This window comes from Actinokineospora guangxiensis, from assembly GCF_042657845.1.
GTDB classification, from domain to species: Bacteria; Actinomycetota; Actinomycetes; order Mycobacteriales; family Pseudonocardiaceae; genus Actinokineospora; species Actinokineospora guangxiensis.
In genome coordinates this window covers 112418-166493 of sequence record NZ_JBHSKF010000010.1, presented here as the reverse complement: position 1 = coordinate 166493, position 54076 = coordinate 112418, and the positions used below count along the sequence as shown (strand labels likewise).

Sequence of the window (54076 nt, the reverse complement as noted above, 5' to 3'; positions counted from 1 at the left end):
GGTGGCGGCCGGCACGATGCGCGAAACGAGTGAGGTGCGATGACCGAGTCCATGACCCAGGCGGCCGCCCGCCGCACCGCCCTGGCCGCCCAGGGCTTCGCCGAGTCCCGCCCGTCGGGCCCCCCGACGCGCAGGCACCTGGCCAAAGTGCTCGACCGGGTGCGCCTGCTGCAACTGGACTCGGTCAACGTCGCGGTGCGCGCGCACTACATGCCGGTCTTCTCCCGCCTCGGCTCCTACGACATGTCCCTGGTGGACGACGCCGCCTGGAACCCGACAGCGCGCAAGCCCCGCCTGCTGGTGGAGTACTGGGCGCACGTGGCGAGCCTGATCCCGGTCGACGACTGGCCGCTGCTGCGCTGGCGGATGCGCGCGCACGAGGTCTCCTGGGGCGAGTACCTGCGCAAGAACGACATCGACCCGGCCCTGCAGGACGAGGTCCTGCGCGTGGTCAAGGACAGCGGCCCGATCGGGGCGGGCGCCATCGAGACGGCCCTGGGCGGCGGCGCAGACCGCCCCAAGGGCGGCTGGTGGAACCTCTCTGCCGTCAAGCACACCTGCGAGTACCTCTTCGCCGCGGGCGCGCTCACCACCGGCACCCGCCGCGGCTTCCAGCGCCTCTACGACCTGCCAGAGCGCGTCCTGCCGCCGGAGCTGCTCTCCCGCGAGGTCCCCGACGACGAAGCCGCCCGCGAGCTGATGCGCTCCGCGGCGATCGCCCACGGCATCGGCACCGAGTTCGACCTGCGCGACTACTACCGCCTGCCGCCGGCCATGGCCCGCCAGGCCCTGCTGGAGCTGGTCGAATCCGGCGAGCTGACCCCGGTCACCATCCCCGGCTGGCGCCACCCCGCCTACCTGCACGCGGGCGCCCGCACCCCGCGCGCGGTCCGCGGCCGGGCCCTCCTGTGCCCCTTCGACCCGCTCGTCTGGGAGCGCGACCGCACCGAGCGCCTCTTCGACTTCCACTACCGCATCGAGATCTACGTCCCGGAGCCCAAGCGCCAGTACGGCTACTACGTCTTCCCGTTCCTGCTCGACGGCGCCCTGGTGGGCCGCGTCGACCTGAAGGCCGACCGGGCGGCCGGGACGCTGCGCGTCCACGGCGCGTTCGCCGAGTCCGGGGTGGACGTCGGCAGGGTCGCCGCGGAACTGGCCGGGGAGCTGCGGGAGATGGCGGGCTGGCTGGAACTCGACCAGGTCGCCCTCGGGGAGAGGGGCGACCTGGTCGCGCCGCTGTCGAAGTGCCTGTGAGGGCGCTCAGCCCGCCGCTTTGTGCACCAGGATCGTCCCGGAGCCGGTGCGGCCGGTGACGTGCAGGGCCGCGGCGGCCACCCGCTTCTGGGTGATGGGGATCTCGCTGCGGGCCACCGAGGACGTGGAGACCAGGTCCAGCTCCGCCGGGGCGGCCACGCCGACGCGGAAGCTGCCGGAGCCGCTGGTCAGCTCGATCTTGCCCGACACCGCCTCCTTCACCGCGATGTCGCCGGTCCCGGTGCGCACCAGGACGTCGGCGGTGACCGTGCCCAGCCGGATCATCCCGCCACTGGTGGCCACTGTGGACGACCCGCCGAGGCTGGTGACGTCGATCTCCCCGCTGCCGGAGCGCAGGTGCCCGCCCGCGGGGGCCGGGCCCATCCGGATGGCGGCGGTGCCGGAGGTGAGCCGGACCGGGCCGGTGGCCTGCTCGACGGTGATCTCGCCTGCGCCGGTGCCGATCTCCACCCGGTCGGCGCGGCCGGTGACCGCGGCGTTCGCGCCTTGGGTGGCGATGTCGACCGAGGAGCCCGCGGGCGCGTGCACGACCACCGAGATCGGCTGGCCGCGCAGCGGGCCGCCCTTGGCCGAGCGCACGGACAGGACATCGCCGCCGAAGTCGACGCTGGCCTGGGTGACGGCCTCGGCGGTGAGATCGGTCCCCTGCTGCTCGCCCATGACCCAGCTCATGATGCCCGCCAGACCCTCGGCCCACGGGCTGGCCTCGTCGGGTGCGGGGCTGATCTCGACGGTGACGCCCGGCTCGTCGCGCAGGCGGACCTCGACGCCGCCCGCGCCGATGTGCACGGCGATGTCGACGGGGCCCTCGGCGTCGTAGGAGTGGCGGCGCGTGGTGTCAGGTGTGGTCATCGTGACATCACCCCTCGTACCAGCCCTGGACGCGCGATCCGCGTTCGCCCTGGCCCCAGCGCGACGGTCCGCGGCCGCCGGACAGGGCGCCGTGCAGCGCGTTCTGCACGAACGTGTTCAGCGAGACGCCCTGGGCTGAGGCGGCCTGCTCGGCCTTGGCCTTCAGCTCCTCGAACAGGCGCAGCGTCATGCGGCTCATGTCGCCGCCCTCCGGAGGCGGGGGCGGGGCCGACTCCCCGGCCGGGCGCGACTCGCCGGAGACGACGACCCGCACGTCGCGGCCGTCGAGGCGGACGTCGACCACGTGGTCGGGCAGCGAGGCGGTGACCTCGGCGGCGAGGTCGGCCAAGGCGGTCATGACCGCCAGGCGGGCGGCGGGCTCCAGGGCGGCGGTGAGGGCGGCGGCGGCGCGGCGGGTGTGCTCGTCGCCGACGGCGGCGGCCGCGGTGAGGTCGTCCCGCAGCGCGGTGACATACGGCGTGAGGTCCATGACACCACCATGCCACCACATCTGACATCACGCCACCACCGCCCGCCGGACCGCCGGGTGAGCCGACATCGGCCGTGCCGCCAAAGATCCGCCGGATCGCGGGGCTTAGGCTGACCGGGCGAAACACAACAGGAGGGGTCACGTGGCCGAGACGGTGTCGCCCAAGGTGCAGCTCATCGCCAAGACGGAGTTCTTCCCCCCGGCGGACGTGCCGTGGTCGACCGACACCGACGGCGGTCAGGCGCTGGCCGAGTTCGCGGGCCGGGCGTGCTACCAGTCGTGGAGCAAGCCGAACCCGGCGACGGCCACGAACGCCGGCTACATCAACCACATCATCGAGGTCGGCCACCTGTCGGTGCTGGAGCACGGCTCGGTGAGCTTCTACATCACCGGGATCTCCCGCTCGCTGACCCACGAGCTGATCCGCCACCGCCACTTCTCCTACTCGCAGCTCTCCCAGCGCTACGTCCCCGAGCGCGAGGCCGCGATGGTGGAGCCGGAGGTCATCGCCGCCGACCCCGAGCTGCACCAGCTGTTCCTCGACGCCGCGCAGGCCAGCCTGGACTCCTACAACGCCCTCCTGAAGGGCCTTGAGGCGAAGTTCGCCGACGTGCCGAGCGCCACGCTGCGCCGCAAGCAGGCCCGCCAGGCCGCCCGCGCCGTGCTGCCCAACGCCACCGAGACCCGCATCGTGGTGACGGGCAACTACCGCGCCTGGCGCCACTTCATCGCGATGCGGGCCACCGAGCACGCCGACGTCGAGATCCGCGCGCTGGCCATCGACTGCCTGCGCGAGCTGCACAAGGTCGCGCCGAGCGTGTTCGCCGACTTCACCATCTCCGCGCTGGCCGACGGCACCGAGGTCGCCTCCAGCCCGATGGTCACCGAAGGATGAACCGGCTCGTCATCGACGTCGCCGACGGGGAGTACGCGGTCACCCGGCTCGACCCGGGCTCGTCGGTCCCTTCCGGCCTGTTCTCCGGCGCGGGCCTGGTGAGCGTCACCAGCACCGCCGCCGAGGTCTCGGTGGTCTGCCCGACCGCCGCCGCCCCCGAGGACGGCCGGACCGAGGCGGGCTGGCGGCTGCTGACGGTGCGCGGCCCGCTGGAGTTCACCCTCACCGGGATCATGGCCGCGCTGGCGGGGGCGCTCGCCCAGGCGGGCGTGCCGCTGTTCGCGCTGTCCACCTTCGACACCGACCACCTGCTGGTCCGCGACGCCGACCTCGACCGCGCGGTGGCGGCGCTGCGCGAGGCGGGTCACGAGATCGCCTGAGCGGTCGGTCCGAGGAAACGTCGGTCAGCTGAAACTCCGTCGCCGCCAGAGCGATGTGACCTACGATGCCCCGCATCCGCAGGAGGTGGACGTGTCCCAACAGCCAGGGCCCCTGGTCGCGCCGGGTAGCCAGCGCGTCATCGCCGGTCGCTACGCCGTGCTCCACGAGCTCGGCCGCGGCGGCATGGGCATGGTCTGGCTCGCCGAGGACACCACGATCGGCAGGCACGTCGCGATCAAGGAGCTGCACCTGCCCGACGGCACGCCCGTCGCCGAGCGGATGGTGTTCGAGGAGCGGGTGCTGCGCGAGGCGCGCACCGCGGGCAGGCTCAACGACCCGGCGGTCGTGACCGTGCACGACGTGCTCCAGGAGTCGGGCACGACCTACATCGTCATGGAGCTGATCCAGGCCCCGACCCTGGCCGACATCATCCGCGACCGCGGCCCGCTCAAGCAGGAGGCGGTGGCCCGCCTGGCCGAGCAGCTGCTGTCCGCGCTGGAGGCCGCCCACCAGGCAGGCGTCGTGCACCGCGACGTCAAGCCCAGCAACATCATGCTGGCCGCCAACGGCCGCGCGAAGCTCACCGACTTCGGCATCGCCCAGGCCGTGGACGACCCCCGGCTGACCACCAGCGGCCTGCTCATCGGCTCGCCCGCCTACCTCGCGCCCGAGCAGCTGCGCGGCGACGCCGCCAGCGCCGCCTCGGACCTGTGGGCGCTGGGCGCGGTGCTGTTCTACGCCGTGGAGGGCTATTCGCCGTTCGAGCGGGCCAACACCGCGGCCACGATGCACGCCATCCTCAACGAGGTGCCGTTCCTCACCCGCGGCTCCGGCGCGCTCGCCTCGATCATCACCGGCCTGCTCAACACCCACCCGCAGGCCCGCCTCACCGCGGCCCAGGTCCGCGGCCTGCTCGGCCACGTCCAGCAGGGCCCGCCGACCGGCCCGCACACCGGTCCGACCGCGATGTACTCCGGCGCGCACCAGACCATCGCCGCGCCCCGGCCCGCCCCCGCCCAGCGCGGCGGCGGCCTGGGCTGGAAGGTCGTGGCGATCCTCGTCGGGGTGATGGCGCTGGCGGGCGCCATCGGCGGGTTCGTGCTGAGCAACGCGATCAACGCCCCGGAGACCGACACCACCCAGGTCTTCACCTACGGCAAGAACGGCGAGGTCACCGAGTTCTCGGTGAGCAACGGCTACTGCAGCCTCAACAAGATCCAGCCCGGCGCGGCGATCTCCAGCACCGACACCTGCGAGGAGCCGCACGCCTTCCAGGTCTACGACGCGATCTCGCCCAACGGCGGCTCCGAGTACGACGCGGAGCGGCTGACCGCGTGGGCCAAGGCCTACTGCTCGTGGCGGTTGAACACCGGCCGCGTCGAGCCCACCCAGCTGGCGAACCTCTCGGTCGTGGTCATGATCCCGTCGCAGGACGCGTGGAACGCCAGCAGCAACTCCGGCGACAAGGCCGACGCGGTCGGCTGCGTGATCGTCAGGACGGACGGGACGATGCTGGCCGAGTCCTACGTGATCGACCCGAACTGACCGCGACCCTACTGCCGGTAGGGTGGAGGGCATGAGTGTCGCCAAGGACGAACGCGCCCAGCTCAGCGACCTGTTCGTCCAGGTCGGCCCCGACCAGCCCACGCTGTGCGGGGAGTGGACGACCCGCGACCTCGCCGCCCACCTCGTCGTGCGCGAGCGCCGCCCGGACGCCGCGGGCGGCATCCTGCTCAAGCCGCTGGCGGGCTACCTCGCCCGCGTGCAGGCCAAGATCGCCGCGAAGCCGTGGGACGAGCTGGTCCGCCTGGTCCGCACCGGCCCGCCCGCGTACTCCCCGTACGCGCTGCTGGACGATCTGGTCAACACCACCGAGTTCTTCGTCCACCACGAGGACGTGCGCCGCGCCCGGCCCGGCTGGGCGCCCCGGCCCGCCGACGCCGAGCGCGACAAGGCCCTGTGGGTGGCGCTGGGCAGGGTGGGGCGGATGATGTTCCGCAAGAGCCCCGTCGGCGTGGCCCTGCGCACCCCGGCCGGACGCGAGACCCCGGCTGGACGCGAGATCATGGCCAGGCGGGGGCCGAACACCGTGGCCGTCGTCGGTGAACCCGGCGAGCTGCTGCTGTACGCCTTCGGCCGCGACCAGGCCGTGGTGGAGTTCGAGGGGGAGCAGTCCGCGATCGGCGTCGTCCGCGGTCTCTCCCGAGGTCTGTAACCGCAGGTGGCCTGAGCCGCCCGCCCCCCGAAGAGGTAGCGTCACACTCCATGACCACATGTCCGACCGCCGCTCCCGGCAGACCGTTCGGCCGAGTGCTCACCGCCATGGTCACGCCTTTCGACGCCGACGGCAGGCTCGACGTCGACCGCGCTCAGCACCTCGCGCAGCACCTGGTCGACCTGGGCAACGACGGCTTGGTCATCAGCGGGACGACCGGTGAGTCGCCCACCACCACCGACGCGGAGAAGTCCGATCTGCTGCGCGCGGTCGTGGAGGCGGTCGGACACCGCGCGACCGTGGTGGGCTCGGTCGGCACCTACGACACCGCGCACACCGTGCACCTGGCGCGCGATGCCGAGAAGGCGGGCGCGCACGGCCTGCTGGTGGTCACCCCGTACTACTCGCGGCCGCCGCAGGCCGGGCTGCTGGCGCACTTCTCCACCGTGGCCGACGCCACCGGGCTGCCGGTGATGCTCTACGACATCCCGCCGCGCTCGGTCGTGCCCATCGAGGTCGACACGCTGCGCAGGCTCGCCGAGCACCCGCGCATCCAGGCGGTCAAGGACGCCAAGGGCGACCTGCTCGCGGGCAGCAACGTGATCGCCTCCACCAACCTCGCCTACTACTCCGGCGACGACGCCCTGAACCTGCCGTGGCTGTCCATCGGCGGGGTGGGCGTGGTCAGCGTCATCGGGCACGTGGTGGCGGGCAGGCTGCGCTCGATGCTGGACAGCTACGAGCGCGGCGACGTCGCCACCGCCCGCACCGTCCACAACGGAATGCTGCCGGTGATGCGCGCGATGAGCCGCGTCGGCGGCGTGATCTTCAGCAAGGCCGCGCTGCGCCTGCGCGGCGAGCCCGCGGGCGACCCGCGGCTGCCGCTGCCCCCGGCCACCGCCGAGGAGATCGCCGCCATCGCGGGCGACCTCGCCGAGGGCGGAGTCCCGCTGGCCGACAACCCGGCCACCCACCAGGCCGCGCACCGCGTGGCGCGCGCCGACGCGGCAGCCGCCTACGTTTCCACCACTACGCACACGAGCGCTGGGACGGTCCACAAGTGACAGTTAGGCCGACGAACCCGCCACCCGCACTGCCCGACGGCGCCCTCCGGGTCGTCGCGCTGGGCGGCATCGGCGAGATCGGTCGCAACATGACCGTCTTCGAGTACGGCGGCAGGCTGCTGATCGTCGACTGCGGGGTGCTCTTCCCCGAGGACCAGCAGCCCGGCGTCGACCTGATCCTGCCGGACTTCCGGGCCATCGAGGACCGCCTGCACGACATCGACGCGATCGTCCTCACCCACGGGCACGAGGACCACATCGGCGCGGTGCCGTTCCTGCTGCGGCTGCGCCCGGACGTGCCGGTCGTGGGTTCCCGGTTCACCCTGGCCCTGGTCGCCGCGAAGTGCCGCGAGCACCGCCTCACCCCGGTGCTGCGCGAGGTCAGCGAGGGCGAGAAGGCCTCCTACGGCGAGTTCGCCTGCGAGTTCTTCGCGGTCAACCACTCGATCCCGGACGCGCTGGCCGTCGGCATCCGCACGCCCGCCGGCCTGGTGCTGCACACCGGCGACATCAAGCTCGACCAGCTCCCGCTGGACGGCCGCCTGACCGACCTCGCCGGTTTCTCCCGCCTCGGCGACGAGGGCGTGGACCTGTTCCTGGTGGACTCCACCAACGCCGAAGTGCCCGGTTTCGTCACGCCCGAGCGCGAGATCGGCCCCATCATCGACAGCGTCATCGCCCGCGCCCGGCAGCGGGTCATCGTGGCCTGCTTCGCCAGCCACGTGCACCGCGTGCAGCAGGTGCTCGACGTCGCCGTCGCGCACGGCCGCCGGGTCGCGCTGGTCGGCCGGTCGATGGTGCGCAACATGGGCATCGCCGCCGACCTCGGCCTGCTCACCGTGCCGCCGGGCCTGCTGGTGAACCTGGACGAGGCCATGGCGATGCCGGAGCAGGACGTCGTCTTCGTCTCCACCGGCTCCCAGGGCGAACCGCTCTCGGCGCTCTCCCGCATGGCCCGCGGCGAGCACCGGCAGATCGAGATCCGCGCGGGCGACACGGTCATCCTGGCCTCCTCGATGATCCCGGGCAACGAGACCGCGGTCTTCGGCGTGGTGAACGGCCTGGTCAGGCTGGGCGCGCACGTGGTGCACCAGGGCAACGCCAAGGTCCACGTGTCCGGCCACGCGGCGGCGGGCGAGCTGCTGTTCCTCTACAACGCGGTCCGCCCGTCGAACGTGATGCCGGTGCACGGCGAGTGGCGCCACCTGCGCGCCAACGCCGCCCTGGCCGTGCAGACCGGGGTGCCCGCCGAGCGCGTGGTCATCGCCGAGGACGGCGTCGTGGTCGACCTGGTCGACGGCCAGGCCGCCATCTCCGGCCGCGTCGAGGTGGGCCACGTCTACGTCGACGGCCTGTCCGTCGGCGACGTCGGCGAGTCGACCCTGTCCGACCGCCTCATCCTGGGCGAGGGCGGCTTCATCGCCATCACCGTCGCCGTCGACTCCGCCACCGGCCGCGCGATGTCCTCCCCGACCGTCTCCGGCCGCGGCTTCTCCGACGACCCGAAGGCCCTGGACGAGGTCGTGGCGCTGGTGGAGAAGGAACTGGCGCACACCGAGGCCGAGGGCGTCACCGACACCCACCGCATCGCCCAGTCGGTGCGCCGCGCGGTGGGCCGGTGGGTGGCCGACACCTACCGCCGCAGGCCGATGATCGTCCCGACGGTCATCCCGGTCTGAGCGCGCTCAGCACGTACTCGGCTTCGGCGATCCACTGCCGCAGGTCTTCCACCGCGGGCGGCAGGTCGTAGACGTGGTGGTGCGCCGCGTGGCTGAGGGCACACCACAGCGCGCGGGCGCGGCGGGCGGTGTCAGCGCCCGCGTGCACCCGCAGCGCCAGCAGCTGCCCGCGCATCGATGCCGCCGCCAGCTCGGGGCACCGGCGCGCCCAGTACTCGCGCAGGGCGTTCTCCACGGCCAGGCGGGTCGCCCAGCAGATCCAGCGGCTCCAGTTGGCGCCGCTGGGGCCCGCGGCGTACAGCGAGCGGGCGGTGTCCAGGCGCAGGACGGCGCTCACCGGGCGATCCAGGCGGCGAGCCTGCGGGTGTTGTCGATGAGGACGAGCAGGTCCCCGCCGTAGGAGCGGTGGGCGCCCTGCTTGCACGCCCGCACGGTGTCGCCCGCCCACCGGCCGTGGGCGTTGAGCGCGGGCATCAGCTCGCCTTGGCGGGTGTCGTCGTCAAACAGGGCCAGGGTGAGTTTCGCGGTCGTCTTCACGGCCTTGGTCAGGGCTTCCTCGACCTCGTGGTGGGGGATTCCCCGCGCCAGCCGCACCCTGCGGACCTTGGCGTGGGCCGCGGCCTCCAGCGCGCTGCGACAGCAGGTCGCGGCGATCTCCCTGCGGACGTCGTCGGGGATGTCGGCGCGCTCCTTGGCGATGGCCCAGGCGTCGCCGAGGTAGGCGTCCACGGCGTCGCGGGAGCGCTCCAGGGCGACCGAGGAGCGCTCGCCGCGCACGACGTCCCAGACCGTGGCCTCGATGTCCTGCCTGCGCAGGGATTCGGTGAGCCGGTCGTCGTGGGTGAAGACCACCACCTGGCGGGTGGCGGCCACCTCGGCGAGCACCTGCGCCAGGCCGTCCACTTTGGAGGGGTCCATGGCCTGCACCGGGTCGTCGATGACGATGAAGCGGAACGGGCTGCCCTCGACCCTGGCGCGCGGCAGGAACAGCGCCAGGCCCAGGGCGTGCAGCTCGCCCTGGCTCATCACGCCGAGCGCGGTCGTCGCCTCGCCGTCCACGCGCACGTCCAGTTCCGCCCGCCGCAGGGTGCCGCCCTTGGCCAGGACGACGTCCTCCAGTGTGACGCTGCCGCTCTGCCGCAGCACCCGGTAGATCTGGCGCGTCTGCTCGGCGAACGGCCGCATCCGCGCGTCCCTGAGCGCCGCCGCGGTGTCCTTGTACCACTTCTCCGCCTTGGTCAGCGCCGCGTGCTCCGGCGCGCGTGCGGCCGCTTCCTCGGCCTTCTCGATCCACGCCGACAGCCGCACCGCCGCGGGCCGCCACACCTCGTCCAGCCTGCCCAGCTCCGCGCCGACCTCCTTGTGCAGCAGCGCGAGCGCGTCCACGAGCACCCGGTGCGCCTCAGCGAACCCGCGCTGGTCGGCCTGGTGCCAGGCCTGCCACGCCGCCAGGGCCTCGGCGGCCGACGGGACCTGTCCCAGCGCCGCGGGCGGCTCCGGGGCGAGCGCGCGCAGGGCGGTGACCGCGCGGTGGTGCTCGGCGCGCGCCGCGCGGAACGACCGGGCGGCCCGGCGCGCCGCCTCGATCTCGGCGCGCCGCCCGGCGTCCAGCGTGCCGACCTCGCACACCGGGCAGGCGCTGTCGCCGTGGCGGTCGTGGTAGCCCAGGACGCGGCCGTAGAGGTCGTCCAGTTCTTCGTCGATCGCCGCGCGCGTGCGGTCCAGCGCGGCTTCGGCGGTCTCCACGGCGCCGACCGCGCCCGCGACCTCGGCCGGGGTCGCGACGCCCACGGCGGCAAGGGCGCGCAGGTCGGCGGCGTCGTCGGTCTGCCCGCCGACGGCGATGTCGATCAGCCGGTCGAGTGGGGGAGCGGTGAGCGCGAGGGCGGCGTGGGCCTCGCGGGCGCGGTCGTCATCGATGGCGGCGAGGTCGGCCAGCAGCGCGGCCTTGCCGTCCTTGACCTCCTTGCGGAGCTTGTCGACGCGCAGCCGCGGTTCGCGCAGGCGGTCCTTGGCATCGTCCAACTTCTCCAGGCCGAGTACGCGGTGCAGGGCGTCGTGCAGCTCGGTGGGCCTGCTGTCCACGAGCCTGCCCAGCTCGGTGTAGGACAGGAACGGCCGGTGCACCTCGAAGGCGCGCCGCCACCGCTGCCCGTCGTAGGCGACGCGCCTGCCGCCCGGCGCCTGCACGGTCCAGGCGCGCTCGTCCAGCTCGGCCCCGTCGGCCCAGGCCAGCCGCAGCGTCGTGGGCCCGCCGGTCCCGGAGACCAGCACCTGCACCTCGACGGCCGCGCCGGTGCGCGTGTGCAGGTTGCGCCAGCCGCCCTGCCACTGCTTCCGCGTGGCGTCGGCCTTGCCGTCCCAGCGCGAGTTCCGCCCGGTCAGCGCCATCTCGACGCTCTCGGCGATGCTCGACTTGGCCGAGCCGTTGCGGCCGGTGACCAGTGTCAGGCCGGGACCGGGAGCCAGCGGCAGGCGCACCGTCTCGCCGACGCCCCGGAAGCCGCGCACGGACACCGAGGCCAGGTACACCTCGGCGGAGTCCGCCGGGTCGTCGGCGGCGGCCGACGGCGTGGCGGGTGCGCGCTCGATGGCCAGCCGGACGGCGTCCTCTCCGTCCAGGGCGGCCAGGACGAGTGCGCGCGGCCAGCCGGTCAGCCCGGATTCCGCGAGGTGGTGGTGCACAAGCCGGTCGAGGGGCAGCTCGGCGCTCATACCTGTAGAGGCGCGCGAACCCGCCGGGTGTTACACGCTGGGGTCTTGTTTCCGGGCACTACAGCCGATCGAGCAACCCGATCGTGCGCTGGAGGACGTGGCCCGCGGTGGTCGGGTCGTAGGCGGGCAGGCTGCTGTCGGTGGTCAGGTGGTCGGTGCCGGGGTAGAGGAACAGCTCCGCGCCCGGCGCCTGTTTGACCAGCTCGCGGGCCACGTCGGCGTCGCCCCGCTCGTCGTGTTCGGCGGTGTGGATCTGCAGGGCGACCGACGGCGGCCAGGTGTCGCCGAAGAAGCCGAGCGGGACCGCGGCGTGGATGAGCACGGCGGCCTGGGCGCCGCGACGTGTCTGGGCGAGCTTCTGGGCGGGCAGTGCGCCGAGGGAGAAGCCGACGAAGACGGTGGCGTCCGGGTCGGCGGCGGCAGCGCCCCGCTCGGCGATCGCCGCCATGCCGGCCGACTCCGCGTGCGCCATGCCCTCGGCCAGGGGGGCAAACGTTTGCCCGTCGAACAGGTCCGGGGTGCTGACGCGGTGGCCGTGGGCTTCCAGCGCGCTCGCGAACGCGCGGACGCCGTCGGTGAGGCCGTGCACGTGGTGGAACAGGGCGATCGAGGCCATGGGCGGAAGCTACCCGGTTTGGGCGGGCCGCGGTCGGGCTACTCGGCGGTATGACCGCGATGCCGCCCGATCCCGATCCCGACCTCACCCCCGGCCTCGAACCGGGCGGCGGGGTGCGGCCGGGCGAGACGCCGCCGGACTCCGGGAGCACGACGCCCGGGGTCTCCCGGCCGGAGACCTACCGCTCGCGCACGGGCGCTGTCGTCTGGCTCGTGGTGATCGCGCTGTTCACGCTGTCGGTCATCGGGTTCATCGTGGCGCAGATCGTCGGCTGGATCAGCGCCTTCTGAGGAGCCCGCGCCGCGGATCGCGCGGCGCGGGCCTTGCCTCAGCGGGCGGTGAGCACCGCGCCGCGCCCGGGGAGGGGCTCGAAGCGCTGCGCCTGCTCGTCGAGCATCAGCAGGGTCCCGGTCGGGATGTCGAAGAACAGCCCGACCAGGCGCACGCCGGAACTCGCCAGCACCGGCATCTCCCGCAGCGCGCCCAGCTGCACGGCCACGTTCACCATCGCCAGCTGGTCCACTTCGGACCAGCCGTCGGCCGCGGCGTGCAGGCCGAGGGGATGCCCGGCGCGGTAGGCGGTCAGGCTCGGCTCGGCCCAGCTGAGCCAGCGGCCGATCGGGCCGTCGGACGGGCCCGCCAGCAGCGCCGTCATCGCGCCGCAGCCGGAGTGCCCGCACACCATCACCACGGGCACGCCGAGGTTGTCGACGGCGTACTGCACTCCCGCGTGCACCGACAGGTCGCCGGAGGTGCGCGGGTCGGGCACCAGGTTGCCGATGTTGCGCACGGTGAACAGGTCGCCCGGGCCGGAGGCGGTGATCACGTTCGGCACGATGCGCGAGTCCGCGCAGGTCAGGAACATCGCGTTCGGCGCTTGCGCCGCGGCGAGCCTGCGCAGGTGCGGTCGCAGCACCGGCGCGCCCCTGCGGTGGTACTCCCGCGCGCCGGTCATCAGCGGGCGCAGCGCGTCGTGCCCGCGGACCTGGCGCGGGATCACCGGGTGCACGCGCTGCCAGTGCGACCACGGCGAGAACCACCGCGGCACCGGCAGGCCCGCCTTGCGGCGGGCCGTCGGACCGGGGCCGCCGATCTCGTCCACCACCACGCTGCCCCCGCCGCTCTCGTGCGCGGCCCGCCAGGCGGCGAGGTGGTCGAACGCGGCGTGGTCGAGGTAGTCGACCACCAACTCCAGGTGCACCGCGGCCCCATCGGGGACCTGGGCGAGGACGCGGGCCAGCCGCGGCAGCGACAGGAAGCTCAGGGTGCCCTCCACCACGACGGCACAGGTCGGCCTGCCGTCGGCGTCGGGGTCACCGGGCTCGACCCTGACCCGCGCCCAGACGATGCGGCGCAGCGTGGCGAGCAGCGCGCAGGCCAGTCCGATCAGGACTCCCTGCAGCAAGTCGAGGAAGACGACGCACGTGATCGTCACCAAGTACACAGCCAGCTCGCCGTGCCTGCGAGCCGAGGTGATGTTGCCCCAGTTCACCAGTTGAACACCCACGACCACCAGCAGACCGGCCAGAGCGGCCATCGGGATCTGCTCCACCAACCCCACCAGAAACACCGAGAACACCAGGATCCACACCCCGTGCAGCACCGCCGACGCGCGCGTGCGCGCCCCCGACCGCACGTTGGTCGAGCTGCGCACGATCACCCCGGTGACCGGCAGTCCGCCCGCCATGCCCGAGGCGATGTTGGCCAGCCCCTGCCCGCGCAGCTCCCGGTTGAGGTCGGTGCGCGTGCCGGGCTTCATCTTGCCCACGGCCACCGCCGACAGCAGGCTCTCCACGCTGGCGATGAGCGTCATCGTCAGCACGCCCGCGGCGAAGGCGGCCCACTGCCCGTCGGGCAGCGCGGGCAGGTGCAGCGCCGAGAGCGGCGAGTCCGGCAGGGAGACCCGGTCGATGGCCAGCCCCAGCGCGGCCACCGTCGCCACCGCGACCGCGACGAGCTGCCCCGGCACCACTCGCGCCTTCGCGGGCAGGCGCGGCCACAGCACCAGCAGCGCGACGACACCGAGGCCGACCAGCGCGGCGGCCGGGTCGAGCCCGAGCACCGCCGAGGGCAGCGCCGTCAGGTTCTCCCAGGCCGCGCCGGGGGCCTGCCCGCCGAGGAGCACGTGCGCCTGGCCGAGCACGATCGTGACGCCGATGCCCGCGAGCATGGCGTGCACCACGGTGGGGGAGACGGCGAGCGCGGCCCGCCCGACGCGGCAGGCGCCCAGCACGACCTGCAGGACGCCGGCGAGGACGGTGATGGCGCAGGTGGTGTACCAGCCGAACTCGGCGATGAGCTGGGCGACGACGACGGTCAGCCCGGCGGCCGGTCCGCTGACCTGGAGGGGGGCGCCGCCGAAGATCCCGGCGACGATGCCGCCGATGACGGCGGCGATGAGCCCGGCGATGACGGGGGCTCCGGAGGCGGCGGCGATGCCCAGCGAGAGCGGGACCGCGACCAGGAAGACGATGAGCGAGGCGGGGATGTCGTGCCGTGCGTCCCGCGCGAGCCACCGCCGTGGTGGCGAGTGGGCGTGCGCGGGGCCGGAGGCGGGTGATCCGCCCATGGTGGAACCTCCCAGCGGAGTCGGGTGTGGTGTCGCAGAAGGACGCGATGTGCACATGGTGACCGATCGGACACGCGCTGTCGCGTCCGCTGGGTAAACGTTCCTTTACCGGCCAGGGGTTCCGGTGACGCAGAAGGGAAAGAGCACTTCACTCGTTCGAGTGGTTATGTCCGTGATGGCGGTCTCATTTGGTGGGTAGCGGCTCGGCGGGCGTCACCGGGCCGCGCGAAGCGACCTGGACCAGGGCTGCTCCGGAGAGCAGGACCACCATTCCGGTGATCTGCGCCGGGCTCAGCACCTCGCCCAGCATCAGCCACGCGATCAGCGTCGCCACAACGGGTTCGGTCAGTGCGAGCACACTGGCCACTGTGGAGGGCAGGTGTCGCAGCGAGCTGAGGCTCAGCGAGTACGCCAGCGCCGTGCTCAGCACCGCGACCGCGACCAGCAGGACCCACACCGGGGACTCCCATGGTCCGAAAAGGACGGCTTCGTCCAGCAGCTCGAACGGCATCGCCCACGGCGGCGCCACGACGAACAGCCCGGCCGCGCCGACCACCATGCCCCAGGTGACCATGCCGATCGGGTGCTGGCGCCCGGCGCCGCGCTCGCCGAGCAGGTAGTAGCCCGCCGAGCACACCGCCGCGCCGATGCCCGCGACCAGGCCGACGACGTCCAGCCGCAGCCCCGACCACACCTGCGCCACGAGCACCAGCCCCACCAGCGCCAGGCCCGTGCCCACCCACGACCGGCCCGGCAGCCGCGTCCCGCGCACGAACCGCACCCACAGCGCGACCAGCACCGGCGAGGTGTACTCCAGCAGCATCGCCACCCCGACCGGCAGCCGCGAGACCGCCACGAAGAACAGCGCCTGCACCGCGGCCACCCCGGTGAGCCCGTAGGCGATGAGCAGCGGCCACTGCTCCCGGCGGACCCGCAGCACGCCGGGCATCACCGCGCCGACCACGGCGAGCAGCACGAGCGCCGCCAGCCCGGCGCGCAGCGCGGCCACCTGCATGGGGGAGAAGCCCGCCTGCATCGCGGGCTTGGCCAGCGGGCCGGAGCTGCCGAAGGCCACCGAGGCCAACAGGATGTACGCGGTCCCGCGAGCGCGGTGCCCCGCGGCGTCCCGCGGCGTGGTGTCGAGCCGCACGTGTCCCCCTGTCGAGTGAGTCGTCCGATGTTAGGGCCTGTCCTTTCGGGCAGTGGACGCCTCCCGCACGGCCGACCCGACGCCGGATCACACCGCGTGCCCGACCCGGCACGGTGGCGTGGTCGGGGGTGACTGACCGAGCGGAGGAGGACGACGGTGGCGATGCGAGGACAGGGCGGGGTCGCCGACCGGGTGGCGCAGCTGGCCGTCCAGCGGCTGCGCGGCATCCGGCACGCGAACGTGGCGATCCCCGGGGAGGACGTGACCGACGACCCGGTCGCCGTCGTCCTGCGCTACTTCGACCAGGCCAACCGCGACGACTGGGTGCTCGGCGACGGCGCGGACAAGCACCTCGACGGCGACACCGACGGCGACCGCGAGATCCAGGCGATCCTGGACGCCCTCGCCCCCGGCCAGGACACCCTCCAGCAGGCCATCGACCTCATCACCAGCGCCGAGGCGGGCGACGTCAGAGCCGAGCGGGAGTCGGACCGGCCGCTGCGGATCGCGTTCTCCGTCGGCCTCGGCAGGCGCGCCCGAGCGCACCACCGGCCCCGGCTGAACCCGAGCAAGTACCACTCGATCGCGGGCGTGCTGCACCGCTCGGACTACATCCGGATCTCGGTGCACCACATCGGCCCCGGCTACGGCCTGAACTGAGGAGGAGCACCCGATGGACCCGGAAGTCAGCGCCCTGGTCTCGGCCGTCCCCGCGGAACACCCCCGCGCCGACGAGCTGTTCACCGCCGTCCGCGCGGCGTGGGAGGCCGAGCAGACCGACCTCGACCCCTTCCTCGACCGCCTGCGGCAGGAAGCCGACCACCTGCTCGGCCCCGACGACCTGGACCTCCTGCGCGCCCAGCTCGACCAGCTGGGCGGCGACCCGATGGACCACCTCCGCCGCCTGGCCGAGCACGACCCCGCCGAACTGGCCGCCCACCACGCCGAACTCCATGCCGATCCCCATGCCGATCCCTATGCCGATCCGCACGCCGCCGGGCCCGACCTCGGCGGCAGGCTCGACTGGGTCCGCCCCGACCAGGCCGACCGCATGGCCGCCGAGTGGGGGCCGGGCTGGCCCGAGTTCCTGCCCGACCAGCTCGACCACCGCTGGGGCGCGGACTGGGAGTCCCACCCTGCCGAGCACAAGGCCGAGTGGCTCGGCGCCGTGCTCGACGAACTCGCCGCCGAACAGTCCGCCGTCGAACAGTCCGCCACCGACCAGTCGACCGCCGAGCAGCAGACCGGGGCAGGCCGCTTCGACTGGGTGCCCGCCGAGCAGGCCGACCGCCTCCAGTCCGCGTGGGGACCGGACTGGCAGCAGCACCTCGGCGACCAGCTCGACCACCGCTGGGGCGCGGACTGGGAGTCCCACCCCGCCGAGCACAAGGCGACGTGGCTCCCCGACGTGGTCGACGACCTGCTCACCCCGGCCGAGGCCATCCCGGCCCAGGCGGACTCCCCGGAGCAGGAGCAGCAGCCGGACCAGGCGCAGGAGGCCGCCGCGGGCTTCTCCGCCCGGGAGATCGATGACGCCGTGTCCGCCGCCATCGCCGACGTCCCCGGCGCCGAGGACCTCTCCGAGGCCGACCTCGCCGAGATCCGCGCCGCCGTGGCCCAAGCCCTCACCGCCGAGCCCGCGCCCCAGTGACCCTGAGCCCCAGTGACCCTGAGCCCCAGTGACCCTGAGCCCCAGTGACCCTGAGCCCCAGTGGCCCTGAGCCCCAGTGGCCCTGAGCCCCAGTGATCCGGAGCCCTCGGCTCGTCAGCGCGCCGAGCGCCGGTAGACGCGCGACTCCCACGGGCCGAGGGTCGCCGCGCCCGACCCGCCGCCGGTCTCGATGACGACCTCCTCGCCCAGCCAGGCCGGGTCGACCTCCAGCGCGGCGGGCTCGGCGCTCCAGTTCGCCACCACCAGCAGCTCCGTGCCCTCGTACGCGCGCGTGAACGCGTAGACAGCCGGGTCATCCGGCATGAGCAGGGTGAAGTCGCCGTGCACGACGCACGGCTCGGTGTGCCGCAGCTCGATCAGCCTGCGGTAGTGGTGGAACACCGAATCCGGGTCGGCGACGGCCGCGGCGGCGTTGATGTGCTCGTAGTTGGGGTTGACCGCGATCCACGGGGTGCCGGTGGTGAAGCCCGCGTGCGGGGAGGCGTCCCACTGCATGGGGGTGCGGGCGTTGTCCCGGCCGCGGGCGCGCAGGGCGGGCAGCGCCCCGTCGCCTGCCTCGGCGTGGTGGTTGAGGGTCTCGATGTCGCGAAAGTCGCCGATCGAGGCGAACGGCGCGTTGGTCATGCCGAGTTCCTCGCCCTGGTAGACGTACGGCGTGCCGCGGTGCAGGTGCAGCACGGTGCCGAGCGTCTTCGCCGAGCGCGGGCCGCCGTCGCCGAAGCGGGAGACCACGCGCGGCTGGTCGTGGTTGTTCCAGTACAGGCTGTTCCACCCGACATCGGCCAGACCCGCCTGCCAGCGGTTCATGCACGCCTTGAGCGCCAACAGGTCCAGCTCCTGGACGTCCCACTTGGACGGTCCGTGGTCGAGGCCGACGTGCTCGAACTGGAACACCATGTCGACCTCGGCGCGCGCGGGGTCGGTGAACCGCAGCGCCTGCTCGACGGTCACCCCCGGCATCTCCCCGACGGTCAGCAGCTTGCGGTCGCGCCCGGCGAACACCTCGCGGTGCATCTCCTGCAGGAACTCGTGGATGCGCGGTCCGCACAGGTAGTGCGCCGACCCGTCGCCGCCGGGCCCGTCGGGCAGCGCGGTGTCCTTGGAGATCATGTTGATGACGTCCATCCGGAACCCGTCGACGCCGCGGTCCAGCCACCAGTTCATCATCGTGTGGATGGCGTGGCGGACCTCGGGGTTCTCCCAGTTCAGGTCGGGCTGCTTGCGCGAGAACAGGTGCAGGTAGTACTCGCCGGACTCCGGGTCGAACTCCCAGGTGGGGCCGGAGAAGAACGAGCGCCAGTTCGTCGGCTCCGCGCCCGGCGTCCCCGGCTCCATCCCCTCGCGCGCGGGCCGCCACCAGTACCAGTCGCGGTGCTCGCGGAACCACGGGTGCTCGTCGGAGGTGTGGTTGACGACCAGGTCCATGATCAGCTTCATGCCGCGGGCGTGCACACCGGCGAGCAGCCGGTCGAAGTCCTCCAGCGTGCCGAACGTGGAGTCGATGTCCTGGTAGTCGCTGATGTCGTACCCCGCGTCGTCCTGCGGAGAGGGGTAGACCGGCGACAGCCACAGCACGTCGACCCCGAGCGCGGACAGGTAGTCCAGGCGCTCCTCGATCCCGCGCAGGTCGCCGATCCCGTCGGCGTCGGAGTCGGAGAAGCTGCGCGGGTAGATCTGGTAGACGACGGCGGACTTCCACCAGGCATCGGTCATGGCGGCCATGCCACCACTCCGCTCTGAAGCGGTCAAGCCGGGTCGGGCCGCCAGGGGCTCCTGGTGTCGGTCGGCCGGGTCGGGTCGTAGAAGCGCGGGACGTCGGGTTCCCCGGCGCGCAGGGGCACCAGGTCGGCGGTGATCTGGCGCATGATGCGGGCGTGGGCGCGCCGCGCGTCGCCCGGGGTCGTGGCGTTCAGGCCGGAGAGGTCGACCTCGGCGCCGAAGTGCACCTTGAAGGTGCGGGGGGAGGCGATCGAGCGCAGCGACGAGAACAGCAGCGGCTTGACGTCCTGCCAGCCCGCCACCGTCTCGGTGCCCCAGTAGACCGCCTCGTGCGCGCCCCACTGGCTGATCGTCACCACCGGCACGTTCCCCGCGAGCGCCATCCTGGCCACCCCGGTCTTGCCGCGCTCGGGCCACAGCCCCGGCTCCCGGCTGACCCGCCCCTCCGGGTAGACCAGCAGCGGAGCCCTGGCCGTGCGCAGCGCCTCGACGGCCCGCCCGAACGCCTCGGCCACGTTCGCCTTGCCCCGGTCGACGCGCAGGTGGCCGCTCTCGCGCAGCGCCCAGCCGAGCACCGGCGCGTCCAGCAGGCCCGCGGTGAGCATGAAGCGGGGCGGCAGCCCGATCTTCGACATCGCCGAGATCAGCACGAACGGGTCGAACATCCCGATGTGGTTGGCCGCGACCAGCACCGGCTTGCCGCGCAGGTGCGCGGGGAACTCGCCGGTGATCTCCAGCCGCCCGAGCGAGCGGACCACCGCCCGGTCGAGCCCGGTCATCGCCTTCCAGATCACCGGCGTGTCGGCCGACCGGCGTGTCGACTCGTCATCGCCCCCGTGAAGCGCAACCATGGCGGGAGCATCGCACGCCCCGCCGTGTCCATCCGTCCCGGGTTGCGGGGCGGGAGTTACCCGTGGGGCGGGAGGGGCGGTCGGGCTACCGTGTTCGGCATGGCCGGGAAGACGACATCCAACCGGGGCGGCGCGCGCCCGAAGAAGGCGCCCGCGCGCAAGCCCGCGGCCAGGCCCGCGGCGCGCAAGGCCCCGGCCAAGGCCCCGCCGAAGCGGCGCGGCGCGTTCTCGGCCACCTGGGGGCTGGTGGCCAAGGGCGTCGGCTCGGTCGCCAGGACGGTCGGGCGCACCAAGGAACTGGACCCCGCGCACCGCCGCGACGGCGTCGGGTTCGCCCTGATCGCCGTCGGCGTCGTGCTCGGCGCGGCCGTCTGGTGGCGGGCCGCAGGGCCGGTCGGCAACTGGCTGGAGATCGGGGTGCGCACGGTCGTCGGCGCGCTGACGACGGCGCTGCCGATGGTGCTGCTCGTCATCGGCGTCGGCCTGATGCGCTCGGACCCGGCGCCGGAGAAGCGCCCGCGCTTCGTCGTCGGCGGTCTGGTGATGCTGCTGGCTTTACTCGGCGTCCTGCACGTGTTCAGCGATCTGCCCGCCGACAACGACGGCCGCATGTACGCGGGCGGTGCGATCGGCTACCTCTCCGGCGGCCTGCTGACGAAGGCCTTCAGCGCCTGGGTGGCGCTGCCGGTGCTGGCCCTGCTGCTGGGCTTCGGCGTGCTGGTCTTCACCGGCACCCGCATCCGCGAGATCCCGAACCGGCTGCGCGAACTCGGCCTCGAACAGCTCGACGAGGAACTCGAGCCGGAGCCCGAACCCGAGCAGCCGCCCGCGCGCAAGCGCAGGCCGCGCAAGGAGCCCGCCGCCGAGGAGACCCCGCAGCCCGAGCTGCCGCTCGCCGAGCCCGCCCCGCCCAAGCGCCCGCGCGCGGAGGTCAAGGAAACGCCGCAGGCCAAGGAGAAGCCGGTCGAGATGGCCGTCACCCGGGTCGTGGACGGCGACTACCAGCTGCCCGACCCGGCGCTGCTCAAGACCGGCGACGTCCCCAAGTCCCGCAGCCGCGCCAACGACGCCATGATCGAGGCCATCACCGGCGTGCTGGACCAGTTCTCCATCGACGCGCAGGTCACCGGCTTCACCCGCGGCCCGACGGTCACCCGCTACGAGGTCGAGCTGGGCCCCGGCGTCAAGGTCGAGAAGATCACCGCGCTGACCAAGAACATCGCCTACGCCGTGGCCACCGACAACGTCCGCCTGCTCGCCCCGATCCCGGGCAAGTCCGCGGTCGGCATCGAGGTGCCCAACAGCGACCGCGAGATGGTCCGCCTCGGCGACGTGCTGCGCTCGGGCACCGCGGTCAACGACAGCCACCCCATGGTGGTCGGCCTCGGCAAGGACATCGAAGGCCACATGATCACCGCGAACCTGGCGAAGATGCCGCACCTGCTGTGCGCGGGCTCGACGGGTTCGGGCAAGTCCAGCTTCGTCAACTCGATGCTGGTGTCGCTGCTGGCCAGGGCCACCCCGGACGAGGTCAGGATGATCCTGATCGACCCGAAGATGGTCGAGCTGACCCCGTACGAGGGCATCCCGCACCTGATCACGCCCATCATCACCCAGCCGAAGAAGGCCGCCGCCGCGCTGACCTGGCTGGTGGAGGAGATGGAGCAGCGCTACCAGGACATGCAGGCCAACCGGGTCCGCCACATCGACGACTTCAACCGCAAGGTGCGCACCGGGGAGATCGCCGCCCCGCCCGGCAGCGAGCGCGAGTACCGTCCCTACCCCTACATCCTGGCGATCGTGGACGAGCTGGCCGACCTGATGATGACCGCCCCGCGCGACGTCGAGGACGCCATCGTGCGCATCACGCAGAAGGCGCGCGCCGCGGGCATCCACCTCGTGCTGGCCACCCAGCGGCCGTCGGTGGACGTCGTCACCGGCCTGATCAAGACCAACGTGCCCTCGCGGCTGGCCTTCGCCACCTCGTCGCTGACCGACTCGCGGGTCATCCTCGACCAGCCGGGCGCGGAGAAGCTGATCGGCATGGGCGACGGCCTCTTCCTGCCGATGGGCGCCTCCAAGCCGCTGCGCGTGCAGGGCGCCTACGTCAGCGACGAGGAGATCGCCGAGATCGTCGCCGCCACCAAGGAACAGGCGCAGCCGGAGTACACCGAGGGCGTCACCGCGGCCAAGCAGGGCGAGGCCAAGGACATCGACCCGGACATCGGCGACGACCTCGACCTGCTGCTGCAGGCCACCGAGCTGATCGTCACCTCGCAGTTCGGCTCGACGTCGATGCTGCAGCGCAAGCTGCGCGTCGGGTTCGCGAAGGCGGGCAGGCTGATGGACCTGCTGGAGACCCGCGGCGTGGTCGGCCCGTCGGAGGGCTCGAAGGCCCGCGACGTGCTGATCAAGCCCGACGAGCTGGAGAACGTGCTGTGGACCATCCGCGGTGGTCCCGCCGCGGACGAGGACTGAGCGACGGCGCGAGGGCCGCGGGGGATCGCCCCGCGGCCCTCGCGCCGTGCTGGGTCAGCTGTTGCCGAACTGGCGCACGGCGGCGTAGTAGACGTCCGCGGTGCGGCGGCAGCCCCAGTGGGTCCCGCAGACGGTGTACAGGTCGGACTTGAACCGGTTGTCGATGGACAGGCGGTTCGACTCGGTGAAGCGGCCCTGGCGCTTGTAGTTGCGGTAGCCGAAGTCGTGGCGGTGGCAGGCCGGGGTGAAGTTGAAGCCGAACGGGTTGTCCGGGGAGTTCGAGCACGCGTCCGAGGACCAGTCCAGCTGGCTGGCGTACGGGCGGGCGGCGCGCGTCGAGCCGAACTGGCCCAGCGACTGGGAGAACAGGTAGTTGTCGGTGGTCGAGCGCAGCTGGCTCGGGCTCAGGTCCGCCGACGCGGTGCCCGCCCCGAGGACGATCGCCGTCGCGGCGGTGATGGTGGCGAGCGCTCCTTGGGCGGCGCGGCGCAGGGTTGACGTGGCCACGGCTCCTCCTGTGGGTGATCCGGACCGGAGTGGCAGGTCACATCCGGTGTGACAATTACGCACTATCTGCCACGGCCGCGACACCACCGTTTGGGCCAGCGCGGAGCAATTCCGGGTGAACCCGTGTCCACTGGCGACTAAAGTTCGAGCAGCATCCGGGTATTTCCCAACGTGTTGGGCTTGACGTAGGGCAGGTCGAGGAACTCGGCGACGCCCTCGTCCATCGAGCGGCGCATCTCCTCGTAGACCTCCGGGGTCACCGGGGTGCCGTCGATCTCGGTGAAGCCGTGCCTGCCGAAGAAGCCGGTCTCGAAGGTCAGCACGAAGATCTTGGCCAGGCCCAGCTCGCGTGCCACCTCGACCAGCTTCTCGACCAGCAGGTGCCCGACCCCCGAGCCCAGCGCCTCCGGCGCGACGGCGATCGTGCGGATCTCGGCGATGTCCTCCCAGAGCACGTGCAGCGCCCCGCAGCCGACGATGCGCCCATCGATCTCCACGACCCAGAACTCCTGCACGTCCTCGTACAGGGTGACCAGGGCCTTGGCGAGCAGGACTTTGCCGACGTAGTGATCCACGATGGCCTTCATCGGCCGGACGTCGGCCGTGCGAGCACGGCGTACCAGCGGTTCCACGAGTCCGGGACTCTAGCCCTGAGTGAGAGTTCGGTCATCGCCGATACCCCGCGCCGCGCCCGACCGGTTTAATCGGCCCGTCGACGACGACTGGAGTGACGACGCATGCGCGAAGCGGTCATCTGCGAACCCGTCCGCACCCCCGTGGGCCGCTTCGGCGGCGTCTTCGCGGACGTGCCGGTCACGGACCTGGCGGCCACCGTGCTGCGCGCCCTGCTGGAGCGCACCGGCATCGACCCCGCGCTGGTGGAGGACGTGGTCTTCGGCCAGTGCCACCCCAACGGCGAGGCCCCCGCCATCGGCCGCGTCGCCGCCCTGGACGCCGGCCTGCCGGTCACCGTCCCCGGCCTGCAGGTCGACCGCCGCTGCGGCTCGGGCCTGCAGGCGGTTCTGGACGCGGCCATGCGCGTGCAGACCGGCGTCAACGACGTGGTCGTCGCGGGCGGCGCGGAGAACATGAGCCAGGTCGAGTTCTACTCCACGGCCATGCGCTGGGGCGTCAAGGGCACCGGCGTCGAACTCCACGACCGCCTGGCCCGCGCCCGCGTCACCGCGGGCGGGGTCAACCACCCGGTGCCCGGCGGCATGGTCGAGACCGCCGAGAACCTGCGCCGCTCCCACGCCATCAGCCGCACCGAGCAGGACGAGCTGTCCCTGCGCTCGCACCAGCGCGCCGTGGCCGCCATCGAGGCGGGCCGCTTCACCGACGAGATCGTCCCGGTGACGGTCCGCTCCCGGCGCGCCACGACCGTCGTGGACCGAGACGAGCACCCCCGCCCCGACGCCGACCTGGCCGCCCTGTCCGCCCTGCGCCCGATCATGGGCAAGGCCGACCCGGAGGCGACGGTCACCGCGGGCAACGCCAGCGGCCAGAACGACGGCGCCGCCGCCTGCCTCGTCACCACCCCCGAGCGCGCCGAGTCCCTGGGCCTGCGCCCCCTGGCCCGCCTCGTCTCCTGGTCGGTGGCGGGCACCGCCCCGTCCACCATGGGGCTGGGCCCGGTCCCGGCCACCGCTCGCGCCTTGGCGCGCGCCGGCCTCACCCTGGCCGACATGGACCTCATCGAGCTGAACGAGGCCTTCGCCGCCCAGGTCCTCGCCGTCGCCCGCGAGTGGGACCTGGCGGACTCCGACTGGGACCGCGTCAACGTCAACGGCTCCGGCATCTCCCTCGGCCACCCTCTGGGCGCCACCGGCGGGCGCGTCCTGGCCACCCTGCTGCGGGAACTGGACCGCCGCGAGGCCCGCTACGGCCTGGAGACCATGTGCATCGGCGGCGGCCAGGGCCTGGCCGCCGTCTTCGAGCGCGTCGCCTGAACCCCCTGGCCAACCGCGCACGCTCCGCCGCGCCCGAATCGCTCGGCGACCCGTCACCCCGCGTCGAAGTCCGCCACCAGCGTGGCGGGGGCGCGCAGGCGCCAGGACTCCGTCAGCACGTCCAGCAGCGCGGCCTCGTCCAGCTCCGCCAGCCGGGCCAGCACCATCGCGTACCCGTCGTAGTGCGGGGTGGTGAAGAACACCCGAGGGTCGTGGGCGATCAGCGCCTGCTTCTCCGACTCGTCGGCGCAGTACAGCGCCAGGGACGCCGCATCGTCCAGGACGCGCGCGAATAGCCTGTCCTTCACCCGGAACCCCGGCGTCCCGTAGGACGGCCGCTCAGTCGTCCCCGGCAGCCCCAGCGCCGCTCGCCGGACTTGCTCCACGTCCACCATGGGGGCCATCCTGCCGCCCCGCCGCAGGTGCGCGGCTACCCTCTAAGCCGTGTCCACCCCAGCCGCGTCGCGTCGTGTCGCCCTGCTCACCCTCGGTTGTGCTCGCAACGAGGTCGATTCCGAGGAGCTGGCCGGGCGCCTGGCCGACGGCGGCTGGGAGCTGACCGACGAGGGCGCCGAGGTCATCGTCGTCAACACCTGCGGGTTCGTGGAGCAGGCGAAGAAGGATTCGATCGACACGCTGCTCGCCGCCGCCGACACCGGGGCGAAGGTGGTCGCCGTCGGGTGCATGGCCGAGCGCTACGGGGCCGAGCTGGCCGAGTCGCTGCCCGAGGCCAGCGCGGTGCTGGGCTTCGACGCCTACCCCGACCTCGCCGAGCGGCTCGGTGACGTCGTCGCCGGTCACGCCGTGCCCTCGCACAAGCCGGTCGACCGGCGCACGCTGCTGCCCATCTCCCCGGTCCAGCGCCAGGACTCCGACGTCGCCGTCCCCGGTCACGCCTGGGGTCCGCGCGTGCAGCGCAGGCGGCTGGACGACGCGCCGGTGGCCTCGCTGAAGATCGCCTCCGGCTGCGACCGGCGCTGCTCGTTCTGCGCGATCCCGAGCTTCCGCGGCTCGTTCGTCTCCCGCAGGCCCGACGAGGTCGTGGCCGAGGCCGAGTGGCTGGCCGAGCAGGGGGTGCGCGAGCTGGTGCTGGTCAGCGAGAACTCGACCTCCTACGGCAAGGACCTCGGCCCCTCCGGCGCGCTGGAGCCGCTGCTGGCCCGCCTGGGCGCGGTCCCGGGCATCGACCGGGTGCGGGTGAGCTACCTGCAGCCCGCCGAGACCAAGCCGTCGCTGGTCACCGCGATCGCCACCACGCCCGGGGTCGCCGCCTACTTCGACATGTCCTTCCAGCACTCCAGCGAGCCGGTGCTGCGCCGCATGCGCCGCTTCGGCAGCACCGAGTCGTTCCTCGGCCTGGTCGAGCGCATCCGCGAGCAGGCCCCCGACGCGGGCATCCGCAGCAACGTCATCGTCGGCTTCCCCGGCGAGACCGACGCCGACGTCGACGAGCTGGCCCGCTTCCTCACCGAGGCCCGCCTGGACGCCGTCGGCGTGTTCGGCTACTCCGACGAGGACGGCACCGAGGCCGAGGGGCTGGAGGGCAAGCTGCCCGCCGACGTCGTCGCCGCCCGCGTCGCCCGGATCAGCGAGCTGGCCGAGGAGCTGACGGCCCAGCGCGCCGAGGACCGTATCGGCGACCAGGTGGTCGTGCTGGTCGAGCGCGCCGAGTCCGACGAGGACGACTGCGCGGGCCGCGCCGCGCACCAGGCGCCCGAGGTCGACGGCGAGTGCGTGCTGGTCGACGGGGAGATCGCGGTGGCCGACCTCGCCGTCGGCGAGATGGTCGCGGGCGAGGTCGTGGACAGCGAGGGTGTCGACCTGATCGTGCGCGTCCGCGCGCTGGTGCCGAGGACGTGAGCACGGTGCCCGCGGAGGGCGAGGACCAGGCGGCGGTCCCGCTGCCGGGTCCGACCTCGGTGCCCGACGACGTGCCGGTCCCGCCGCCGGTGCCGACCCAGGTGCCGGTGCTCAACATCGCCAACCTGCTCACCGTCAGCAGGCTCGCGATGGTGCCCTTCTTCCTGCTCGCCCTCTTCGCGGGCACCGACTTCTGGCGCTGGACCAGCGCGCTGATCTTCGCCGTCGCCTCGATCACCGACCACATCGACGGCAGGCTCGCCCGCCGCCACGGCCTGATCACCGACTTCGGCAAGATCGCCGACCCGATCGCCGACAAGGCGCTGACGGGCTCGGCGCTGATCGGGCTGAGCGTGCTCGGCGAGCTGCCCTGGTGGGTCACCATCGTCATCGCGGTGCGCGAGGTGGGGGTGACGCTGCTGCGCTTCTGGGTGATCCGCCACGGCGTCATCCCGGCCAGCCGCGGCGGCAAGCTCAAGACGCTGCTGCAGGTCGTGGCGATCGGCGGTTTCCTCATCCCGCTGCCCGGCCTGCTGCACGTCGCGGCCTGGATCGTCATGGGCGCCGCGATCGCGCTGACGGTCGTCACCGGGGTCGACTACGCGGTGCGCGCGGTGCGGCTGCGCGCCCGGGGCAAGCGCGCGGTGGCGTGAGCGGGCGGGTCGCCGCGCTGGTCCGCGGCCTGGCCGGGCGCGGGGAGACGGTCGCGGCGGCGGAGTCGCTGACCGCGGGCCTGCTGCTGGCGGCGCTGACCGAGGTGCCGGGTTCCAGCGCGGTCGTGCGCGGCGGGTTCGTGGTCTACGGGACCGACCTGAAGGCGACCCTGGCGGGCGTGCCCGCGGCGCTGCTCGCCGAGCGCGGACCGGTCGACCCGGATGTCGCCGAAGCTCTTGCCGAGGGCGCGCGGTCGCGCTGCGGGGCATCGATCGGCGTCGGGCTGACCGGGGTGGCCGGGCCGGGGCCGCAGGACGGCGTCGAGGCCGGGACGGTCTACGTGGCGCTCGCCTCACCCCGCGGGCGCCAGGTGTCGCTACTGCGCGCGACGGGTACCCGCGCCGAGGTCCGCGCGGCCGCCGTGGAGATGGCCGTCGGGTTGCTCGAAGATGATCTCGCTACGATCATCGAGTGAGATTCTGGCTACCCTGCGTGCGCGGAAACGGGGGAACATCCAGGTCGAACCTGGTGTTCGCTCTTGGCGTACGCGGTGAGAAGGCAGTGCGACATGTCAGTGCCTCTGGGTAACGTTGTCCTATCCGTCGGAGGAAGGGAGGTGTGCGATGACCGTGCTGCTGCGCGAGGCCATCGGTGACCGGCTCCGCCACACCCGCACCAACCAGCGCCGCACGCTCCGGGAGGTGTCGCGATCCGCCCGGGTCAGCCTCGGCTACCTCTCCGAGGTCGAACGCGGCCGCAAGGAGGCCTCCAGCGAGCTGCTGGCGGCCATCTGCGACGCCTTGGAGCTGCCGCTGGCCGAGCTCCTGTCCAACGTCGCCTCCGACATGGGCGCCCTCACGTCCGTCGAGCACGGCGTGCCCGAGCCCGTCGTGGTCGCCGAGGCGCACCGCGACGCCGAGCACGCCGAGGCGCGCGGGGTCGACGGTGGCTGCCTGGTGCCCGCCGTCGTCGGCGACAGCCTCGCCGACCTCCGGCTCCAGCCCGCCCTGCGCTCGCTGGACTCCCTCGGCGATCCCCGGCTGGGGGAGACGAGGGCCTTCGCCGCGGCCTGAACCGGCACTTCGAGAATTCTCTCTTCGACTCCACCGGACCGGAACACGGTTCGGTGGAGTCGCGCGTTCGGGCGAATCCTCGGTTACCCTGGGTGAACGATCAGGGAAGACCCGGACGCGGGTCCGGGTGAGGTCGGGGTCACCTGGGAGTTGATCCCGGAAATTGTCCGGGTCCGGTGGAACGGCCCACACCCACCTGACACGATGGAACCCAACCAGGGTGCTGGGACGTTGCCGTTTCATCGGAAGGTCAGGCGGCGACTTATCCGAGTGGAACCGACAGTCGTGAGAAGGCAGGCGGAGGAGATGGCCAACCCGTTCGTGAAGTTCTGGAAGTACCTGATGGCCTCGTTCTCGTCGAAGATCGACGAGCACGCGGACCCGAAGGTGCAGATCCAGCAGGCCATCGAGGACGCGCAGCGCCAGCACCAGGCGCTGTCGCAGCAGGCCGCCGCCGTGATCGGCAACCAGCGTCAGCTGGAGATGAAGCTCAACCGCCAGCTCGGCGAGGTGGAGAAGCTGCAGGCCAGCGCCCGCCAGGCGCTCGTGCTCGCCGACGAGGCCCGCGCCAAGGGCGACGAGGCCAAGGCCACCCAGTTCGAGCAGGCCGCGCAGTCGTTCGCGACGCAGCTGGTCACCGCCGAGCAGGGCATCGAGGACCTCAAGACCCTGCACGACCAGGCCCTGCAGGCCGCCGCCCAGGCCAAGCAGGCCGTTGAGCGCAACGCCATGGTCCTGCAGAACAAGCTCGCCGAGCGCACGAAGCTGCTCAGCCAGCTGGAGCAGGCCAAGATGCAGGAGCAGGTCTCCCGCTCGCTGAACCAGATGAGCGAGCTGGCCGCCCCCGGCAACACCCCCTCGCTGGAGGAGGTCCGGGAGAAGATCGAGCGCCGCTACGCCACCGCGCTCGGCTCGGCCGAGCTGGCCCAGAACTCCGTGCAGGGCCGCATGATGGAGGTGCAGGCCAGCACCACCGAGATGGCGGGCCAGTCCCGCCTCGACCAGATCCGCGCCTCGATGGGCGGCGGCCAGGTCGCGGGCCAGGTCACCAGCGGCCAGCAGGCCAAGCCGGGCGCGAACATCGAGGCCGAGATCGCCCAGCGGGTGGCCCAGGAGCGCCAGAGCAACCCGCAGGCCAACAACTAGCCGTACCCGGGAGGGGAGGTCGGCCATGAGCCACCGGCACGACGAGCCGACGCTGATGGCCGTCCTCACCGACCGCCCTGCCCTGCCCGCCGTGTCGAGAGGGGGCCGGGCATGAGCTTCCGGCGCAACGAGCTGGCGCGGGTGGCCGACCTGGCCGCCAAGCACCTGCGCGCCGAGGCGGTCACGCAGCTGCGCGGGCGCATCGCCCAGTGGCGCGATCCGAGGGCGAAGGCGCTGCGCAGGCGCAAGCGCTCCAAGCGGGCCACGACGACCTGGACCGGCGTCGGCCTGACGACCGGCACCGGCGCCGTCGTCGTGGACGCCGCCGTGGCCAACCCCGGCGCGTCGGTGCCCGTGCTCATCGGCACCGCGGCCCTCTCCGGCGTGGCCGCGGTGTTCTCCGGGGTCAAGACCTGGCGGCTGCACCGCGAGCCGCTGCCCGAGGCGGTCCAGGCGCCCACGGCGCTGCCGTCGCACGACTCCGCGGCCCGCGAGCCGATGCGCCGCCTCGCCGACGCCGAGGACACCCTCCGCGAGCTGCTGGTGCAGCTGGGCCGCGGCGCGCTGGTGCCGCCGGAGTCGGTGGAGCACTCGCGCCGCACCGGGGCCGAGGCCGCGGGCGCGCTGCGCGGGGTGTCCGCCCAGCTCCAGGCCGTCGAACGGGCCCGCGACCACGCCTCGGGCCCGGACCGGTCCGCGCTGACCGCGGGCGTGCGCGGGCTGCGCTCGCAGCTGGACGAGGGCGTCGAGGGCTACTGCGCCCTGGTCGCCGCCGCGGGTCGCGTGCTGGCCGCCTCCACCGCCGCCGGGCCGCGCCACGACCTGGACGACGCCACCGACCACCTCGCCGCCCTGGCCGTGGCCCTGCGGGAACTGTCGCCGCACACGTCATGACAGCGGCCTCCGACCGTCCTCTCTGCGGACCCCACCGGAGAGGACGGCACCGAATGCCCATCTCGGAGATCGAGCTGGCCCGCGCCGTGGACGGGCGCGCCGCGGACATGCCCGCGCACGAGGCCCGCTTCTGGGACGCGGTCGACTCGGCCCGCCTGGACCGGCGGTGGGCGACCCGGCTGCTGGCCGCGGCCGTCGACTGGATCGGCGAGGGCCGCACGGATGTCGTAGACCCCTATGCGCTCGCGCTGTCCTGGGCGGTCCGGTAGCCCGCCGTAGTCGGAATGGCCGCAATGACTGCGGCATCTGGGTAAACATCACGGTGTCGTATCGACTTGGCGACTACTAGCTGTGGCACCATGCCCGGAACCAGTCGGGGACACCGGGTGTGGCCGGGGACGTGGCGGAGGGTCGACGGTGGCTTTGTGGTCCGTGCACGGAGACGGGCGGCGTGTGCGAGACGGCGAGGTCGTCGCCCCCGACGAGCGGCTGAGCTGGCCGCTGACCATGGGTCTGGGCCTGCAGCACGTGGCGGCGATGTTCAGCGCGACGGTGCTGGTCCCGGCGCTCACCGGCTTCCCGATCACCACGACCCTGCTGTTCTCCGGCCTGGGCACACTGCTCTTCCTGCTGATCACCCGCAACCGGGTGCCCAGCTACCTCGGCTCGTCGTTCGCGTTCATCGCGCCGCTGCTGGCGACCAGGGGCGACGGGATCGCCGTGCAGCTCGGGATCGTCCTGGCGGCGGGGCTGCTGCTCGTCGGCGTCGGGATCGCGGTGAAGGCGCTCGGGGTGCGGCTGCTCGACTCGGTCATGCCGCCGGTGGTGACCGGCGCGGTCGTGCTGCTCATCGGCCTGAACCTCGCGCCGGTGGCGACCGGCTCCTTCGCCAAGCAGCCGCTGATCGCGGTGCTGACGCTGATGGTGGTCCTGCTGTGCGCGGTGCTCTCGCGCGGGCTGCTGTCGCGGATGTCGATCCTCGTCGGCGTGCTCGTCGGCTGGGTGGCCGCGGCGCTGACCGGCGGCCTGGACGAGGGCAGGCTGGACGCGGTCGCGCAGGCGGCGTGGTTCGGGCTGCCCGAGTTCGCCGCGCCGGTGCTGCGGCCATCGGAGATGCTGCTGGTCATCCCGGTCGTGATCGTGCTGGTGGCCGAGAACGTCGGCCACGTGAAGGCCGTCGGCGCGGTCACCGGCCGCGACCTCGACGGCAGCGTGGGCGACTCGCTGATCGCCGACGGCCTGGCCACCACCCTGGCGGGCGCGGGCGGTGGCTCGGGCACCACGACCTACGCCGAGAACATCGGCGTCATGGCCGCCACGCGCGTGTACTCCACCGCCGCCTACGCCGTCGCCGCCGTCGTGGCACTGGTGCTGTCGCTGGTGCCGAAGTTCGGCGCGCTGATCAACACCGTCCCCGACGGCGTGCTCGGCGGGGCGACCATCCTGCTCTACGGCATGATCGGCCTGCTCGGCGTCCGGATCTGGCAGGCCAACCGGGTCGACTTCGCCGACCCGGTGGTGCTGATGGTCGTCGCCGCCGCGGTGGTCGCGGGCGTGGGCAACCTGACCCTGGAGTTCGGCGCGCTGCGGTTGGAGGGCATCGCCTGGGGCTCGCTGGCCGTCGTCGTGCTCTACCCGCTGCTGCGCACGCTCAGCGCCTGGCGATCGCGCGGTTGACCCCGCGCACCAGCGCCGGGCCGGAGTAGATGAACCCGGTGTAGAGCTGCACCAGCCGCGCGCCCGCGTCGAGCATGCGGGTGGCGTCCTCGGGGGCCATGATCCCGCCGACACCGATCACCGGCAGGTCGCTCTCCTTGGCCACGAACGCCACGACCTCGCGCGCGCGCGCGGTGAGCGGGCTGCCGCTGAGCCCGCCCGCCTGGGTGGCGACGGCGGTGTCGGCCAGTCCCTCGCGGGAGAGGGTGGTGTTGGTGGCGATGAGGCCGTCGATGTCGTGGTCGGCGCAGACCTGCAGGACCTCGCCGATGGCGTCGTCGGTCAGGTCGGGGGCGATCTTGACCAGCAGCGGCGTGCCGTCGGCCTCGGCGGCCAGCGCGCCGACCAGCTCGTCGAGCGCGGCGCGGTCCTGCAACCCGCGCAGGCCGGGGGTGTTGGGGGAGCTGACGTTGACGGCGAAGTAGTCGGCGTGGCGCTTGAGGGCCTTGAGCGAGTGCAGGTAGTCCTCGACGGCGTCCTGGACCGGGGTGACCTTGGACTTGCCGATGCTGACCCCGATGGGCACCCCGATGGGGCCGGTCGCGGCCAAGCGGCCGGCCAGTGCGTCGGCGCCGGAGTTGTTGAAGCCCATGCGGTTGATGACGGCGTGGTCATCGGGCAGGCGGAACAGCCGCGGCTTGGGGTTGCCCGGCTGCGCGTGCCGGGTGACGGTGCCGACCTCGATGAAGCCGAAGCCGAGGCCGGGCCAGGCGCGCAGGGCGCGGCCGTCCTTGTCCATGCCCGCGGCGAGGCCGACCTGGCCGGGGAAGCGGAGCCCGAACGCGGTGGTCTCGGTGTGCGGGCCGAGCAGGCGCCGCAGGGGCTTGAGCGCGGGCCCGAGCGCGCCGAGGGCCCTGACCGTGCGCTCGTGCGCGACCTCGGCGTCGCCGTCGCCGAGGGAGAACAGGACACGCCGGACCAGCCGCTGGTACACCACGCGGCCATCGTGTCACCCGCCCGCGATGATGGTCGGGTGACCCACGACCCCGACGAGCTGTACAGCCTGCCGCGCGAGGAGTTCACCGCCGCCCGCAAGGCCATGGCCAAGGCCGCCCGCGCCGCGGGCGACGCCCAGGCAGCCGCCATGATCGACAAACTGGCGAAGCCCACCACCGCCGCCTGGCTCGTCAACCGCCTCGCCCGCGAGAACCCCTCGGCCGTGTCCGATCTCACCGCCCTCGGCGACGCCCTGCGCGCGGCCCACCAGTCCGCCGACGGCCCCGCCCTGCGCGAGCTGACCCGGCGGCGCACCGAGGTGCTGCGCGAGCTGGTCGGACAGGCGGGGCAGGGGGAGCCGCTGAGCGAGTCGATCACCCGGGAGCTGGAGGAGATGTTCACCACCGCCCTGCTGGACGAGTCGGCGGGCGCGCGGCTGCGGACGGGCCGGATCGCGTCGGTGCGGGACCTGTCGGGGGCGCCCGCGTGGCCGGGGCTGGAGGTCACCCCGGTGAAGCGGGCGGCTCCCGCCGCTCCGCGGAAGAGTCGGGACGCGGCGGAGACGCGCAAGGCGGCGATCGCGGAGGCCAAGGCGGCGGTGAAGGCCGCCGAGGGGGAGCGGGCCAAGGCGGACAAGGCGGTGGAGGCCGCGGAGAAGGCGGTGGCCAAGGCGGAGGAGCGGGTGCGCGAGATCACCGAGCAGTTGGACGCCGCCGAGGCCGCTGAACTGGAGGCGCGGCGGGGGTTGCAGCTGGCGCGTCGGGGGGCGAAGGAGGCTGAGCGGGCCGCGGCGGCGGCGTGGCGGAAGCGTCAGCGGGTGGAGGAGTAGAGGCGCGGGTCGTGCGGGCGGATAGCGGGTCGGGCCGCTGAAGCCGCTGGTCGACCTGCACGAGCCTGGCCACTTCCACCGTGGCCGCCGTCTGTGCGAGCGCGCTCGGCCCACCGAGGCCGTCCACGCCGTCGCCGAGCGCCACCGGGCGCAGATCCCTTACCGCCGCTTCCCGATCGAGCCACCCGGAGCCGGGCGGGGGCGACGCCCTCACCGCCGTGCTGACCACCGACCTGGTCTCGACCACCGAGATGCGCTGCTGTTCCCCGACTCGGCGATCTGGCACGAGAAGGCGCTCGGCATGACCCAGTCCCTCGTGGCGGTGCGCACGTGATCGGTGGTCCAGGCATGGGACAGCCCCCGGGCTGCTCCGCTCGCTCACGCGATCGGCTCAGGTGGACTGCGCCTGAGAGCCCGGGGGCCGGGTGACTGCCTGGTATTCGCCTGGGTGGTCCTTAGCGGACAGCCACCTCACGAGTCCGAAGAGAAATCACTTCTGGACCACCTCCTCTCTTGTGTGACTCCACGCTAACCCCGCCTCGCCCCCACTTCAACGGAGTTTCCGCAGCCACCCGTACGGGTGATGCTAGGGTCTTTTCCCAATACGCAGAGTGTGTGAAAGATACTCACAACGTGACGGGGGAGGCCGGGTGACCGGAGCGGCGCGCGTTGCGGTGGGGGCTCTCGTCGGGGCCGCGGTGGCCGCTCTGTTCTTCGAGGGGGTGGGGACCGGAGAGCGGCCGGAGGCGCTGCCCGACGCGCCGGTCCAGGCGCCGCCCTCCTCCTCGGCCGCGCCGCCGTCCACCGTCGTCCTGATCTCCGCCACGTCGGCCGCCGAGCCCGCGGACAGCACCACCACCGCCACCTCGACCACGACGACGTCGTCCACCACCACGACGACGACCGGAACCTCCGACACCACCGCGACCACCACCACCGAAGCCCCGGTCACGACCACAACGACTCAGGCTCCGCCGCCCACGACGACGACCACCCAGCCGCCGCCGCCCACCACGACCACCACGACCCGCAGGCCCTGCGGCATCCTGTGGTGCCCCTGACGCGCTCGCCTCAGCGGCGGGCCACGGCGTGCAGGCGGGTGGCGATGTCGCGCAGCGGCGGGGTGACGGCGGCGACGGCCTCCAGGGCGGCGAGGGTGTCGGTCGCGCCAGGGGTGGACTCCAGGACGGAGCCGGGGATCAGGTCGGCGAGGGTGCCCAGGCCCAGCACCTGGTGAACCGTCAGGCCCGCGTCGTCCAGGAGGGCGCGCAGGGAGACGGTGTCGAAGCGGTGGGGCTCGCCCACGGGGGCGGGGTTCTCCAGGAGGTTGCGTGCGTCGGTGAGCTTGCCGGTGATCGCGCGCTGGATGACCGCGGCGAAGCGGTTCGCCACCACGATCGACACCGCGCCGCCGGGGGCGACGGCCGAGGAGAGGGCGGCGACGGTCAGCTTCGGGTCGTCGACGAACTCCAGCACGCCGTGCGCGATCACCAGGTCGAAGCCGGGCGTGACCAGGTGGTCCAGGGCGTCGCTGTCGCCCTGGACGGCGGTGATGCGCTCCGCCACGCCCGCATCGGCGGCGCGTCGGTGCAGGGTGGCCAGGGCGTTCGGACTGGGCTCGACCACGGTGACCTCCGCGCCCGCCGCGGCCAGGGGAACGGCCAGGACGCCGCTGCCGCCGCCGACGTCCAGCAGCCGGGGCGGGCCGCCGCGGCGGGCCCGGGCGGCGGTCAGCTCGGCGTCGAGGACGCGGCGAACGGGATCGGGGCGCATGGGCGTGAGCGTAGAGACCCGCGAGGTGGCCCCCTAAGGTGGCTGCGTGCAGACGGTGGCGGTGCTCAGCCTCAAAGGCGGTGTCGGGAAGACCACGGTGGTGCTCGGGCTGGCCTCGGCGGCGCTGCGCCGCGGCGCGCGGACGCTGGTGGTCGACCTCGACCCGCAGTGCAACGCCACCAGCACCCTGGACCCGGCCGAGACCGAGTCCACCCTCGCCGACGTCCTGGAGACGCCCCGGCCCGCGGTGATCCGCGAGGCCATCGCGCCCAGCGCGTGGGGCGAGGAGGTCGACGTGCTGGTCGGGTCCGAGGAGGTCGAGACCCTCAACGACCCCGACCCGGGCACGCGCAGGCTGGAGAAGCTGGGCCGGGCGCTCGCCGAGCTGAAGACGATGCTCGCCGAGGACGAGCTGCCCTACCAGCTCGTCCTCATGGACTGCCCGCCCTCGCTCGGCAGGCTGACCCGTTCCGCGCTGGTCGCCGCGCAGGGCGCGCTGCTGGTCACCGAGCCGACGATGTACGCCGTCTCCGGCGCGCAGCGGGCGTTCGAGGCCGTCAACGACACCCGCGACGAGCACAACCCGAACCTGACGGCGCTCGGCGTGGTCGTCAACAAGGTCCGCAACCACTCCTACGAGCACCAGTTCCGCATCGCCGAGCTGCGCGAGTCCTTCGGCGCGCTGGTGATGCCCGTCGCCCTGCCCGACCGGCTCGCCGTGCAGCAGGCGCAGGGCGCGTGCCTGCCGATCCACCAGTGGCACACCCCGGGCGCGCGGGAGGTGTCGCTGGCGTTCAACCTGCTGCTGGCGCGCGTGCTGCGCAGCGGCCGCAAGGGCCGTCACCAGGGGATCGACTGGCCGGACGACGACGACGTCGAAGCCGTCGAGGTCTGATGCCCGAGGGCGACACCGTCTTCCGCACCGCGGCCAGGCTCCGCGAGGCGCTGGCCGAGCACCCGCTGACGCGCGGCGAGCTGCGCCACCCGCGCCTGTCGACGGTCGACCTGGCAGGCCGGGTCGTGGTCGGGGTGCGGCCGGTGGGCAAGCACCTGTTCGTGCGGTTCGACCGCGACCTCAGCCTGCACAACCACCTGCGCATGGACGGGATCTGGCAGATCGGCGTCCCCGGGCAGCGCTGGCGCAGGCCCGCCCACCAGATCCGGGCGTGGCTGGCCACCGCCGAGCGCCAGGCGATCGGCTTCCACCTGCACGACCTGGCGCTGGTGCCGACCGGCGAGGAGGACCGCGTCGTCGGGCACCTCGGGCCGGACCTGCTCGACCCGGCCTGGGGTCCGGAGCTGGCCGCCGAGGCCGCCGCCCGGCTGCGCGCCGACGGCGGCCGGGAGCTGGGGCAGGCGCTGCTGGACCAGCGGGTGATGGCGGGCGTGGGCAACGTCTACAAGTCCGAGGTGTGCGCCGTCCTGCGGGTGACGCCGTGGACCCCGGTGGCGGAGGTCGACGCCGATCGGGCGGTGCAGGTCAGCCGGGACCTGCTGTACCGCAACCGGATGCGGCCGGAGCGGATCACCACGGGTGATCCCCGGCGGCCGCAGTGGGTCTACGGGCGCGCGCGGTACCCGTGCGCGCGCTGCGGCGGGCGGGTCACCCGGGTGGGGACCGAGGAGCGGGTCACCTACTACTGCCCGGCGTGCCAGGCGGGCCCCGGACCGCGCTGAGCCTGTCGCCCCCCTGTGATTCCATGGGCCCATGGGGCGCAGCGGAGACCTCCCGCGCGGGCTGGTCGACCGGTACCGCGCGACAGGCGCGGACCGGCCGGACGACACCGGCTGCCCCATCCTGCACGTGGACATGGACGCCTTCTACGCCTCCGCCGAGATCCGCGAGCGCCCCGAGCTGGTCAACCGGCCGGTGGTGGTGGGCGGGGTGGGCAACAGGGGAGTCGTCTCCTCGGCCAACTACATCGCCAGGGGCTTCGGCGTCCGCTCGGCGATGCCCACCGCGCACGCGCGCCGCCTCTGCCCGCACGCGGTGTTCCTCCCGCCCACCTTCGAGCTGTACCAGGCCGTCTCCGCGGGGGTGCTGGCGATCTTCCGCGACATCACGCCCCTCGTCGAGCCCCTCAGCCTCGATGAGGCCTTCCTCGACGTCGCGGGCGCGCTGCGCAGGCTCAAGGCCACCCCGGCCGAGATCGGCGCGCGGATCCGCGCGCGCGTCGAGGCCGAGCACGGCATCACCTGCTCGGTGGGTGTGGGCCCCACCAAGTTCGTCGCCAAGCTCGCCTCCGGCCTGGCCAAGCCCGACGGCATGCTCGTGGTCCCCCGGGACCAGATCCAGCCGTTCCTGCACCCGCTGCCGGTCTCCGCCCTCTGGGGAGTGGGCAAGGCCACCGCGGAGCGCCTGGCCGCGATCGGCCTGGAGCGGGTGGCCGACGTCGCCGCCACGCCCCTGCCGCGCCTGCGCAAGGCCGTCGGCGTGGCCCAGGCCGAGCACCTCTACGCCCTGGCCCTCGGCCAGGACAGCCGCTCGGTCATCGCCGAGACGGCGGAGAAGTCCATCGGCGCGGAGGAGACCTTCGAGGTCGACCACTTCGACCGCATCCTCCTGGCGCGCGAGCTGCTGCGCCTCAGCGAGCGCACCGCCGCGTCCCTGCGGGCCAAGAACCTTGCGGGCCGCACGGTGTCGATCAAGGTGCGCTACTCCGACTTCACCACCATCAGCCGCTCGCGCACGCTGCCCACCGCCACCGACGTCACGCAGGAGATCTACCGCACCGCCGTCCGGCTGCTGACAGAGCACGCACCGCCCGGCGCGGTGCGCCTCATCGGGGTGCGGATGGAGCAGCTGGGGCCCTCGGGCCGTGGTCAGCTCGCCATCGACACCCCCGAGCACGGCTGGCGCGAGGCCGACCAGGCCGCCGACAAGGCGCGCGGCAAGTTCGGCACCGCCGCCGTCCGCCCGGCCTCGCTGCTGGGCCAGCGCCCCGAGCGGGCCGGAGTCACCGAGCCCAAACCCGAGCGGGCCTAGAAGAAGATCCGCGCGTGCGGGGTGATCTCCGCGCCCGCCGCAGCCAGCTCGGCCTCCACCCGGCGCGAGATCGCCGCGGCGTCCTCGCCGTCGTCGTAGGTGGCGTGCGCCCCCGACGCCAGGACCACGGAGTGTCCGCGCCGCAGGCCGGACAGCACCGTCGCCCGCACGCAGTACTCGCTCTGCATCCCCGCGACGACCAGCCGCGACCCCGGCGGCACCAGGTCGGCCAGGCCGGTCCTGGCGAAGGCGTCGGCCTCGTCCTTGTCGAGGATGTGCTCGCCGCCGTCGACGTCGTGGACCAGCTCCCAGCCGGGGGTGCCGATCTCGTCCGGGTCGCCGGTGCCGCCGTTGTTGCGCACATGCACGATCTGCGCGCCCGCCCCGCGCGCGCGGGCCAGCAGCCGGGTCAGCGCGGACTCGACCTCGTCGGCCTCCGGCACCGGCGTCGGCGGCCGGAGCATGTTGCGCTGCACGTCCACCATCACCAGGAAATCGGCCATGACCTGCACGTTAGCACCTTTGTTCGATTAAGGTCCGACCGCTTCGCCGCCCGGTCGGCCGCGGGGGCGCACCCGGCGCCGAAACCGTTTCCGCTGATCAACAAGAGGTGTGTTTGAACTCGACCGCCCCGGGGTACAGCCCTGGCGGACTTCACCGCCGTGGGGCGGGGTGGAGAATGGCGCCCGCGAGTCGGGACGGCGTATCCCACCCCGCTCCACACATTTGCGTCCAGCGGGTGAACGACGGAGGGCAGGCAGAGTGTCAGAGGTCGAGACCGGATCGGTCGCCAGGGCGTCGCGGGTGCGCGATGTCGACGTCCACGTGGGCGCCGATGCCGACCAGGTTCCCCTGGTGCGCTCCTTCGCCGCCGACGTCGCCATGCGCTTGGACTTCGACCTCGACGCGATCGAGGACCTGCGGATGGCCGTCGATGAGGCGTGCTCGCTGCTGGTGCGGGCCGCCGCGCCGCAGAGCAGGCTGCACTGCGCGTTCGAGCCGAGGCCGCAGGCGCTGCTGGTGCGCGTCGAGGTCGACGCCGCGACCGGGGACGCCCCCTCGGCGGACCCGCTGGCCTGGCAGATCCTCACCGCGCTGGCCGACGGCCTGACCGAGCGCATCGACAGCGACGGCGGCACGCACCGGATCACCGTCGAGTTCCTGGCCCGTCCGACGGTCGCGGACTCGCCGTGAGCGACGCCGTAGATCCCCGGTTCGCCGAGCTGGCGGGGCTGCCCGAGGACGACCCGCGGCGCGCGGGCATGCGCTCGGCGATCGTCGCCGACTACCTCGACCTGGCGCGCAACCTCGCGCGCAAGTTCGACCGCCGCGGCGAGGCCCTCGAAGACCTCGTCCAGGTCGCCACGATCGGGCTGATCAAGGCCGTCGACCGCTTCGACGCCGAGCGCGGCAACTTCTACGCCTTCGCCGTGCCGACGATCATGGGTGAGCTGCGCCGCCACTTCCGGGACACCGCGTGGGCGGTCCGGGTGCCGCGCCAGCTCAAGGAGCTGCACGTCACCGTGGCCTCGGCCAGTGCGGAGCTGAGCCAGACCCTGGGCCGCGCGCCCAAGCCCTCCGAGCTGGCCGACCACCTCGGCCTGGACCAGGAGCAGGTGTACGAGGCGCTGGTCGCGGGCGCCAGCAAGCAGGGCGCCTCGCTGGACGCGCGCCTCGCCGAGCCCGCGGGCGACCGCTTCGGCTACGAGGACGAGAACTTCGACGAGGTCGACAACCGCAGGGCGCTCGCGCCGCTGCTGGACGCGCTGCCCGAGCGGGAGCGGCGGATCATCGTGCTGCGCTTCTTCCGCGGCATGAGCCAGTCCGACATCGCCCGCCGCGTCGGCGTCTCGCAGATGCAGGTCTCGCGGCTGCTGGCCAAGACGCTGCGCCAGTTACGGGCCGGCCTTGGCGATGACTCGACAATGGCCGGCTAGCACCGATCATGAACAGACAACCGCTGCACAACACGAAGGAGCACCGCCGCTCCGGCGGTGCTCCTTCGTGTCACCTGATCACTGCAGGGATGCGCACCGCCCCCGACGCGATGCGCACGCCCGGTGTTCAGGAGGCTTTGACCGTGCGCCTGCGCTGCGCGATGAGCACCCGCCGCTCACCCTCGCCCATCGCACCCCAGATGCCGTACGGCTCCTGCACGGCGAGCGCGTGCTCGCGGCACTTCTCCAGCACCGGGCACGCGCGGCAGATGGCCTTCGCGCGCTCCTCGCGGGCGTGGCGGGCCGGTCCGCGCTCGGCGTCCGGGTGGAAGAACATCATGGCGTCGGCACCGCGGCAGGAGCCGTTCATCTGCCACGACCAGGTCTCGGCGACTGGCTTCGGCAGGCGGGTGATCTCGGCCATGGCATTCCCTCCCTCAGGCGCCCGCCGCTGCTGCGGTGGGGTTCGTCTGCGACTTACCCGGCGCCGTCGCGGGTGAAACGGAGTCGTCCCGACTGCTCTGGTCGGGTCTGTGATTAGGGTGTGCCCAGCAGGGCATCCCCGCTGAGGAAGGACGATTGTGGAGACCAAGACCGAAGGCACTGACCCGATCGTCATCACGGTGTCCGGGGAAGTGGACCTCGCGACGGCGGCGGACCTGGAGCGCGCCATCGCCGAGGCTCTCGGCACTTCGGCGACCGTGGTCGAGGTGGACCTGGCCGGCGTGGAGTTCATGGACTCGGCGGGTCTGCGGGTTCTGGTGGCCGCGCGCAAGCAGGCCGACGACGCGGGCCGCGAGCTGCGGCTGCGCTCCCCGCACGAGCGCGTGCGCCGCATCATCGAGATCACCGGCCTGTCGGCGGTGTTCGGAATCACGTCGTGACAGCGGGTGCGGTTCGCCTTCCTCCGGTCGGGGTAACTCCCCGGGCGTGAAGGCGGCGACGGGGGACAACCGTGACGCGGCCGGGCAGGGAGTCCGGACCGCTGTCATCCGGCTGCGCCCCCGACCGGGTTCCGCCGCGTCCGCCCGCTATTTCACCTCGACGGTGCTGTCGTCCTGGCGCATCGCCGAGCAGGTCATGGAGGACGTGCTGCTGGCGGTCTCCGAGTTGGTGACCAACGCCATCGAGCACGGTGTGGGCGAGGTGCTGCTGGAGGTGTTCGACCTGGCGGGACGGTGTCTGCGCGTGCAGGTCACCGACCACGGCGTCGGCGCCAACCCGGCGCTGATCCCGTTCACCCCGGACTCCGCGCGCAGCCGCGGCCTGGCGATCGTGGCCGCCGTGAGCGCCTCGTGGGGCCACGAGGCCCGCGAGGACGGGCTGCGCGTCTGGGCCGAGTTCCCGATGGTGCGGATCAACCCGATCTGAAGGGGTCGCCGCGCGCGCACGCCCCGCGTGCGGTGTGCCACCCTTGAGTGCATGGCCGCCGAGGTTCCCGGCCCGGATGAGGTCGCCGAGATCGAGGGCAGCGCGCTCGCCCTCGGCCTTGTCCTCACCCGGGCGAACACCGCCGTGTACCCGAAGGTCCCCGCGCTGCAACTACGCGCCCTGCACTTCATAGAGACGACGGGCCCGCTCACCCTGACCCGCCTGGCCGCGATGCTGCGGGTCCTGCCGTCCTCGGCGACCCGCCTGTGCGACCGCCTCCAGGCCAACGGCCTCCTCGACCGGCGCCCCGGCGCCACCGACCGCCGCGAAGTCGACCTCATCCTGACCGACAAGGGCCGCGACCTGCTGGAACGCCTCCGCCGCGACCGCCGCGCCGACGTGGGCCGGGTGCTGGCCCGCATGTCCCCCGACGGCCGCGCCGCGCTGCTCAGCGGCCTGCGGGAGTTCACCGCCGCCGCGGATTCGGCGCTGCTCGTCTAGCCCGTGTTGCCGATGTGGGGCTAGCTCCGGAACCCGGCCAGCAGCGTGTCCGCCGTGCGCGTGTTGACCACCCGGTCGGCGGTGACGCCGCACTCCTGCGCGCGGGCGCAGCCGTTGGGCAGCCAGTGCAGCTGTCCCGGCGCGTGCGCGTCGCTGTCGATGGCGAAGTCGCAGCCCCGCGCCACGGCCAGCGCGAGCAGCCGCCGCGGCGGGTCCAGGCGCTCCGGCCGGGAGTTGATCTCCACGGCCACCCCGTGCTCCGCGCAGGCCCCGAAGACCTCCTCGGCGTCGAACTCCGACTCCGGGCGCCCCTTGCCGGTCACCAGCCGCCCGGTGCAGTGCCCGAGGATGTCCACCAGCGGGTTCGACACCGCCGCCACCATCCGCCGGGTCATCTCTCGGCGCGGCATCCGCAGCTTGGAGTGCACGCTGGCGACCACCACGTCCAGCTCCGCGAGCAGCTCTGGCTCCTGGTCGAGGGCGCCGTCGTCCAGGATGTCGACCTCGATGCCGGTCAGGATGCGGAACGGGGCCAGTTCGGCGTTCAGCTCGGCGACGAGGTCGAGCTGCCTGCGCAGGCGGTCGGCGCTGAGGCCGTGGGCGACGCGCAGGCGGGGGGAGTGGTCGGTCAGCGCCATCCACTCGTGGCCGAGCTTGATCGCCGCCTCGGCCATCTCCCGGACGGGGCTGCCGCCGTCGGACCAGTCCGAGTGCGTGTGGCAGTCGCCCTTGAGCGCGGCGCGCAGCTCCTCGCCGCCCTGGACCGGGCCACTGGCCGAGGCCAGCAGGTCGGTCAGGTACTCCGGCTCACCGCCCGCGACCGCCTCCTTGATCGCCTTCGCGGTGGAGTTGCCGATGCCGGGCAGCGCGGTCAGCGTGCCCGCGGCGGCGCGCTTCTCGACGTCGCCGCGCGGCAGGTCGGCGATGACCTGGGCGGCCCTGCGGAACGCGCGGACCTTCTGCGTCGGTGCGCCCGAGCGCTCCAGGAACAGCGCGATCTGCTTGAGCGCCGAGACGGGGTCCATGCCGACAACCCAACCGCACAAGCCGATCACCCGCCAGCAGGCGGGGCCGCGCGCCCGGCACTAGCGTCGGGCCATGGACATCCCGGACACCCCAGCGGTCCCCGTGGAGGCGCTGACCGCACTGCTCGACGGCCGGTGGGCGCACATCCGCGAGGAAGCGCGCAAGCGCATGGCCGAGCGGGGGCTGCCCGACACCGCCGACCTGACCACCGAGCAGTACCGCGCCGTCGTCTTCGAGGAGATGCGCGCCCTCGCCGAGTCCGGCTACCCGACGACCGGCTTCGCGCCCGAGTACGGCGGCGCGGGCGACCCCGGCGGCTCGCTGACCGCCTTCGAGATGCTCGGCTTCGGCGACCTGTCGGTGATGGTCAAGGCGGGCGTGCAGTGGGGCCTGTTCGGCGGGGCGATCGAGGCCCTGGGCACGAAGGCGCACCACGACGCGCACCTGCGCGCCATGATGTCCATGGACCTGCCGGGCAGCTACGCCATGACCGAGGTCGGGCACGGCTCGGACGTGCAGAACCTGCGCACCACGGCGACCTTCGACGGCGACGGCTTCGTCATCTCCACCCCCGACGAGTCCGCCCGCAAGGAGTACATCGGCAACGCCGCCCGCGACGGCAAGCTCGCCGTCGTCTTCGCCCAGCTCATCGTCGGTGGCGAGAGGCACGGCGTGCACGCGCTGCTGGTCCCGCTGCGCGACGAGGACGGCGCGGTGCTGCCCGGCGTCCGCATCGAGGACTGCGGCCCGAAGGCCGGTCTGAACGGCGTCGACAACGGCCGGATCTGGTTCGACGACGTCCGCGTGCCCCGCGGTGCCCTGCTCGATCGCTACGGCTCGGTTGACGCGGACGGGACCTACCACAGCCCCATCGAGGGCGACGGCAAGCGCTTCTTCACCATGCTCGGCACGCTGATCCGCGGCCGGATCAGCGTGGCGGGGGCGGCGGGCAGCGCGGCGAAGAAGGCGCTGGCGATCGCCGTGCGCTACGGCGAGCGGCGCACCCAGTTCGAGCACCCGGACACCGGCGCGGAGATCGTCGTCCTCGACTACCTCGCCCACCAGCGCAAGCTGCTGCCCGCGCTGGCCACGTCCTACGCCCTGCACTTCGCGCAGGAGGAGATGGTCAGCGCCCTGCACGACCTGCCGGAGGACGCCGACCGCAGGGAGCTGGAGTCGCGCGCGGCGGGCATCAAGGCCGTCGGCACCTGGCACACCACGCGCACGGTGCAGGCCTGCCGCGAGGCGTGCGGCGGGGCCGGGTACCTGATGGAGAACCAGCTGCCGAGGATCAAGGCCGACACCGATGTCTTCACCACCTTCGAGGGCGACAACACGGTGCTGCTCCAGCTGGTCGCCAAGGGCCTGCTGACCGGCTACCAGCAGCACATCGGCGAGCGCGGCATGGCGCTGTTCATCGCAGACCAGTTCGTGGAGACGGTGATCGAGCGCACAGCGGCCCGCGGCCTCATCGAACGCCTGGTGAACGCCGTCACCCCGCGCGACGAGGAAACCGACCTGCTCGACCGCGGCTGGCACATCAAGGTCTTCGAGGACCGCGAGAAGCACGTCCTGGACACCCTCGCCCGCAGACTCCGCCGAGCGGCCGACCCGGACACCGACGCCTTCGAGGTCTTCAACGACGCCCAGGACCACGCCCTGCGCGCGGCGCGCGTGCACATCGACCGGATCGTGCTGGAGGCCTTCGTCGCCGCCATCGAGCGCGCGCCGTCTCCGCTGCTCAACCGCGTGTGCGACCTCTACGCCCTGGCCAACATCGAACAGGACCTGGACTGGTTCCTCGGCCACGGCCGCTTCACCACCGCCCGCGCCAAGGCCGTCACCGGCGCCGTCAACGCCCTCTGCCGCGCCCTGCGCCCACACGCGTCGTCCCTGGTCGAAGCTTTCGCCATCCCCGATCGGCTGATCGCGGCACCCATCGCTTTGGGTGATAATCACACTACTGTGAGTGCTGCTCGGGTGATGGGATCACACGGGAAGGGGGAGTCCGGCAAAGCTGTCGCAAGGTGATCCGGGATCGGGTAGTCGCGGCGTGGAATGCGCCGTATCCTGGTGTACGACACCCCCAGCGGGGTGCCCGCCGGGGTTCGGCGGAACCCGTGACGCCCGGCGCCCGCGACAGTGCCGGAGGAGGAACGATGCCACTCTCCGAGCACGAGCAGAGACTGCTCGACCAAATCGAGCGTGCGCTGTACGCCGAGGACCCGAAGTTCGCCTCCACCGTCCGAGGTGCGCGCCTGCGCAAGCCGTCCCGCCGCCGCAAACTGCAGGGCATCGTCCTGCTGATCGTCGGCGCGGCACTCCTCGTCACCGGTGTGATGCTGCCCAAGGTGGCCGGGGTCCCGATCGTCAGCCTGCTCGGCTTCCTGATCATGTTCGGCGGCGCTCTGCTCGCTTGGACGTCCTTCCGCGGCGGCGGCGACAAGGCCGCTGCCGAGGGCGAGGCCCCCAGTGGCGGAGCGTCGGCTCCGCCGAGTCGGAGCAACTTCTCGCAGCGGATGGAGGACAGGTTCCGCAAGCGGTTCGACGAGGAGCGCTAGGGATCTGACGGACGCCGGTTCGCCCTGCGGGGTGGACCGGCGTTGACGTCTGCCCATGCCGGCGGAGCCCGCGACTGGTTGGCCGTCTTCCTCCGGCGTTGCACCGGAGGAAGACGGCTCCGTCAGTCCTCGCTCGGACGCTGCTTGCGGCGCATCACCGACCGAGGGGCCAGCCGGGACTTCATCGCCAGCGGAGACGTCCGCCGCAGCCCCGCCACGACCTCGTCGAAGGCCGACCGCAGCTGCGGATCATCCCCTGCCCGGTCGGCGTACCAGGACCGCTCGACGCTGTCCACGACCGTCCGGAGCGCCTGCTTGCCCGGCTCGTCCAGGCTGTGGTCCTTCGCCATCCGGCGAGCGGCCAGTCGGACGGTGTCGGACTCCGGGATGGGCACACCGCGGTCGGTGGACTCGGCCAGGATCTCCCGCCAGGCCGCCGTGGCCGGGTCCGCCGAGCCCGGGGTCGTCATGGCCCGCCGGTGGAGGTGGCGTCGCCTGCCGCGGATGGTGGCGGGGACGGCGGCCAGGGCGAGGACCAGCCAGAGGGCCGAGAGCCACCAGGACAGCAGGCTCAGCAGGAAGAAGCCGCCGAGGACGGCCAGCGGCACCGCGGCCCACATCCGGCGCAGGCCCGCCGCCGCCCCGGCCAGGAGCAGCAGGACCAGCCCCGCCCAGGCCGTCCACGGCAGGGAGAAGCCCTCGTCGGCCGACTCCGCGCCCAGCGTTGGGTCGGTGGGGACGTCGTCTTCGGGTGCCGCGGTCGTGGGCTCGTTGGGGGCGGACGGGAACTCCTCCTCGGTCACCCCGCCCGACGGGTCCGTGCTGGTGCCTTCCTCGACGTACGGGGGCTGGTAGCCGCGGCCGTCCGACAGGGGGGTCGGGTCGAAGGTGACCCAGCCTTCGCCGGGGAAGAAGATCTCGACCCACGCGTGCGCGTCCTGCGTGGTGATCGAGCGGTAGTCGCCGGACTGGAAGCCCGCCGTGTACCCGATGGCGACCCGGCTCGGCAGGCCCGCGGCCCTGGCGAGGACGGCCATGGCGGAGGCGTACTGCTCGCAGTAGCCGATCTTCGAGGTGAAGAGGAAGTCCTTGAGCGCCTCGACCCCGGTCGCGCCGCTGGTCTCGGTGCGGTACTGGAAGCCGTTGGCGCTGCTGAAGTACTCCTGGATGGCCAGCGCCTTGTCGAAGGACGTCGACTCGCCGCGGGTCAGGTCCTCGGCCAGGGCGACGACGTCGCCGTCGATGCCGTCGTTGGTGAGGTAGATGGCGTCGATCTCGCCGTAGTCGGCGCCGGTGGTGCGCAGGTCCTCGGCGGCGGGCTGGGTGAGGTCGGCCTCTTCGACGTACTTCGGCAGCGTGCGGTTGTTGCGCGAGTAGACCATCCCGCCGCTGGGGTCGTAGAACATGCCTTCGGGCAGGTCGCGCAGGCGGCGGGGGATGCCGTAGACCGGGGCCCACAGGTCCTTGGAGTTGATCGGCTCGATCTCGATGGTGGTGATCAGGCCGCCGCCGTCGTCGCCCGGGCCCAGGGGCAGGTCGCCGCTGGCGGGGACGTTGTCCGGGAGGGCTTCGGCGGGCTGCCAGCCGCCCGCGGCGTCGTAGCGGGGCAGGGTCATGGCGCGCAGGTAGCGCGATTCGGTGCCGAGGCCGCGGACGCGGAACAGCTCGACGTTGGCGCCCTGGCTGAGCATGCCGTTGAGCGCGGTGAACGGCTTGAGCGCCAGGCCACCGGCCGCGCCGCCGCCGCTGCCGCCGCCGGGCAGGCTGCCGACCGTCCCGACCGCCGTCGCCGTCGCCCCGACGAGCAGGCCGACCGCCAGCGCCACCGACACCAGCGCCGAGGGCGACCCCAGGCCGCCACCCGTGCCCGACCCGACCGGCCGGTTGCGCCACATGTGCTGCCGGTGCGCCCCGTCCACGGCCAGCAGCACCGCGAACGCCGTCGCGCCCAGCACGAACGACCACCACGGCAGCATCTCGTCGGCCAGCGAGGCGGGCACCGCGTACACGCACAGCAGCACCAGACCACACGCCGCCGGCGTCCCGGCCGCGACGGCGAGGGTGTCGACCGACAGGCCGACCATCCCGATCGCGATCACCACCAGGCACAGCACCGGCGTGGTCGCGGGCACCGGCGGCACGCCGACCCGCACGGCCTCGACCGAGGCCTCCAGCACCGTGCCGAGATCCGCGAACGCGGCGGGCCCGGGGAACAGCCCGAGGATGCCGCTGCTGGTGAACAGCGCGACGTTGAGGCAGAGCAGCGCGAACAGCTGCGCCAGCGCCACGAGCACCGTCGGTGTCCGCAGAGCCCGAAGCCCGAGACCGGTCGCGGTGACGACCATCAGCGCGATACCGGCGTAGCCGAGCCACCGGAACCCCTCGATGACCCCGCTGAGCGCCGTCGACGCGCACAGCGCCGTGATCGCCGCGACCACCGGGGTGACCGTCGTCGACCACTGCGCCTGCGGCGTCTGCTGGTCCGCGGCCATCAGCCCACCCCCGTCATGCTGTCGCCGCGCTTGGTGCCGGTGCGGCACAGGTCCGCCCACACCTGGGTCATCGGGGCCTCCGGGCGCGCGGTCACCACGCCCCAGCCCGCGCCGGTCAGCAGGGCCGCCGCGCCCGCCGGGTCGCTCTCCCCGGCGCCCGCGCCCCACGCCCCCACGTCCAGCAGGATCGCCAGGCTGCGGGCGCCGCGCGTGCGGTGGCGGATCAGCTCGCCGAGGGAGGCCGCCGTGGCGGCGCCGAGGATGGCGATGAGTTCCTGGCCGTGGCCGGGGTCGGCCGGGCAGGCGACCTCGCGCTGGTGGACCGGTTCCAGGGCGGCCAGCGCGTCCAGGACCAGGCCGTCGTTGTGGCTGCCGTCGCCGTGGTCGGTGACGATGATGCCGCCGCTCTCGGTGACCAGGCGGATCTGGTGGCCGTGGCGGTGCAGCTGCACGCAGACGCTGGCCGCCATCGACACCGCCCACTCCAGGCTGGAGGCCGCGCCGGAGCCGCGGTGGCCGACGATGCGCCGGTCCAGCAGCACGGTCGTGCCGCCGCGCCAGGGGCTCTCCTCGACGCGGACCATCATCTCGTCGCGCTTGGCGGTCGAGCGCCAGTGGACCTTCCGCAGGTCGTCGCCTTGGCGGTAGGGGCGGACGACGGCGTCGTCCTCGCCTTTGCCCGCGTTGAGGCGCACCGAGCCGTCGTCGCCGGAGCCCAGGCCGGAGCCGCCGGGGACCCCGCGCAGCGGCACGACCCTGGGCACCACGACCAGCCGGGAGGACCCGGCCAGCTCGCGGTCGAACTCCGCCAGGCCGAACGGGTCGGTGACGGTGGCCTTGAGCGGGCCGATCTGCTGGATGCCGCGCAGCATCGGCTGCAGGCCGTAGCGCAGCTGGGTACCGCCGTGGCGGGGCAGGTGCTCGATGACGAACCGCGGTTTGCCGCCGAGCGCGTAGGGCACGCCGTCGGAGACCAGCAGGCCGCCGGTCGGGAGCCTGCCGCTGCTGCGCACGTGCAGCACGACCTCGGCGCGCCCGCCGACGTGCACCCGCGGGGGCATGATCTGGCGCTGGGCGTGCAGCCCGACGCGCGCCACCGCGGTCATCACGGCGACCAGCAGCGGCAGCGCGACGATGAACGCGGCCACCCGCAGCAGGTCGCGCTCGTTGAGGACCAGCGAGCACAGCGCCGCCGCGAGCCCGGCGGCCAGCAGGCACCGGCCCCGCGTGGTCAACCCCGACAGGGCCCCCTTCATGGCCGTCTCCCCTTAGCGGTGGGCGGCGGACCAGACCGCGCCGCCGCGGTCCGGGTTCGGCTGCGGCACGGGGACCCGCTGGAGCAGGCCGCGGATCAGCTCGGCCGGGTTGCGGCGCGCGGCCTGGGCCTCGGGGGTGAGGACGAGGCGGTGGGCCAGCACGGGGATCGCGACGGCGTGCAGGTCGTCGGGGACGACGTAGTCGCGGCCGGAGAGCGCGGCCTGGGCGCGGGAGGCGCGCACCAGGTGCAGGGTGGAGCGCGGGGACGCGCCGAGGCGGATCTCCGAGAGCCTGCGGGTGGCGCTGACCAGCTCGACGGCGTAGCGGCGCACGTCGTGGGAGATCTGCACGCCGCGCACCGTCTCCACCAGCGAGCGGACCTGCTCGGCGTCGGAGACCGGCTGCAGGGTGCTCATCACGTCCTGCCCGGCGTGCTCGTCGACCATGGCCAGCTCGGCCTGCGGGTCCGGGTAGCCGATCGAGACGCGCGCGGTGAAGCGGTCGCGCTGGGCCTCGGGGAGGGCGTAGGTGCCTTCCATCTCGATCGGGTTCTGGGTCGCGATGACCATGAAAGGCGAGTCCAGCCCGTAGGTCTGCCCGTCGGCGGTGACCTGGTGCTCCTCCATGCACTCCAGCAGCGCGGACTGCGTCTTGGGGGAGGCGCGGTTGATCTCGTCGCCGACGACGATGTTGGCGAAGACCGGGCCGGGCCGGAACTCGAACTCGTTGGTCTGCCGGTTGAAGATGGAGACGCCCGTGACGTCGCTGGGCAGCAGGTCGGGCGTGAACTGGATGCGGCTGACCGAGCAGTCGATGGACCGCGCGAGCGCCTTGGCCAGCGACGTCTTGCCGACGCCGGGCACGTCCTCGACCAGCAGGTGGCCCTCGGCGAGCAGGGTGACCAGGGCGATGCGGACGACCTCGGGCTTGCCGACCAGCACGCGCTCGACGTTGGCGGCGATGCGCTGGGCGGTGTTGTGCAGCTCGTGCAGCGGCTGGCGGGCCTGGCCGGGCTGGCCGTCCTGCTGGGCGGCGGGTGCGCCCGCGTACGGGGAGGTCGTCCCCTCGCGGCCCGGTACCGAATAGTGGTTACCCGGCAGGGCGGCGGGCGGGGGGCTAGACGTCACTCGACCTCCTGATGCAGACCGGCGGTTCCGGCTCCGCCGTCGCCGCGGCACGTCCCGTGGCTGCCGGGACGGGTGTACCCGTGGCCGCGTCAGCCTGTCACGAAGTGTGTCAAACCGGGGCGAAGTGCGGCAGAACTCCGCGCGGTCACTCTCCGCTGTCGACCCGCTCCGGGTCGCGGCGCCTGCCCCACCCGCCTCCCCGGCGGAGCCCCACTTCGCCCCACCAGGACGGCCGCGAGGCCGCGCGGAGCACTTCCCGGTGCGCAAGTTGATCGTTCTGGCGCTGTCCGGGGTAACCCGGCCCGGTCTTCCCCCACCACGGCCCCCACCGCGCCCCCCGGGCGTCTAGCTGCGAAAACGCGGAAAGGGTCGCTGCGGGAGCCGCGCGATTCGCGTTGACTGTGGTGAAAAGTGGGGTACTGTGGCCCGCAGTGGGGCGGCAGGGGTCCCCATGGCCGATCCGTCAGGTTCGGCAGGGAGGTGGGTGCTTGATGTTCTTGGGCACGCACACCCCGAAGCTGGACGACAAGGGGCGGCTGACACTGCCCGCCAAGTATCGGGACGCGCTCGCGGGTGGGCTCATGGTCACTAAGGGTCAGGATCACTGCCTTTACGTGTTCCCGCGCGCGGAATTCGAGGAGATGGCGCGCAAGGTCGCGGCGGCACCGCTGACGAACGAGGCGGTTCGGGCCTATCAGCGGTACCTGTTCGCCGGGACAGACGAGCAGCGCCCCGACGGTCAAGGCCGCATCTCCATCGCCCCCGAGCTGCGGCGCTACGCCGGGTTGTCAAAGGAGTGCGTGGTCATCGGCGCGATCACCAGGCTGGAGATCTGGGACGCCCAGTCCTGGCAGACCTACCTGGACGACCACGAGGAGAGCTACGCCCAGGCTCGGGAGGAGGTCCTTCCCGGCGTGTTCTGAGCGTGCCGAACACGACGGAGCGGGTGCCGCCAGGCCTCGGTCCGCTCGCTTTCGGCCCTGGCGCACCTTCCCCGGCGCCAGGTCCGACGAGCGGGCGGGGACCTGGCGGCATCCGGGGGACCTGGCGAGGAGAAGGGGGTGGCGATGAGTGAGCCGCGGCATGTTCCCGTGCTGCTCGACCGCATCATCGAGCTGTTCACCCCCGCCCTGGCGGGCGACGCGCCCGTGCTGGTCGACGCCACCCTCGGCCTCGGCGGCCACACCGACGCCCTGCTCACCGCCTTCCCGTCGCTGACGGTCGTCGGCCTCGACCGCGACACCGACGCCCTCGCGCTGGCCGGTGCCCGGCTGGCCCGCCACGGCGAGCGCATCCGCACCGTGCACACCGTCTACGACGGACTCCCCGACGCGCTCGCCGGCCTCGGCCTGTCCAAGGTGGATGGCGTGCTGTTCGACCTGGGCGTGTCCTCGATGCAGCTGGACGTGGCCGACCGCGGCTTCGCCTATTCGCAGGACGCGCCGCTGGACATGCGCATGGACCAGACCCGCGGGCAGACGGCGGCCGACGTCCTCAACACCTACTCCCACGGCGACTTGGCGCGCCTGCTGCGCGTCTACGGCGAGGAGAAGTTCGCTTCCCGGATCGCCTCGGCCGTGCTGTCGGCGCGCGAGAAGGAGCCGTTCACCACCAGCGGCAGGCTCGTCCAGCTCATCTACGACGCGGTGCCCGCGCCGGCCCGCCGCACCGGCGGCCACCCGGCCAAGCGCACCTTCCAGGCGCTGCGGATCGAGGTCAACAGCGAGTTGGACGTGCTGCGGCGGGCCATCCCGGCCGCGCTGTCGGCGCTGCGCGTCGGCGGTCGGATCGTGGTGGAGTCCTACCAGTCCCTTGAGGACCGCATCGTCAAGCACGCGCTGGCCGAGCTGGCGAAGTCGACCGCGCCGCAGGGCCTGCCGGTGGAACTGCCCGAGCACGCCCCCCGCATCCGGCTGCTCACCCGCGGCGCCGAGCAGGCGGGCGAGGCCGAGACCGCCGCGAACCCCCGAGCCCAGTCCGTGCGCCTGCGCGCCGCGGAACGCACCAGGGAGGACCCATGAGCGCACCGGCCCGCCGTTCCCGCGACGTGGACGCCGACCTGGACCGCCCGCGCGCCCGGCGCGGCCGCCGCTCTGAGGAGGAGCGCGCCGCGACCCGGGCGGGCCGCCGCACGGGCAAGGCCAAGCCGGGCACCGAGCCGCAGCGCGCCTACCACCCGCCCGCCGACGAGCCGAACATCCCGATCCGCAAGTCCCAGCGCACCCCGGAGACCGAGGAGCCCTCGGCGACCACCGCCGCCCCCGCCCGTCCCGAGGCCCCGGCGCCGCGCCCCCGGCGCAGCCGCGAGCGCCGCGGCGCGCGACCGGGCGCGGGCGCCAGGGCCGACGCCCCCGACCGCGCGGGCAGGCCGGGCAGGCTGGGCCGCGCCAGGGCGTTCGCCGCCGAGCGCGTGCAGGCCCGTCGCGGCCGTGCGGGCTCGGACCCCGACGACGCGGGTGCGCAGCAGGCGGGCGCGGGCCGGGCGTCGTTCGTCGTGGCGATCATCGCGCTGCTGGTGGTGGGCGTGGCGGCGACGCTGTGGCTCTCCACCCAGGCCATCGCCGACTCCTACCGCCTGGAGGCGGCCAAGGAGGAGGCCGCCCGCCTGGCCGAGCAGAAGGCCGTGCTCCAGCGCGAGGTCTCGGGCATGGAGTCCGCCCCCGCCCTGGCCAAGCGCGCGCGCGAACTGGGCATGATCCCGGCGGGCGACCCAGCCTGGCTGCGCGTCGGCCCGGACGGCAAGGTCACCGTGGTCGGCGACCCGACCAAGGTCGTCCCGCCACCCCCGCCGGAGACCAAGAAGCCCGACCCGACGCCCCCGGCAGGCGACACCGAGCGCCCCGCAGGCGGCAGCGAGCGC

56 protein-coding genes (2 of these 56 cut by a window edge) are annotated in these 54076 nt (G+C 73.2%); 36 read left to right on the top strand and 20 right to left on the bottom strand.

Going from position 1 to position 54076, the window contains the following annotated elements; genetic code table 11:
• Positions 1-43: the final stretch of an EamA family transporter gene (locus tag ACFPM7_RS19735; protein ID WP_378249132.1), read on the top strand. It extends 896 nt beyond the left edge of the window; only the last 43 of its 939 coding nucleotides appear in the window; its start codon lies off the left edge, out of view; the stop codon is at positions 41-43.
• Positions 40-1254, top strand: a complete 1215-nt coding sequence (locus ACFPM7_RS19730) for a winged helix-turn-helix domain-containing protein (protein WP_378249131.1) — start codon at positions 40-42, stop codon at positions 1252-1254. Before ACFPM7_RS19735 ends, ACFPM7_RS19730 begins: the two co-directional genes overlap by 4 nt.
• 6 nt (positions 1255-1260) lie before the next feature.
• On the opposite strand, the gene ACFPM7_RS19725 is transcribed toward ACFPM7_RS19730, so the two are convergent.
• Positions 1261-2127, bottom strand: a complete 867-nt coding sequence (locus tag ACFPM7_RS19725) for a DUF4097 family beta strand repeat-containing protein (RefSeq protein WP_378249130.1) — start codon at positions 2125-2127, stop codon at positions 1261-1263.
• 7 nt (positions 2128-2134) lie between these two features.
• Positions 2135-2617, bottom strand: coding sequence for a toxin-antitoxin system HicB family antitoxin (locus ACFPM7_RS19720; protein ID WP_378249129.1), 483 nt, complete (start codon positions 2615-2617; stop codon positions 2135-2137).
• 142 nt (positions 2618-2759) lie between these two features.
• Between ACFPM7_RS19720 and thyX the strand changes: the two genes are divergently transcribed.
• The 6 genes from thyX to ACFPM7_RS19690 all read left to right on the top strand — a co-directional run bounded on the left by thyX (position 2760) and on the right by ACFPM7_RS19690 (position 8851).
• The gene (gene thyX, locus ACFPM7_RS19715; RefSeq protein ID WP_378249128.1) at positions 2760-3512 is read left to right on the top strand and encodes an FAD-dependent thymidylate synthase; all 753 of its coding nucleotides are present in this window, start codon (positions 2760-2762) and stop codon (positions 3510-3512) included.
• Complete coding sequence (locus tag ACFPM7_RS19710) at positions 3509-3892, top strand: ACT domain-containing protein (RefSeq protein ID WP_378249127.1); 384 nt, start codon at positions 3509-3511, stop codon at positions 3890-3892. Before thyX ends, ACFPM7_RS19710 begins: the two co-directional genes overlap by 4 nt.
• A 91-nt stretch (positions 3893-3983) precedes the next feature.
• On the top strand, positions 3984-5438 hold the full coding sequence (locus tag ACFPM7_RS19705) for a serine/threonine-protein kinase (RefSeq protein WP_378249126.1): 1455 nt from the start codon (positions 3984-3986) through the stop codon (positions 5436-5438).
• A 31-nt stretch (positions 5439-5469) separates the two neighbouring features.
• Positions 5470-6108, top strand: coding sequence for a TIGR03085 family metal-binding protein (locus tag ACFPM7_RS19700; protein ID WP_378249125.1), 639 nt, complete (start codon positions 5470-5472; stop codon positions 6106-6108).
• A gap of 50 nt (positions 6109-6158) precedes the next feature.
• Complete coding sequence (dapA, locus tag ACFPM7_RS19695; protein WP_378249124.1) at positions 6159-7172, top strand: 4-hydroxy-tetrahydrodipicolinate synthase; 1014 nt, start codon at positions 6159-6161, stop codon at positions 7170-7172.
• The gene (locus tag ACFPM7_RS19690; protein ID WP_378249123.1) at positions 7169-8851 is read left to right on the top strand and encodes a ribonuclease J; all 1683 of its coding nucleotides are present in this window, start codon (positions 7169-7171) and stop codon (positions 8849-8851) included. Before dapA ends, ACFPM7_RS19690 begins: the two co-directional genes overlap by 4 nt.
• Here the strand turns inward: ACFPM7_RS19690 and ACFPM7_RS19685 are convergent.
• The 3 genes from ACFPM7_RS19685 to ACFPM7_RS19675 are packed head-to-tail and all read right to left on the bottom strand — an operon-like array spanning position 8838 to position 12182.
• Positions 8838-9188: a hypothetical protein gene (locus tag ACFPM7_RS19685; protein WP_378249122.1), complete on the bottom strand. Its 351-nt coding sequence runs from the start codon at positions 9186-9188 to the stop codon at positions 8838-8840. The genes ACFPM7_RS19690 and ACFPM7_RS19685 overlap by 14 nt on opposite strands.
• The gene (locus tag ACFPM7_RS19680; RefSeq protein ID WP_378249121.1) at positions 9185-11566 is read right to left on the bottom strand and encodes an AAA family ATPase; all 2382 of its coding nucleotides are present in this window, start codon (positions 11564-11566) and stop codon (positions 9185-9187) included. Before ACFPM7_RS19680 ends, ACFPM7_RS19685 begins: the two co-directional genes overlap by 4 nt.
• Before the next feature lie 58 nt (positions 11567-11624).
• The gene (locus ACFPM7_RS19675) at positions 11625-12182 is read right to left on the bottom strand and encodes a dienelactone hydrolase family protein (RefSeq protein WP_378249120.1); all 558 of its coding nucleotides are present in this window, start codon (positions 12180-12182) and stop codon (positions 11625-11627) included.
• Between the two features lie 50 nt (positions 12183-12232).
• Here ACFPM7_RS19675 and ACFPM7_RS19670 point away from each other — a divergent pair, with 50 nt between their 5' ends.
• Entirely contained in the window at positions 12233-12472 is a 240-nt protein-coding gene (locus ACFPM7_RS19670) for a DUF6480 family protein (protein WP_378249119.1), read from the top strand.
• Between the two features lie 38 nt (positions 12473-12510).
• Here ACFPM7_RS19670 and ACFPM7_RS19665 read toward each other — a convergent pair whose 3' ends face one another.
• Complete coding sequence (locus ACFPM7_RS19665) at positions 12511-14751, bottom strand: SulP family inorganic anion transporter (RefSeq protein WP_378249118.1); 2241 nt, start codon at positions 14749-14751, stop codon at positions 12511-12513.
• Positions 14752-14935: 184 nt separating this feature from the next.
• Positions 14936-15901 carry an EamA family transporter gene (locus ACFPM7_RS19660; protein ID WP_378249117.1) on the bottom strand — a complete coding sequence of 322 codons (966 nt, stop codon included), beginning with the start codon at positions 15899-15901 and terminating at the stop codon, positions 14936-14938.
• A 156-nt stretch (positions 15902-16057) separates the two neighbouring features.
• Here ACFPM7_RS19660 and ACFPM7_RS19655 point away from each other — a divergent pair, with 156 nt between their 5' ends.
• On the top strand, positions 16058-16561 hold the full coding sequence (locus ACFPM7_RS19655; RefSeq protein ID WP_378249116.1) for a hypothetical protein: 504 nt from the start codon (positions 16058-16060) through the stop codon (positions 16559-16561).
• Positions 16562-16574: 13 nt separating this feature from the next.
• Entirely contained in the window at positions 16575-17552 is a 978-nt protein-coding gene (locus ACFPM7_RS19650; protein ID WP_378249115.1) for a hypothetical protein, read from the top strand.
• A gap of 114 nt (positions 17553-17666) precedes the next feature.
• Here ACFPM7_RS19650 and ACFPM7_RS19645 read toward each other — a convergent pair whose 3' ends face one another.
• Complete coding sequence (locus ACFPM7_RS19645) at positions 17667-19295, bottom strand: glycoside hydrolase family 13 protein (RefSeq protein ID WP_378249114.1); 1629 nt, start codon at positions 19293-19295, stop codon at positions 17667-17669.
• A 23-nt stretch (positions 19296-19318) separates the two neighbouring features.
• Positions 19319-20143, bottom strand: a complete 825-nt coding sequence (locus ACFPM7_RS19640; RefSeq protein ID WP_378249113.1) for a lysophospholipid acyltransferase family protein — start codon at positions 20141-20143, stop codon at positions 19319-19321.
• 99 nt (positions 20144-20242) lie between these two features.
• Between ACFPM7_RS19640 and ACFPM7_RS19635 the strand changes: the two genes are divergently transcribed.
• The gene (locus ACFPM7_RS19635) at positions 20243-22621 is read left to right on the top strand and encodes an FtsK/SpoIIIE family DNA translocase (RefSeq protein ID WP_378249112.1); all 2379 of its coding nucleotides are present in this window, start codon (positions 20243-20245) and stop codon (positions 22619-22621) included.
• Positions 22622-22675: 54 nt separating this feature from the next.
• Here ACFPM7_RS19635 and ACFPM7_RS19630 read toward each other — a convergent pair whose 3' ends face one another.
• Together ACFPM7_RS19630 and ACFPM7_RS19625 are read right to left on the bottom strand one after the other, a co-directional pair.
• Positions 22676-23128, bottom strand: coding sequence for a phospholipase (locus ACFPM7_RS19630; protein WP_378249111.1), 453 nt, complete (start codon positions 23126-23128; stop codon positions 22676-22678).
• A 137-nt stretch (positions 23129-23265) separates the two neighbouring features.
• On the bottom strand, positions 23266-23760 hold the full coding sequence (locus ACFPM7_RS19625) for an amino-acid N-acetyltransferase (protein WP_378249110.1): 495 nt from the start codon (positions 23758-23760) through the stop codon (positions 23266-23268).
• A 105-nt stretch (positions 23761-23865) separates the two neighbouring features.
• On the opposite strand from ACFPM7_RS19625, the gene ACFPM7_RS19620 reads away from it, so the two are divergent.
• Positions 23866-25077, top strand: coding sequence for an acetyl-CoA C-acetyltransferase (locus ACFPM7_RS19620; protein ID WP_378249109.1), 1212 nt, complete (start codon positions 23866-23868; stop codon positions 25075-25077).
• 53 nt (positions 25078-25130) lie between these two features.
• On the opposite strand, the gene ACFPM7_RS19615 is transcribed toward ACFPM7_RS19620, so the two are convergent.
• Positions 25131-25472, bottom strand: a complete 342-nt coding sequence (locus ACFPM7_RS19615; RefSeq protein ID WP_378249108.1) for an MmcQ/YjbR family DNA-binding protein — start codon at positions 25470-25472, stop codon at positions 25131-25133.
• 49 nt (positions 25473-25521) lie between these two features.
• Between ACFPM7_RS19615 and rimO the strand changes: the two genes are divergently transcribed.
• The 8 genes from rimO (at position 25522) to ACFPM7_RS19575 (ending at position 32381) form a co-directional block, all read left to right on the top strand.
• Positions 25522-26937, top strand: a complete 1416-nt coding sequence (gene rimO, locus ACFPM7_RS19610) for a 30S ribosomal protein S12 methylthiotransferase RimO (RefSeq protein ID WP_378249107.1) — start codon at positions 25522-25524, stop codon at positions 26935-26937.
• Positions 26938-26978: 41 nt separating this feature from the next.
• Positions 26979-27590: a CDP-diacylglycerol--glycerol-3-phosphate 3-phosphatidyltransferase gene (gene pgsA / locus ACFPM7_RS19605; RefSeq protein WP_378249224.1), complete on the top strand. Its 612-nt coding sequence runs from the start codon at positions 26979-26981 to the stop codon at positions 27588-27590.
• On the top strand, positions 27587-28066 hold the full coding sequence (locus ACFPM7_RS19600) for a CinA family protein (protein WP_378249106.1): 480 nt from the start codon (positions 27587-27589) through the stop codon (positions 28064-28066). The genes pgsA and ACFPM7_RS19600 overlap by 4 nt, the downstream gene beginning before the upstream one ends.
• A 148-nt stretch (positions 28067-28214) precedes the next feature.
• On the top strand, positions 28215-28664 hold the full coding sequence (locus ACFPM7_RS19595; protein ID WP_378249105.1) for a helix-turn-helix domain-containing protein: 450 nt from the start codon (positions 28215-28217) through the stop codon (positions 28662-28664).
• A 306-nt stretch (positions 28665-28970) separates the two neighbouring features.
• A complete protein-coding gene (locus tag ACFPM7_RS19590) occupies positions 28971-29810 on the top strand; it encodes a PspA/IM30 family protein (RefSeq protein WP_378249223.1) in 840 nt (279 codons plus the stop codon).
• A 111-nt stretch (positions 29811-29921) separates the two neighbouring features.
• The gene (gene pspM / locus ACFPM7_RS19585; RefSeq protein WP_378249104.1) at positions 29922-30704 is read left to right on the top strand and encodes a phage shock envelope stress response protein PspM; all 783 of its coding nucleotides are present in this window, start codon (positions 29922-29924) and stop codon (positions 30702-30704) included.
• Positions 30705-30757: 53 nt separating this feature from the next.
• Positions 30758-30973: a hypothetical protein gene (locus ACFPM7_RS19580; RefSeq protein WP_378249103.1), complete on the top strand. Its 216-nt coding sequence runs from the start codon at positions 30758-30760 to the stop codon at positions 30971-30973.
• 148 nt (positions 30974-31121) lie between these two features.
• Positions 31122-32381 (top strand): uracil-xanthine permease family protein, encoded by a 1260-nt coding sequence (locus ACFPM7_RS19575; protein ID WP_378249102.1) that lies wholly within the window; start codon positions 31122-31124, stop codon positions 32379-32381.
• On the opposite strand, the gene ACFPM7_RS19570 is transcribed toward ACFPM7_RS19575, so the two are convergent.
• Positions 32356-33357 carry a quinone-dependent dihydroorotate dehydrogenase gene (locus ACFPM7_RS19570; protein WP_378249101.1) on the bottom strand — a complete coding sequence of 334 codons (1002 nt, stop codon included), beginning with the start codon at positions 33355-33357 and terminating at the stop codon, positions 32356-32358. The genes ACFPM7_RS19575 and ACFPM7_RS19570 overlap by 26 nt on opposite strands.
• 36 nt (positions 33358-33393) lie before the next feature.
• Here ACFPM7_RS19570 and ACFPM7_RS19565 point away from each other — a divergent pair, with 36 nt between their 5' ends.
• A complete protein-coding gene (locus tag ACFPM7_RS19565; RefSeq protein ID WP_378249100.1) occupies positions 33394-34185 on the top strand; it encodes a hypothetical protein in 792 nt (263 codons plus the stop codon).
• A 650-nt stretch (positions 34186-34835) separates the two neighbouring features.
• Complete coding sequence (locus ACFPM7_RS19560) at positions 34836-35246, top strand: hypothetical protein (RefSeq protein ID WP_378249099.1); 411 nt, start codon at positions 34836-34838, stop codon at positions 35244-35246.
• A gap of 10 nt (positions 35247-35256) precedes the next feature.
• On the opposite strand, the gene ACFPM7_RS19555 is transcribed toward ACFPM7_RS19560, so the two are convergent.
• Positions 35257-35958 carry a class I SAM-dependent methyltransferase gene (locus ACFPM7_RS19555; RefSeq protein WP_378249098.1) on the bottom strand — a complete coding sequence of 234 codons (702 nt, stop codon included), beginning with the start codon at positions 35956-35958 and terminating at the stop codon, positions 35257-35259.
• A 46-nt stretch (positions 35959-36004) separates the two neighbouring features.
• Between ACFPM7_RS19555 and ACFPM7_RS19550 the strand changes: the two genes are divergently transcribed.
• The 3 genes from ACFPM7_RS19550 to ACFPM7_RS19540 are packed head-to-tail and all read left to right on the top strand — an operon-like array spanning position 36005 to position 38944.
• Positions 36005-36853 (top strand): ParA family protein, encoded by an 849-nt coding sequence (locus ACFPM7_RS19550; protein WP_378249097.1) that lies wholly within the window; start codon positions 36005-36007, stop codon positions 36851-36853.
• A complete protein-coding gene (locus ACFPM7_RS19545; protein WP_378249096.1) occupies positions 36853-37635 on the top strand; it encodes a DNA-formamidopyrimidine glycosylase family protein in 783 nt (260 codons plus the stop codon). Before ACFPM7_RS19550 ends, ACFPM7_RS19545 begins: the two co-directional genes overlap by 1 nt.
• A gap of 31 nt (positions 37636-37666) precedes the next feature.
• Complete coding sequence (locus tag ACFPM7_RS19540; RefSeq protein ID WP_378249095.1) at positions 37667-38944, top strand: DNA polymerase IV; 1278 nt, start codon at positions 37667-37669, stop codon at positions 38942-38944.
• Here ACFPM7_RS19540 and ACFPM7_RS19535 read toward each other — a convergent pair.
• Complete coding sequence (locus ACFPM7_RS19535) at positions 38941-39447, bottom strand: isochorismatase family protein (RefSeq protein WP_378249094.1); 507 nt, start codon at positions 39445-39447, stop codon at positions 38941-38943. The two genes, ACFPM7_RS19540 and ACFPM7_RS19535, sit on opposite strands and share 4 nt — an antisense overlap.
• A 259-nt stretch (positions 39448-39706) precedes the next feature.
• Between ACFPM7_RS19535 and ACFPM7_RS19530 the strand changes: the two genes are divergently transcribed.
• The gene (locus ACFPM7_RS19530; RefSeq protein ID WP_378249093.1) at positions 39707-40138 is read left to right on the top strand and encodes an ATP-binding protein; all 432 of its coding nucleotides are present in this window, start codon (positions 39707-39709) and stop codon (positions 40136-40138) included.
• The gene (locus ACFPM7_RS19525; protein WP_378249092.1) at positions 40135-40881 is read left to right on the top strand and encodes a SigB/SigF/SigG family RNA polymerase sigma factor; all 747 of its coding nucleotides are present in this window, start codon (positions 40135-40137) and stop codon (positions 40879-40881) included. The genes ACFPM7_RS19530 and ACFPM7_RS19525 overlap by 4 nt, the downstream gene beginning before the upstream one ends.
• 127 nt (positions 40882-41008) lie before the next feature.
• Here the strand turns inward: ACFPM7_RS19525 and ACFPM7_RS19520 are convergent, their stop codons facing one another.
• A complete protein-coding gene (locus ACFPM7_RS19520) occupies positions 41009-41305 on the bottom strand; it encodes a WhiB family transcriptional regulator (protein ID WP_378249091.1) in 297 nt (98 codons plus the stop codon).
• Between the two features lie 157 nt (positions 41306-41462).
• Between ACFPM7_RS19520 and ACFPM7_RS19515 the strand changes: the two genes are divergently transcribed.
• The 3 genes from ACFPM7_RS19515 to ACFPM7_RS19505 are packed head-to-tail and all read left to right on the top strand — an operon-like array spanning position 41463 to position 42753.
• Positions 41463-41765, top strand: a complete 303-nt coding sequence (locus ACFPM7_RS19515) for an STAS domain-containing protein (RefSeq protein ID WP_378249090.1) — start codon at positions 41463-41465, stop codon at positions 41763-41765.
• 46 nt (positions 41766-41811) lie between these two features.
• Entirely contained in the window at positions 41812-42252 is a 441-nt protein-coding gene (locus tag ACFPM7_RS19510) for an ATP-binding protein (protein ID WP_378249089.1), read from the top strand.
• A 51-nt stretch (positions 42253-42303) separates the two neighbouring features.
• Positions 42304-42753, top strand: coding sequence for a MarR family winged helix-turn-helix transcriptional regulator (locus tag ACFPM7_RS19505; protein ID WP_378249088.1), 450 nt, complete (start codon positions 42304-42306; stop codon positions 42751-42753).
• A 20-nt stretch (positions 42754-42773) separates the two neighbouring features.
• Here the strand turns inward: ACFPM7_RS19505 and ACFPM7_RS19500 are convergent, their stop codons facing one another.
• Positions 42774-43778: a PHP domain-containing protein gene (locus ACFPM7_RS19500; protein ID WP_378249087.1), complete on the bottom strand. Its 1005-nt coding sequence runs from the start codon at positions 43776-43778 to the stop codon at positions 42774-42776.
• A 73-nt stretch (positions 43779-43851) separates the two neighbouring features.
• Between ACFPM7_RS19500 and ACFPM7_RS19495 the strand changes: the two genes are divergently transcribed.
• The gene (locus tag ACFPM7_RS19495) at positions 43852-45810 is read left to right on the top strand and encodes an acyl-CoA dehydrogenase family protein (RefSeq protein WP_378249086.1); all 1959 of its coding nucleotides are present in this window, start codon (positions 43852-43854) and stop codon (positions 45808-45810) included.
• A 128-nt stretch (positions 45811-45938) separates the two neighbouring features.
• Positions 45939-46340 carry a DUF3040 domain-containing protein gene (locus tag ACFPM7_RS19490; protein WP_378249085.1) on the top strand — a complete coding sequence of 134 codons (402 nt, stop codon included), beginning with the start codon at positions 45939-45941 and terminating at the stop codon, positions 46338-46340.
• Between the two features lie 122 nt (positions 46341-46462).
• Here ACFPM7_RS19490 and ACFPM7_RS19485 read toward each other — a convergent pair whose 3' ends face one another.
• The 3 genes from ACFPM7_RS19485 to ACFPM7_RS19475 are packed head-to-tail and all read right to left on the bottom strand — an operon-like array spanning position 46463 to position 51081.
• Entirely contained in the window at positions 46463-48832 is a 2370-nt protein-coding gene (locus ACFPM7_RS19485) for a transglutaminase TgpA family protein (RefSeq protein WP_378249084.1), read from the bottom strand.
• A complete protein-coding gene (locus ACFPM7_RS19480) occupies positions 48832-50088 on the bottom strand; it encodes a DUF58 domain-containing protein (RefSeq protein WP_378249083.1) in 1257 nt (418 codons plus the stop codon). Before ACFPM7_RS19480 ends, ACFPM7_RS19485 begins: the two co-directional genes overlap by 1 nt.
• A 12-nt stretch (positions 50089-50100) precedes the next feature.
• Positions 50101-51081, bottom strand: coding sequence for an AAA family ATPase (locus ACFPM7_RS19475; RefSeq protein WP_378249222.1), 981 nt, complete (start codon positions 51079-51081; stop codon positions 50101-50103).
• 626 nt (positions 51082-51707) lie between these two features.
• Between ACFPM7_RS19475 and mraZ the strand changes: the two genes are divergently transcribed.
• From mraZ to ftsL, 3 genes are all read left to right on the top strand, one after another.
• Positions 51708-52139, top strand: coding sequence for a division/cell wall cluster transcriptional repressor MraZ (gene mraZ, locus ACFPM7_RS19470; RefSeq protein ID WP_378249082.1), 432 nt, complete (start codon positions 51708-51710; stop codon positions 52137-52139).
• Between the two features lie 144 nt (positions 52140-52283).
• The gene (gene rsmH, locus ACFPM7_RS19465) at positions 52284-53237 is read left to right on the top strand and encodes a 16S rRNA (cytosine(1402)-N(4))-methyltransferase RsmH (protein ID WP_378249081.1); all 954 of its coding nucleotides are present in this window, start codon (positions 52284-52286) and stop codon (positions 53235-53237) included.
• Positions 53234-54076: the 5' portion of a cell division protein FtsL gene (gene ftsL, locus ACFPM7_RS19460; RefSeq protein ID WP_378249080.1), read on the top strand. Its footprint extends 51 nt past the window's final position; 843 of the gene's 894 nt are visible here — the first part of the coding sequence; its start codon is at positions 53234-53236; the stop codon falls past the right edge of the window. The genes rsmH and ftsL overlap by 4 nt, the downstream gene beginning before the upstream one ends.

What these genes read in the sequence shown, in the direction of transcription:
- ACFPM7_RS19700 (WP_378249125.1), top strand. Translation starts at nt 5,470, where the DNA reads ATGAGTGTCGCCAAGGACGAACGCGCCCAGCTCAGCGACCTGTTCGTC.
- ACFPM7_RS19725 (WP_378249130.1), bottom strand. Translation starts at nt 2,127, where the DNA reads ATGACCACACCTGACACCACGCGCCGCCACTCCTACGACGCCGAGGGC.
- ACFPM7_RS19545 (WP_378249096.1), top strand. Translation starts at nt 36,853, where the DNA reads ATGCCCGAGGGCGACACCGTCTTCCGCACCGCGGCCAGGCTCCGCGAG.
- ACFPM7_RS19620 (WP_378249109.1), top strand. Translation starts at nt 23,866, where the DNA reads ATGCGCGAAGCGGTCATCTGCGAACCCGTCCGCACCCCCGTGGGCCGC.
- ACFPM7_RS19520 (WP_378249091.1), bottom strand. Translation starts at nt 41,305, where the DNA reads ATGGCCGAGATCACCCGCCTGCCGAAGCCAGTCGCCGAGACCTGGTCG.
- ACFPM7_RS19670 (WP_378249119.1), top strand. Translation starts at nt 12,233, where the DNA reads ATGACCGCGATGCCGCCCGATCCCGATCCCGACCTCACCCCCGGCCTC.
- ACFPM7_RS19540 (WP_378249095.1), top strand. Translation starts at nt 37,667, where the DNA reads ATGGGGCGCAGCGGAGACCTCCCGCGCGGGCTGGTCGACCGGTACCGC.
- ACFPM7_RS19710 (WP_378249127.1), top strand. Translation starts at nt 3,509, where the DNA reads ATGAACCGGCTCGTCATCGACGTCGCCGACGGGGAGTACGCGGTCACC.
- ACFPM7_RS19485 (WP_378249084.1), bottom strand. Translation starts at nt 48,832, where the DNA reads ATGGCCGCGGACCAGCAGACGCCGCAGGCGCAGTGGTCGACGACGGTC.
- ACFPM7_RS19495 (WP_378249086.1), top strand. Translation starts at nt 43,852, where the DNA reads ATGGACATCCCGGACACCCCAGCGGTCCCCGTGGAGGCGCTGACCGCA.
- ACFPM7_RS19590 (WP_378249223.1), top strand. Translation starts at nt 28,971, where the DNA reads ATGGCCAACCCGTTCGTGAAGTTCTGGAAGTACCTGATGGCCTCGTTC.
- ACFPM7_RS19640 (WP_378249113.1), bottom strand. Translation starts at nt 20,143, where the DNA reads ATGGTTGCGCTTCACGGGGGCGATGACGAGTCGACACGCCGGTCGGCC.
- ACFPM7_RS19645 (WP_378249114.1), bottom strand. Translation starts at nt 19,295, where the DNA reads ATGGCCGCCATGACCGATGCCTGGTGGAAGTCCGCCGTCGTCTACCAG.
- ACFPM7_RS19680 (WP_378249121.1), bottom strand. Translation starts at nt 11,566, where the DNA reads ATGAGCGCCGAGCTGCCCCTCGACCGGCTTGTGCACCACCACCTCGCG.
- ACFPM7_RS19535 (WP_378249094.1), bottom strand. Translation starts at nt 39,447, where the DNA reads ATGGCCGATTTCCTGGTGATGGTGGACGTGCAGCGCAACATGCTCCGG.
- mraZ (WP_378249082.1), top strand. Translation starts at nt 51,708, where the DNA reads ATGTTCTTGGGCACGCACACCCCGAAGCTGGACGACAAGGGGCGGCTG.
- ACFPM7_RS19730 (WP_378249131.1), top strand. Translation starts at nt 40, where the DNA reads ATGACCGAGTCCATGACCCAGGCGGCCGCCCGCCGCACCGCCCTGGCC.
- dapA (WP_378249124.1), top strand. Translation starts at nt 6,159, where the DNA reads ATGACCACATGTCCGACCGCCGCTCCCGGCAGACCGTTCGGCCGAGTG.
- ACFPM7_RS19665 (WP_378249118.1), bottom strand. Translation starts at nt 14,751, where the DNA reads ATGGGCGGATCACCCGCCTCCGGCCCCGCGCACGCCCACTCGCCACCA.
- rsmH (WP_378249081.1), top strand. Translation starts at nt 52,284, where the DNA reads ATGAGTGAGCCGCGGCATGTTCCCGTGCTGCTCGACCGCATCATCGAG.
- ACFPM7_RS19635 (WP_378249112.1), top strand. Translation starts at nt 20,243, where the DNA reads ATGGCCGGGAAGACGACATCCAACCGGGGCGGCGCGCGCCCGAAGAAG.
- ACFPM7_RS19650 (WP_378249115.1), top strand. Translation starts at nt 16,575, where the DNA reads ATGGACCCGGAAGTCAGCGCCCTGGTCTCGGCCGTCCCCGCGGAACAC.
- ACFPM7_RS19595 (WP_378249105.1), top strand. Translation starts at nt 28,215, where the DNA reads ATGACCGTGCTGCTGCGCGAGGCCATCGGTGACCGGCTCCGCCACACC.
- pspM (WP_378249104.1), top strand. Translation starts at nt 29,922, where the DNA reads ATGAGCTTCCGGCGCAACGAGCTGGCGCGGGTGGCCGACCTGGCCGCC.
- ACFPM7_RS19555 (WP_378249098.1), bottom strand. Translation starts at nt 35,958, where the DNA reads ATGCGCCCCGATCCCGTTCGCCGCGTCCTCGACGCCGAGCTGACCGCC.
- ACFPM7_RS19580 (WP_378249103.1), top strand. Translation starts at nt 30,758, where the DNA reads ATGCCCATCTCGGAGATCGAGCTGGCCCGCGCCGTGGACGGGCGCGCC.
- ACFPM7_RS19720 (WP_378249129.1), bottom strand. Translation starts at nt 2,617, where the DNA reads ATGGACCTCACGCCGTATGTCACCGCGCTGCGGGACGACCTCACCGCG.
- ACFPM7_RS19615 (WP_378249108.1), bottom strand. Translation starts at nt 25,472, where the DNA reads ATGGTGGACGTGGAGCAAGTCCGGCGAGCGGCGCTGGGGCTGCCGGGG.
- ACFPM7_RS19500 (WP_378249087.1), bottom strand. Translation starts at nt 43,778, where the DNA reads ATGGACCCCGTCTCGGCGCTCAAGCAGATCGCGCTGTTCCTGGAGCGC.
- ACFPM7_RS19675 (WP_378249120.1), bottom strand. Translation starts at nt 12,182, where the DNA reads ATGGCCTCGATCGCCCTGTTCCACCACGTGCACGGCCTCACCGACGGC.
- ACFPM7_RS19505 (WP_378249088.1), top strand. Translation starts at nt 42,304, where the DNA reads ATGGCCGCCGAGGTTCCCGGCCCGGATGAGGTCGCCGAGATCGAGGGC.
- ACFPM7_RS19490 (WP_378249085.1), top strand. Translation starts at nt 45,939, where the DNA reads ATGCCACTCTCCGAGCACGAGCAGAGACTGCTCGACCAAATCGAGCGT.
- ACFPM7_RS19480 (WP_378249083.1), bottom strand. Translation starts at nt 50,088, where the DNA reads ATGAAGGGGGCCCTGTCGGGGTTGACCACGCGGGGCCGGTGCCTGCTG.